This is a genomic window from Rhodococcus sp. 05-2255-1e, from assembly GCF_002259025.1.
Taxonomy (GTDB): Bacteria; Actinomycetota; Actinomycetes; order Mycobacteriales; family Mycobacteriaceae; genus Rhodococcoides; species Rhodococcoides fascians.
In genome coordinates this window covers 115,344-173,014 of record NZ_NOZE01000010.1, presented here as the reverse complement: position 1 = coordinate 173,014, position 57,671 = coordinate 115,344, and the positions used below count along the sequence as shown (strand labels likewise).

The window sequence follows — 57,671 nt, the reverse complement described above, 5'->3', positions numbered from 1 at the left end:
ACGTCCAATTCGCAGGGCACCCAAACCGAAGAACGATGCGGCGACGCCACACACGTTCGTGCTCCGACGGGGGAAGGCACGACAGTAGCGTCGGTCGGAACTAGGCTGGTGGGGGACGTCCTTCGGCATCGACTACGTTCGCGCCTCACGCAGGCGCTGTGCAGTTACCGCCGAGCGACGAATCCTCGGAGCCACAACTCGAACGAATGTCAGGAGATTTCTGCTCGTGTCGATCACAGACGATATTGACGTCCTCACCACGGCGCACCACCCCAGCGACTGGACGGACCTGGACACCCGGGCGGTCGACACCGTTCGTGTCCTGGCAGCGGACGCAGTGCAGAAGGTCGGCAACGGCCACCCCGGAACCGCGATGAGCTTGGCTCCCCTCGCGTACACCCTCTTCCAGCGCACCATGCGCCACGACCCCACCGACACCCATTGGATCGGCCGCGACCGTTTCGTGCTGTCGTGCGGTCACTCGAGCCTGACCCTGTACCTGCAGCTCTACTTGGGCGGTTTCGGTCTCGAGCTCGCAGACATCGAAGCACTGAGGACCTACAAGTCCAAGACCCCGGGGCACCCCGAGTTCCGCCACACCGACGGCGTCGAGATCACCACCGGCCCTCTCGGTCAGGGACTGGCATCCGCTGTGGGAATGGCAATGGCATCGCGCCGTGAACGCGGACTGTTCGATCCCGAACCTGCGCTCGGCGAGAGCCCGTTCGATCACTTCATCTACGTGATCGCCTCCGACGGCGACATCGAAGAAGGCGTCACGTCCGAGGCGTCGTCGCTCGCAGGCACCCAGCAGCTCGGCAACCTGATCCTGTTCTACGACGACAACAAGATCTCGATCGAGCACTCGACCGACATCGCCCTGTCCGAGAACACCGCCGCTCGGTACGAGGCCTACGGGTGGCACGTACAGGTCGTCGAGGGCGGCGAGAACGTCACCGCGATCGAGGAGGCCATCGAGGCCGCCAAGGCCGTCACCGACAAGCCGTCGATCATCGTGCTGCGGACCATCATCGGGTTCCCGGCTCCGACGATGATGAACACCGGTGCCGTCCACGGTGCCGCGCTGGGCGACGACGAGGTCGCGAAGGTCAAGCAGGCCCTGGACTTCGACCCGGCCAAGACGTTCGAGGTCAGCGACGAGGTCATCGGCCACACTCGCAAGCTCCAGGAACGCGGCCGCGCCGCACACACCGAGTGGATGACGCAGTTCGAGGCCTGGGCAGCCCGTGAGCCCGAGCGCAAGCAGTTGCTCGACCGTCTTCAGCAGGGCACGCTGCCCGAGAACTGGACCGACGTGCTGCCCACGTGGGAGCCCGGCAGCAAGGCCGTCGCCACGCGTGCGGCGTCGGGCGAGGTCCTCAACGCCGTCGGACCCGTTCTTCCGGAACTGTGGGGCGGCTCGGCCGACCTCGCCGGCAGCAACAACACCACGATCAAGGGTGCGAAGTCCTTCGGCCCCACGTCGATCTCCACCGACGACTGGGACGCCGAGCCCTACGGCCGCACGCTGCACTTCGGTATCCGCGAGCACGCCATGGGTGCGATCCTGTCGGGCATCGTCATGCACGGTCCGACCCGCGCGTACGGCGGAACGTTCATGCAGTTCAGCGACTACATGCGGCCGTCGGTTCGCCTGGCGTCGCTGATGGACATCGATCCCATCTACGTATGGACCCACGACTCCATCGGCCTCGGCGAGGACGGCCCGACGCACCAGCCGGTCGAGCACCTCGCGGCCCTGCGTGCGATTCCCAACCTGTCTGTCGTACGCCCCGGTGACGCCAACGAGACGGCCTATGCCTGGCAGTCGGTGCTCGCCAGGTCGAGCAGCAGCGGGCCCGTCGGCCTGGCGCTGACGCGTCAGGGCATCCCGATCCTGGAAGGCACCAGCTTCGAGGGCGTCTCGAAGGGTGGCTACATCCTCTCCGAGTCGTCGAAGGCCAGCCCCGACGTCGTCCTGATCGGCACCGGTTCCGAACTGCAGTACGCAGTGGAGGCCCAGAAGCTGCTCGAGGCGCAGGGCATCGCGGCACGCGTGGTGTCGATGCCGTGTGTCGAGTGGTTCGAGAGCCAGGACCAGAACTACCGCGACCAGGTCATTCCGCCCACCGTCAAGGCGCGGGTGTCCATCGAGGCCGGCATCGCGATGCCGTGGTGGAAGATCGTCGGCGGTTTCGGCGAGATCATCTCGCTCGAGCACTACGGCGAATCTGCCGATGCGGCAACACTTTTCCGCGAGTTCGGCTTCACGGCCGACGCCGTCGTCGCGGCCGCGCAGCGCTCCATCACCAACGTGAAGGGATAACTCATGACCCAGAACAAAAACCTTGCCGAGCTGTCCGCCGCCGGAATTTCGGTCTGGCTGGACGACCTGTCCCGCGACCGCATTCGGTCGGGCAACCTCAAGGACCTGATCGACACCAAGAGCGTCGTCGGCGTGACGACCAACCCGTCGATCTTCCAGGCCGCATTGAGCAAGGGCGATGCTTACGACGAGCAGGTCACCAAGCTTGCCGGCGAAGGTGCCGATGTCGAGACCACGATTCGCACCGTCACCACCGACGACGTCCGTGAGGCGTGCGACATCCTCGTACCGCAGTACGAGGCCAGCGCGGGCGTCGACGGCCGCGTGTCGATCGAGGTCGACCCCCGCATGGCGCACGACGCGGACAAGACGTACGAGCAGGCCGTCGAACTCTGGAAGATCGTCGACCGTCCGAATCTCCTCATCAAGATTCCGGCAACCGAAGAAGGCATCCCCGCCATTGCCAAGGTGATCGGTGAGGGAATCAGCGTCAACGTGACCCTGATCTTCTCCGTCGAGCGCTACGAGCTGGTCATGAACGCGTACCTCGAGGGGCTCGAGGCCGCCCGCGCCGCCGGTCACGACCTCGACAAGATCCATTCCGTGGCGTCGTTCTTCGTGTCCCGCGTGGACAGCGAGATCGACTCCCGCCTGGACGCCATCGGCACCCCCGACGCCGAGGCCCTCAAGGGCAAGGCCGCGCTGGCCAATGCGCGCCTCGCGTACGTGGCGTACCAGCAGGTCTTCGAGGTGGCTCCTCGGTTCCGCGAACTCGCGGGCAACGGTGCACGTCCGCAGCGGCCACTGTGGGCTTCGACGGGCGTCAAGTCCGACGCCTACCCGGACACCATGTACGTCGCCGAGCTCGTCTCTCCGAACACCGTGAACACGATGCCGGAGAAGACCATGGACGCGGTCGCAGACCACGGCGAGATCGTCGGCGACACCGTCTCGGGTAGGGGACCGGAGTCGCAGGAGATCTTCGACCGCATCTCTGCGCTGGGAATCGACCTCACCGACGTCTTCCTGACGTTGGAGAACGAGGGCGTCCAGAAGTTCGAGGCTGCGTGGAACGAGCTGCTCGAAGCTACCGAGGAGCAGCTCCGCCAAGCAGGTCAGAAGAGCTGACCTGTGCCCACCGCAGACACAGAAAACCTGAATTCCGCGGATTGGCGCAATCCACTTCGCGACGCGCGAGACAAGCGGCTCCCCCGCATCGCCGGGCCGTGCAGCATGGTCATCTTCGGGGTGACCGGTGACCTCGCGCGTAAGAAGCTCATGCCTGCGGTGTACGACCTGGCGAACCGGGGGCTCCTACCCCCCGGTTTCGCCCTGGTCGGCTTCGCTCGCCGTGAGTGGCAGAACCAGGATTTCGAGAAGATCGTGCACGACTCCGTGCGCGATCATGCTCGAACCCCGTTCAGCGAAGAGGTGTGGAACACACTTGCCGAGGGCTTCCGGTTCGTTCAGGGTTCGTTCGACGACGATGCCGCGTTCGACGAGTTGTCGCGGACTCTCACCGAACTGGACACCACCCGCGGCACCGGCGGAAACCATGCCTTTTACCTCTCGATCCCACCCGGCGCGTTCCCCGTTGTACTGCAACAACTTTCACGCTCCGGATTGGCCCAGGCGCAGGACGGCAACTGGCGACGCGTCGTCATCGAGAAGCCGTTCGGTCACGATTTGCAGAGCGCCAAGGATCTCAACGCGATCGTGAACCGAGTGTTCCCCGAGGACACCGTCTTTCGGATCGATCACTACCTGGGCAAGGAGACGGTGCAGAACATTCTCGCGCTGCGCTTCGCCAACCAGTTGTTCGATCCGATCTGGAACGCGCACTATGTGGACCACGTGCAGATCACGATGGCCGAGGACATCGGATTGGGTGGCCGCGCAGGCTATTACGACGGAATCGGGGCGGCCCGCGACGTCATTCAGAACCACCTCCTCCAGTTGCTCGCCATCACTGCGATGGAGGAGCCGGTGAGTTTCAACCCCACCGAGTTGCAGTCCGAGAAGATCAAGGTGCTCTCGGCGACCAAGCTCGCCGAGCCGCTCGATCGCACGTCCGCCCGCGGGCAGTACTCCGCCGGGTGGCAGGGCAGCCAGAAAGTGAAGGGGCTCAAGGAGGAAGAGGGGTTCGACTCCGAGTCGAACACCGAAACCTACGCCGCCATCACCCTCGAGGTCGACACTCGACGCTGGGGTGGAGTCCCGTTCTATCTGCGAACCGGAAAAGCGTTGGGCCGCAGAGTCACCGAGATCGCAATGGTGTTCAAGCGTGCCCCCCATCTGCCGTTCGACGCCACCATGACCGAGGAACTGGGGCAGAACGCACTGGTCATTCGAGTCCAGCCGGACGAGGGCGTCACGATGCGCTTCGGTTCCAAAGTTCCCGGGTCCAGCATGCAGGTGCGCGACGTCAGCATGGACTTCAGCTACGGCCAGGCGTTCACCGAGTCATCTCCCGAGGCGTACGAGCGACTGATACTCGACGTACTCCTGGGTGAGCCCTCACTGTTCCCGGTCAACGCCGAAGTGGAACTGTCGTGGAAGATTCTCGACCCGATTCTCGAGTACTGGGCCTCGGGCGGCACCGCCGAACCGTACGAGGCCGGCACCTGGGGTCCGTCCTCGGGTGACGAGATGATGCACCGCACCGGACGCGAATGGAGAAGGCCGTGATTGTCGACATTCCCGCCACCACGACGGCCGAGGTCGGCAAGAAGCTCGTCGAGGTTCGTGAAGCAGGTGGCGCGGTCACCATCGGCCGCGTGCTGACCTTGATCGTCGCGAGCCGTGATGCGAGCAAGGCCGAACGGGCGATCGATGCCGCGAACGAGGCGAGCCGGGAACATCCGTGTCGCGTCATCGTCCTCATCCACGGTGATCGGTCCGCCGAGTCGAGTCTCGACGCCCAGATCCGCGTCGGCGGAGACGCCGGCGCGTCCGAGGTCGTCGTACTACGACTGAACGGCGAGCTCGCCGATCACGAACACAGCGTCGTCATTCCCTTCCTGCTGCCCGATACGCCGATCGTCGCGTGGTGGCCGGACGAGGCACCGACGGTACCGGCGAAGGATCCACTGGGCCGGTTGGCGATCAGGCGGATCACCGATGCCACCAATTCGTCGGATACCACCGCAGCGATCAAGGGACGGCTGAGCAGCTACACCGAGGGTGATACGGATCTGTCGTGGAGCCGAATCACCTACTGGCGCGGCCTGCTGGCGACTGCCCTCGATCAGGCACCGTTCGAGTCCGTCACCTCGGCCACCGTGTCGGGACTGGCAGAGGAGCCGGCACTCGACATTCTGGCCGGCTGGTTGGCGGCGAAGCTCGACGTGCCGGTCTACCGGCGAGCCGGCGAGCTCAAGGTCGAGCTGACCAGGGAGAACAGCAGTATTTCGCTGACCCGTCCGCAGACCGGAAAAACCGCCACACTGCGGCGTACCGGTCAGCCCGACGCTCAGGTTGCTCTGGCACGTCGCAACACCCGCGAGTGCCTGGCCGAGGAACTGCGGCGGCTCGACACGGACGAAATCTACGAACTCGCCCTCCACGGTCTGTCGAAAGTGAGCTATGAGTAATCAGTCGGTCCTCCGATACCTCGACGCACAAGGGCTGGTCGATGCCGCCCGCACTCGCTTCGTCGACGTTGTCGTCGCGGCGCAGGCCGAGCGCGGTGTCGCGTCGGTGGTGTTGACCGGAGGCGGGACGGGAATCGCCCTCCTCGAGGCACTGCGCGCGGATTCCGGTGCCATCGACTGGTCACGGGTGGACATCTACTTCGGTGACGAGCGTTTTCTCCCCTCGGGAGATCCCGAGCGCAACGAGGTCCAGGCATCGGACGCGCTGCTGAAGCACGTGGACGTGCACCCGGATCGACTGTTCACGATGGCGACGTCGGACGGCGCCTACGGCTCCGACCCGGAAACGGCTGCGGCGGCGTACGCACAGACGCTGCACTCACGGGCCGACGACGGTCAATGCCCCGACTTCGACATCCACCTGTTGGGCATGGGCGGCGAGGGCCACATCAACTCGCTCTTCCCGCACACCGACGCGGTGCGCCAGCAGCATCGCTTCGTCGTGGCCGTCGAGGACTCCCCCAAGCCGCCACCGGTTCGCATCACACTCACCCTGCCCGCCGTCCGGAGGGCGAAGCACGTGTGGCTGCTGGTGTCCGGTGCAGGGAAGGCCGAGGCCGTTGCCGCCGCCGTCGGCGGAGCAGCGTCCGACGACTGGCCGTCGGCCGGTGCCATCGGCGCGGAATCGACGGTCTGGTTCGTCGACGAGGCCGCGGCCTCACAGCTGGACCGGTGATCGGCTCGAGCCACAGCTGACAGCAGACGTACTGCGGCGTCGATTCAGGAGATTCACTCCCCTGAATCGACGCCGTAGTCGTTCGAACCGACGCCGCTCGAACCAATGCCGTTCGAAGCACTGCCGTCCGAACCACGCATGGACTCGCCGTCGTCACCGAGTCCGCCTCGGAAGTCCGCATACCGCGATCGAGCGATCACCCGATACGCCGTCCCGTCCCGCCACGCGTCGAGAGTGTTTCTGCACGTCCTCATACCCGGTTGGACGCAGACTGTCGGCCACCGGTTCCGCGGCAGCGCAGCGAGACGTACGGTGCTAGCCGCTGTTGCGTAGTGCCGTGGCCAGGCCGTTCATCGTCAGCAGGATTCCTCGTTTGACCCGTTCGTCGTCGTCGCCGTTGCGGTATCGACGCAACATCTCGACCTGCATCTGGTTGAGAGGTTCCAGGTACGGGAACCGGTTGTGTACCGATCGCTCCAGCGCCGGGTTGTCCTCCAGCAGTCGGCTGTGACCGGTGATCTTCAGATACATCCGAACGGTGGTGGCGTGTTCGGCCTCGATCATGCCGAAGATGCGTGCGCGGAGGTCTGCGTCGGGAACGAGTTCCGCATACCGAGCGGCGATGCCCAGATCGGACTTGGCCATGACCTGCGCCAGGTTGGACAGCACAGTGCGGAAGAACGGCCACTTTCGATACAGATCCGCGAGTACCTCCAGCTTGGAGTCGTCGTCACCGACCCACTCCTCGAACGCCGATCCGGTGCCGTACCAACCGGGCAGCATGACGCGGCACTGACTCCAGGACATCACCCATGGGATAGCACGCAGGTCGTACACGGAATTCGTCGGCTTGCGCGACGCCGGACGCGACCCGATGTTCAGCTCGCCGACCTCGGCAACGGGCGTGGACGTGCGGAAGTACTCGACGAACCCGGGCTCCTCGTGCACCAGCCGGCCGTACGCTGCCCGAGCCTTGGCCGCGAGATCGTCCAGAACGTCGTAGGCGGCCTCGGCGCCGTCACCCAATCCTTCGAGGTCGAGCAGCGTCGATTCGAGGGTGCCCGCGACCAACGATTCGAGGTTGCGCCGCGCCATCGACGGTTCGGCGTACTTCGCTGCAATGATCTCGCCCTGCTCGGTGAGACGAAGCGATCCCTGCACCACGCCGGGCGGTTGCGCCAGAATCGCGTCGTAACTGGGGCCGCCGCCGCGCCCGACGGTGCCACCGCGACCGTGGAAGAGCCGCAACCGAATTCCTGTCTTACGGGACGCTTCGAGCAGGTCGAGTTCGGCTCGGTAGAGCGCCCAGTTGGCCGCGAGATAGCCACCGTCCTTGTTCGAGTCCGAGTACCCGAGCATGACCTCCTGGTTCATGCCTCGACCGGCGACGAGAGCGCGATAGATCGGAACGTCGAGAGTGGCGAGCAGCGTCGCGGCACCCTGCTGCAGGTCCTCGATCGTCTCGAAGAGCGGCACGACACCCACCGTCGACGTGGGTGCCGAACCGTCGACGCCGGGATCGAAGATCCCCGCTTCCTTGAGCAGCAGGGCCGCCTCGAGCATGTCACTGACGGACTGACACATGCTGATGATGTAGTTCTGAACGGTGTCCGGGCCCAGGTGGTCGATGGCCTCCTTGGCCGCCCTGACGATGCCCAGTTCCTTCGCAGCGAGGTCGCTGAGTTGCGCGGTGGGCCCGATCAGGGGACGCCGAGTGGCGAGTTCGTGCGAGAGCACCGAGACGCGCTCGTCCTCACCGAGCGACCGATAGTCCTGATGAACCCCGGCCCAGGCCAACAGCTCCGCGACCACTTCCTCGTGGGTCTCGGAGTTCTGCCGCATGTCCAACGCCTGGAGATGAAATCCGAACGTCTCGACCGATTGCCGGAGTCGAAGCAGTCGATCGTCGGCGATCAGACCGTCTCCGTCGGCCCGGAGCGCGCGGTCGAGAGTGTCGAGATCGTCGAGGACTTCCTGCGGGCTCGCATACTGGTTGGCACCGAGATCGATTCCGGACACCGGAACCGCGTCGAGCACCGCCCGTGCCGTTGCTGTCAGGCGGGCACGGATACCGACAACGGCAACACGGTACGGTTCGTCGGCCCGGCGGTCGTCCGGTTCCGCGGACGCCTCGGCCAGAGCTTCCAGTTCCTGGGTGACCGCGACGAGCCGCGCGGACATCGACAACTCTTTCTCCAGCGCAACCAGTTCGTCGAGGTAATGCTCGAACGCCACGTAACCGGCCTGATGAGTGGCCGTGTGCACCACCTCGCCGGTGACGTTCGGGTTACCGTCGCGGTCTCCTCCGATCCACGACCCCGGCCGAAGTATCGGCCGCGGCAGCAGGTCGTCCTCCGGCCATCGCGCTCGCAGCGCCGCGCGGACATCGGCATTGAGGGCGGGCATGACGTCGAACAGCGAGGACTCGAAGTAGCGGAGACCCACCTCGATCTCGTCTTGGATGCGCAATCGCGACAGCCGAATCAGGGCGGTTTCCCACAGAGTCAGCACCTGCCGGCGAATCTGCACGTCGATCGCGGCCAATTCCTTGGCGGCTCCGGCGGCTTTGCCCTCCGGGGCAGCCGACGCGACCTCGCGCCGACGCATCAGTGCGGTGATCTTCGATTGGACGTCGAACACCGTTCGACGACGTGTTTCGGTGGGGTGCGCGGTGATGACCGGTGCCACCAACGCGTCGGTCAGTGCGGCGGCCACCTGCTCCCGCGACGGAGCGGCGGCGTCGATCTTCGACCACGTTGCGTCCAGGCTGCTGTCCTGCGGCGGGTCTCCGTTGTCCATATGAATGGCACGTCGACGCTCGCGGTGGAGATCCTCGGCCAGGTTCGCGAGCAACGAGAAGTGGCTGAACGCGCGGATCAACGGAACAGCTTGCGCCACTTCGACATCGGTGTACCGGCCGACAGAGTCGTCGCGTTCGATCTCCGAGCGGCGCACTGCGAAGGATTCCACTCGCGCGGACTCGATGAGCTCGAAGACCTCGTCGCCCTCGTGTTCGCGAATGATCTCACCGAGGATGCCGCCGAGATAGCGGATGTCCTCCCGCAGCGGCTCGGTCAACTCTCGCCCGCGAGCTGTCGGTGTGACGAATGCCGGGGAACCGACTGACTCGTAAGAGGATTCGCTCATCCCCCCAGTATCGTCGCTCGGCCGTCAACTCGCACTCGGAGCCGGGACGGATCAGGTGTACTTGATCTCGAGACCGATCCCGAGGATCGCGATGAGCCAGATGAGGCCGGTGAAGACAGTGAGGCGGTCGAGGTTTTTCTCGACGACCGTGGAGCCGGACAGGCTGGACTGCACGCCGCCACCGAACAAGCTGGACAGACCGCCACCCTTGCCGCGATGCAGCAGGATCAGCAAGATCAGCGCCAGGCTGGTGATGACCAGCAGAATATCCAGAAACAGATCCATGTCCACCTCAAACTCGATTCGATGCCCTCAGCAGCCTACCTGGCCCCGCGAACGACTTCGGACACCCCGCCGAAGCGAGGTGTCCGAAACCAGTTCTGTGCAGCGGTGACGATGGCCGATCAGGGCAACGGTCCGCCTGCGGCAATCGCCGACAATGTGGCGAACTCGTCCGCCTTGAGCGAAGCGCCACCGACCAGCGCGCCGTCGACGTCGGGCTGACCGACGATCTCGCCGACGTTCTTGGCGTTGACCGAACCGCCGTACAGCACGCGGACGCCCGCGGCGACCTCGGCCGACGCCAATTCCTTCAATTCCTCCCGAATGGCACCGCACACTTCCTGAGCGTCCGACGCCGAGGCCACGCGTCCCGTGCCGATGGCCCATACCGGCTCGTAGGCGATGACGACCTTGGCGATGTCGTCGGCCGAGAGCCCGTCGAGCGAACCGCGGAGCTGAGCCACGTTGTAGGCCACGTGCTCACCGGCCTCACGAATGTTCAGACCCTCGCCGATGCACACGATCGGTGTGAGCCCGTTCTTCAGGGCAGCCTTCGTCTTCGCCAGAACGACGGCATCGTCCTCGCTGTGCAACGTGCGTCGCTCGGAGTGGCCGACCACGACGAAGGTGCATCCCAGCTTGGCCAGCATCGACCCGCTGATCTCGCCCGTGAATGCGCCGCTGTCCTCGGCGGAGACGTCCTGCGCACCGTAGGTGAGCAGGAGCTTGTCGCCTTCGATCAGCGTCTGGACGCTGCGGATGTCGGTGAACGGCGGAATGACCGTGACGTCCACCTTGTCGAAGTACTTCTCGGGCAGCGAGAAGGCGATCTTCTGCACCAGCGAGATGGCCTCGAGGTGGTTGAGGTTCATCTTCCAGTTGCCCGCGATGAGCGGCTTACGTGCCATGCGTTACGCCTCCAGGACGGATAGACCGGGCAGCTGCTTGCCCTCGAGGTATTCGAGGGATGCACCGCCACCGGTGGAGATGTGCGAGAAGCCGTCATCGGGCAGCCCGAGGGTGCGTACCGCAGCCGCGGAATCACCGCCACCGACCACGCTGAACGCGCCCTTCTCGGTGGCTCCGATGATCGCCTCCGCGATGCCCTTGGTACCGGCCGAGAACTTGTCGAACTCGAAGACGCCTGCAGGTCCGTTCCAGAAGATCGTCTTAGCATTGGACAGCACGACGGCGAAACGACTGACCGAGTCCGGTCCGATGTCCAGACCCATCCAGCCGTCCGGAATTTCGGACGCCTTGACGGTCTTGGACTCGGCGTCCGCCGCGAACTTGTCTCCGACGACGATGTCGACAGGAAGATGGATCACGTCGCCGAAGCGCTCGAGCAGGTCCTTGCAGACCCCGATCTGATCCTCCTGCAACAGCGAGTTACCGACCGAATAACCCTGTGCGGCAAGGAAAGTGAACGCCATGCCGCCGCCGATGACGAGGGTGTCGACCTTGGGAGCCAACGCCTCGATGACGCCGAGCTTGTCCGAGACCTTGGAGCCGCCGAGCACCACCGCGTACGGACGAGCCGCATCCTCGGTCAGCTTGGCCAACACCTCGACCTCGGCCGCGACGAGTGTGCCCGCGTAATGCGGAAGCAGCTGCGCCACGTCGTAGACCGACGCCTGCTTGCGGTGCACGACGCCGAATCCGTCGGAGACGAATGCCGCATCGTCGCCGGCGAGAGCAACGAGCTCGCGAGCCAGAGCGGCACGCTCGGACTCGTCCTTGCTGGTCTCACGCGGATCGAAGCGGATGTTCTCGAGCAGCAGTACGTCGCCGTCGGTCAGGCCCTCGGCGCGTGCCTCGGCGTCCTGACCCACAACGTCTCCCGCGAGCTGGACGTGCCGGCCGAGCAGTTCGCCGAGCTTGGCAGCGACCGGAGCCAGACTGTACTTCGCATCGGGCTTGCCGTCGGGGCGACCGAGGTGAGCGGTGACGATGACCTTCGCTCCGGCTTCGACCAGTGCACGAAGGGTCGGAATCGACGCCTGGATGCGGCCGGGGTCGGTGATCGTGCCGTCCTCGAGCGGGACGTTGAAGTCCGATCGCACGAGGACGCCACGTCCTTCGACACCGGCATCGAGCAGATCCTGCAGTGTCTTGACAGCCATCGGTGTCAGAGGGACTTGCCGACGAGACCGATGAGGTCGGCGAGGCGGTTGGAGTAGCCCCACTCGTTGTCGTACCAGGAGACGATCTTCACCTGGTCGTCGATGACCTTGGTCAGCGGCGCGTCGAAGATCGACGAGTGCGGATCGGTCACGATGTCCGAGGACACGATGGGATCGGTGTTGTACTTCAGGATGCCCTTCAGCGGGCCCTCCGCGGCAGCCTTCATCGCGGCGTTGATGTCCTCGGCGCTGGCCTTCTTCTTCAGCAGAGCGGTCAGGTCGGTGACCGAGCCGGTGGGGATCGGCACCCGAAGTGCGTAGCCGTCGAGCTTGCCGAGCAGCTGCGGGAGAACAAGGCCGATGGCCTTGGCTGCACCGGTACCGGTGGGGACGACGTTGAGAGCTGCGGCACGTGCACGACGCAGATCGCTGTGCGGGCCGTCCTGCAGGTTCTGATCCTGCGTGTACGCGTGAATGGTCGTCATGAGACCCGAGACGATGCCGAACTCGTCGTCGAGAACCTTGGCAATGGGACCGAGGCAGTTGGTGGTGCACGACGCGTTGGAGATGATGTTCTGGCTGCCGTCGTACTTGTCGTCGTTGACGCCCATGACGATGGTGATGTCCTCGCCCTTGGCGGGCGCGGAGATGATGACCTTCTTGGCACCGGCGTCGATGTGACCCTGAGCCTTCGCAGCGTCGGTGAAGATGCCGGTGGACTCGACGACGACGTCGACACCCAGGTCACCCCACGGAAGTGCGGACGGTCCCTCACGCAGCGACAGAGCCTTGATCTTCTGGCCGCCGACGACGATGGTGTCTTCGCCTTCGAGCGAGACGTCGTGCGGCAAGCGGCCCAGGATCGAGTCGTACTTGAGCAGGTGTGCGAGCGATGCGTTGTCGGTCAGGTCGTTGACAGCAACGATTTCGATGTCGGTGGTACCGAGCGCCTTCTGCGCGTCGACAGCCCTGAAGAAGTTACGCCCGATGCGGCCGAAGCCGTTGACGCCTACCCGGATCGTCACTGTTCGCTCCTAAAAGTTGTGAAAACAGATGTCTGGTCGTGCCTGCATGCGGGGTGCCACACGCGGTTCCTACCCTAGTGTGCGCTCCGGCGGAGCGCGCGCATCACTCGATCGAGGCGCTCTACGCCTCGTCGAGCAGCTCTGCGGTGACCGCCGACTCGGTGTCGGGTATCCCGGTCTCCTTCGCTTTCCGATCGGCCATGGACAGCAGACGCCGGATCCGACCGGCCACCGCGTCCTTGGTCATCGGCGGATCGGCCAACTGACCGAGTTCCTCCAGTGAGGCCTGGCGGTGCTGGACCCGAAGCGATCCTGCCGCAGCGAGATGATCGGGTACGTCGTCGCCGAGAATGTGCAGAGCCCGCTCGACGCGAGCGGCGGCCGCAACCGCGGCTCGAGCGGACCGGCGCAGGTTGGCGTCGTCGAAGTTGGCCAGACGGTTGGCGGTGGCCCGCACCTCGCGGCGCATCCGGCGCTCCTCCCACACCAACCGGGTGTCCTGAGCGCCCATGCGCGTGAGCAACGCTCCGATTGCTTCGCCGTCTCGTACGACGACTCGATCGGTGCCGCGCACCTCACGTGCCTTGGCTGCCACGCCGAGGCGCCGAGCGGCACCGACGAGGGCGAGCGCCGCTTCGGGCCCGGGGCAGCTAATCTCGAGCGCGGACGACCGGCCCGGCTCGGTGAGCGAGCCGTGGGCGAGAAACGCGCCGCGCCACGCGGCCTCGGAGTCGCCGACCGTGCCGCCCACGACCTGAGCGGGCAGGCCACGCACGGGACGTCCACGGAGGTCGAGCAGCCCGGTCTGGCGGGCCAGAGCCTCACCGTCCTTGGCCACGCGCACCACGTACCGAGACGTCTTGCGCAGGCCTCCGGCACTGAGCATGTGGACATCCGAGGAGTAGCCGTACAGCTCGAAGATCTCGCGTCGCAGCCGCCGTGCGATGGAGCCGAGATCCACCTCGGCCTCCACCACCACTCGACCCGCGACGATGTGCAACCCGCCGGCGAAACGCAGCAGGGCGGACACCTCGGCCTTGCGGCAGCTGACCTGACTGACGGTGAGCCTGCTCAGCTCGTCCTTGACCTCCGCTGTCATGGCCACGAAGTGATCCCCTCTCTGCGCGCCGCTGTCGGTACCGAGCCGTCGGTGGACGACACGATGGCTCCGAGAGCAGCAGCCAGCTTTCCGTAATGATGTGCGTGAGTGCCGGTCTCGGCAACGTCGACGTAGACGACCCCAGCGCCGAGCCGGGCAGCGGCGCGCGCCACGTGCTCGCGGTTGCTGCCCTCCGGGACCGAGGCGGAATCGACCAACACGTGGTCGATTCCCAAATCAGGTGCGTGTTGGGAGAGTACGTGGACATGGCGCTCGGCGGAGAATCCGGTGGTCTCCCCCAGCTCCGGTGCCAGGTTGAGTACGAGCACCTTGGGCGCACTCGTGCGCGCCAATGCAGCGAGCTGATCCGGCACCAGAACGTGGGGAATGACACTCGAGAACCACGATCCTGGCCCGAGCACGACCAGGTCCGCCGCGGCGATGGCGGTCAGCGCCTCCGGCGTCGCAGGCGGATCCGGTGGCAACAGCCGCACGCGTCGAACCTTGCCGGGCGTCGTGGCGACGGCGACCTGACCACGAATGACGCGACTCACGCGTGGGTCGTCCTCGAGGCCGGATACATCGGCTTCGATGTCGAGCGCAATCGGTGACATCGGCAGCACTCGTCCGTCGATGCCGAGCATGTGCACCATCTCGTCGAGGGCAGCTATCGGGTCGCCGAGTACTTCGGTGAGCCCGGCGAGAACCAGATTTCCCACCGAGTGGCCGGCCAAGGCGCCGGTGCCCCCGAATCGGTGCTGAATGACGTCGGTCCACAGCTGGGTTCGGGCATCCGAGCGGGCCAGGGCAGCCAGCGCCATCCGGAGATCTCCGGGCGGGATGACGCCGAGTTCTGCCCGCAGACGACCCGAGGACCCGCCGTCGTCGGCGACCGTCACGACCGCAGTGACATCGCTGCTGAGCAGCCGAGCTGCCGACAACGTTGCGTACAAGCCGTGGCCGCCGCCCAGAGCGACGATCTTGGGACCCGAACCCGATACCGGACGGTGCGGAGTATCGCTCATTCGCGGCCCAGATCACGGTGCAGGACGCGGACCGATACGTCCCCCTGTTCGGCGAGAATACCGGCCAGGGCCTCCGTCATCGCGACGCTTCGGTGTTTTCCTCCGGTGCAGCCCACGGCCACCGTCATGTATCGCTTGCCTTCCCGCACGTATCCCTCGATGGTCAGATTCAACAGGTGCGTGTACGTCTGCAGGTAGTCGTGCGCCCCGTTCTGTCCGAGGACGTAGTCGCGCACATCCGCGTCCTGACCGGTGTGTTCGCGCAGTTCGGGCACCCAGTGGGGATTGGGCAGAAAACGCACGTCGCAGACCAGGTCGGCATCCATCGGTAGCCCGTACTTGAAGCCGAAGGACTGGACCGTCACGCCGACGCCGACAGTGTCGGAGGCCCCGAAGACCGTTTCGATCTTGCGCCGAAGCTGGTGCACCGACAACGAGGTCGTGTCGACAGTCAGGTCGGCGGCCGCCTTGACCTGCGCGAGCCGTAGACGCTCGGCGGTGATCCCCTCGGTCAGAGTTCCGTCCTGGCCGTCGTTCTGCAACGGGTGACTGCGCCGATTCGACTCGAACCGCTGGACCAGCACGGCGTCGGACGCATCCAGGAACAGCACGCGATTGCGCACACCCTTGGAGTCGAGTTCCTTGACCACCCAGCCCAGATCGCCGGTGAACAGGCGGCTGCGCACGTCCATCACCAAGGCGAGACGCTCGATACGGGGCTGCGACTCCAGCCCGAGATCGACCATCTTTGAAATGAGCTCGGGCGGCAGGTTGTCGGCCACGTACCAACCCAGATCTTCGAGAATCTTGGCGGCCGTGCGCAACCCGGCGCCGGACACGCCCGTGACCAACGCCACTTCGATGCCGTCGTGCGGCGAATCTGCCCGCTCTTCGGGGTTTCCGGGGTGCGGCTCGGACGGTGGGTGTGCCTGTGTCTGGTGTTCGCTCACTACGAAGCCTGTCCCGCCGATTCCACACGCGGTTCGATCGCATGGTCGGCCGTGTTCTCGCCCGGTGTCGTTGCCGTTGCGCTGCCATCATCGCCTACATCGGCCCCGCTCGGGTCGGAACCCAACGCGGCCAGCACCGACTTGGCGGTGGTCGCGCCGATTCCGGGGACCTCGACGATCTCTTCGACCGTTGCCTTCTTGAGATTGGCCACCGATCCGAAATGCGCCACCAGCGCGGTTCTCCTCGACTCGCCGAGCCCGCGCACCGAGTCGAGGGCCGACGCAGTCATACGGCGTGATCGCTTGCTTCGATGGAAGGTGATGGCAAATCGGTGCGCCTCGTCGCGTACTCGCTGCAGGAGATAGAGCGATTCACTCGTGCGCGGGAGGATCACCGGATCCTCCTCCCCCGGTACCCACACTTCTTCCAGTCGTTTGGCGAGCCCGACGACGGCGACGTCGGTGACACCGAGTTCGTCCAGCACTGCTGCCGCCGCTGCGACCTGTGGTGCACCGCCGTCGACGACGAACAGGTTGGGCGGATAAGCGAACCTGCGTGGCCTCCCGGTTTGGGGATCGAGCGCAGCTTCGGGAGCGAGATCGCCGCCGCTGCCGACAGCGTTGGCTCCGTCTGCAGAATGACGAAGGAAACGACGCCGGGTCACCTCGGCGATGCTGGCGACGTCGTCGGAATGCCCGTCGCCTGCCGCTTCCTTGATCGCGTAGTGGCGGTAGTCGCTCTTGCGCGGCAATCCGTCCTCGAACACGACCAGTGACGCGACCACATCGGTGCCCTGCACGTGCGAGATATCGATGCATTCGATTCTCAGCGGTGCCGAATCCAGATCGAGCGCCTCCTGAATACCTTGCAGCGCAGCAGATCTCGATGTGAAATCACCCGCACGCTTCAGCTTGTGCTGCTGCAGAGCCTCTTTGGCGTTGCGTTCGACGGTCTCGGCCAGTGCCTTCTTGTCGCCGCGCTGCGGAACCCGCAAAGTGACATTGGATCCACGCAACTCGCTGAGCCACACCTGCACTTCGTCGGCGTTGTCCGGTAACACCGGCACCAGTACCTCACGCGGAACCGCGTTGGACCCGCCGTCATCGCCGCCCGGGGTCTGCGCGGACAACGCAGCCTGTTCGCCGTAGAACTGGGTGAGGAACTGTTCGACGAGGGCGGGGAGGTCGGCCTCGTCCTGCCGTTCGATCACCTCACCCGCCTTCTCGACCACCCACCCGCGCTGTCCCCGTACGCGGCCACCGCGGACGTGGAAGACCTGAACGGCGGCTTCCAGGGCGTCGGTGGCGAACGCGACCAGATCTGCGTCGGTACCGTCACCGAGCACCACGGCCTGCTTCTCCAACGCCCGACGCAGCGCGCCCACGTCGTCACGTAACCGTGCTGCAGTCTCGAAGTCGAGATCTTCCGAGGCTGCCTGCATTTTCTTCTCGAGCTGTCGCACGAGTTTGTCGGTCTTGCCGGCCAGGAAGTCGCAGAAGTCCTCGACGGTACTGCGGTGTTCCTCGGCACTGACGCGTCCCACGCACGGTGCCGAGCACTTGTCGATGTACCCGAGCAGACAGGGTCGACCGATCTGGTTGTGCCGCTTGAAGACTCCGGTCGAGCACGTTCGTGCCGGGAACACGCGCAGCAGCAGGTCGAGCGTCTCGCGGATGGCCCAGGCATGAGCGTAGGGACCGAAGTAGCGCACGCCCTTACGGCGGGGTCCGCGGTACACGAACAGACGTGGGAATTCCTCGTTCATCGTCACCGCGAGCATCGGGTAGCTCTTGTCGTCGCGGTAGCGGACATTGAACCGTGGATCGAATTCCTTGATCCAGTTGTACTCGAGCTGCAGTGCCTCGACTTCGGTGGTGACCACCGTCCACTCCACGGACGCCGCGGTGGTGACCATCTGCCGGGTCCTCGGATGCAGCGAGGCCACGTCGGCGAAGTAGGAATTGAGGCGACTGCGCAGGCTCTTGGCCTTGCCTACGTAGACGACGCGACCGTGCGGATCGCGGAATTTGTACACGCCCGGTTCCACCGGGATGGTTCCGGTGGCCGGACGATAGGTAGCGGGGTCGGACACGCCTTCCACGTTAGCGGTCGGGTCCGACGTTCTCCGCATCTCCAGCTCAGCAGCGGTGCACGAGAGCGTGCGGCAGAGAGTCAGTCCTGATCGACGCGAGCGGGCGCGTACTCGCGCTCGAGCGCACGGAACTTTCGAACGGCCGCGACGGCGTGCTCACGATCGTTGGACTGGATGGCCATCACATTGATGAACTCGTCGTCGGGGATGTCGACCCTGGCCCACATCGCCCCGTCGGGAAATGACAGGCCGCGCACGAGGTCCCACTCGATCATCCGCTCCGAGAACACGTTTCGGACCGCCACACCTGCCGGACCGACGCGAATGCGCGGGCGGGTGAGCAGCAGAGCCAGGCCCGCCAGCAACACGCCTATTCCCGCCATCGCCAGCTGATCGGCGGTCCTGAAATAGACCCCGGTCGGCGACACCCGAAGCAGCACCGCGACAGTCGAGTGAGCGACGACGAGCAACACCGCGGCAGCGATCGCGTATCGGGCCGACTTACGGGACTTCACTTCCATGTCCCATTCGGACGGGGATTCGTCGCGCGTCATTGGAAGTCCTGATTCGTCCACGGCTGCCGGAGGTGCTTGAGGGTCAGGGCCGTGTCGATGGCGGCCGCGGTGGCCTGCCCACCCTTGTCCTCGAACGAGTCGGGCAGACCGGCGCGATCGAGCGCCTGCTGCTCGTCGTTGGTGGTGAGCACCCCGTTGGTGACCGGAGTGCCCTCGTCGAGCGATACCCGTGTCAGGCCGGCTGTGACGGCATCGCAGACGTACTCGAAGTGCGGTGTGCCGCCGCGGATGACCACGCCGAGAGCGACGACGGCATCGTGGGTGCGAGCCAGGGCCTGGGCGACGACGGGTAGTTCGATGGCTCCGGCGACGCGTATGACCGTGACGTCGCGTACCCCGGCGGACTCGGCTTTGCGGAGCGCACCGGCGAGCAGTGCCTCGGAGATCTTCCGATGCCACTGACCGGCCACGACAGCCAACTTCAGATCACTCGCGCCTGCCAGCTGAAGGGTGGGTTCGCCGTCGCCGCTCATGGGTTGACCCCGTTCTCGCGGGCAGGAGTGGAGCCTGCGGAATGACCGTTTTCGCCAGTGGGGTCATTTTGCTCGAAGTCGTCCAGGCCGACCAGGTCGTGGCCCATGCGGTCGCGTTTGGTGCGCAGGTAGGTCAGGTTCTCGGCGTTGGCGCGCAACGGCATCGGCACCCGCTCGGTGACGTGCAGGCCGTAGCCGTCGAGCCCGACTCGTTTGGCCGGATTGTTGGTGAGCAGGCGCATGGACGAGACCCCGAGGTCGACGAGGATCTGGGCGCCGATTCCGTAGTCGCGGGAGTCTGCGGGCAGACCGAGCTGCAGGTTGGCGTCGACGGTGTCCGAGCCTGCGTCCTGGAGTTGGTAGGCCTGGAGTTTGTGCAGCAGGCCGATTCCGCGTCCTTCGTGTCCTCGCATGTACAGCACGATTCCGCGATCCTCGGCCGCCACCATTTCGAGGGCGGCGTCGAGCTGTGGGCCGCAGTCGCAGCGCAGCGATCCGAAGACGTCGCCGGTGAGGCATTCGGAGTGCACCCGGACCAGCACGTCGCTGCCGTCGGCGTCGGGGCCGGAGATGTCGCCGCGCACCAGCGCGACGTGCTCGACCTCGTCGTAGATGCTCTGGTAACCGACGGCCCGGAAGGTGCCGTGGCTGGTGGGGATTCGCGCGTCGGCGACGCGGACGACGTGCTTCTCGTGCTTACGACGCCACGCGATCAGGTCGGCGATCGAGATCAGTGCGAGGTCGTGTTCGTCGGCGAACACCCGCAGCTCGTCGGTCTGCGCCATCGCTCCCTCGTCCTTCTGGCTGACGATCTCGCAGATGACTCCGGCGGGGCGGAGGTCGGCCATGCGGGCGAGGTCCACGGCCGCCTCGGTGTGCCCGGGGCGACGCAGTACGCCGCCTTCCTTGGCGCGCAACGGGACGACATGGCCGGGGCGGGTGAAGTCGTTCGCACCGGTGTCGGGGTCCGCGAGCAGGCGCATCGTGGCTGCTCGGTCGGAGGCGGAGATACCGGTTCCGATACCTTCTCGCGCGTCGACGGTGACGGTGTACGCCGTTCCGTGTTTGTCCTGGTTGGTGGCGAACATCGGCGGCAGGCCGAGTCGGTCGCAATCCTCACCGGACAACGGGACACAGAGGTAGCCCGAGGTATAGCGGACCATGAAGGCAACCAGTTCCGGGGTGGCCTTCTCGGCGGCGAAGATGAGGTCGCCTTCGTTCTCGCGGTCCTCGTCGTCGACGACCACCACTGCTTTGCCCGCAGCGATGTCCGCAACTGCGCGCTCGATACTGTCGAACCTGGTCACGAAAGTGCGCTCCATAGGTCTCGGGCCTGGCTCAGCGCCCTGGAAATGTCTCCGATGCACCGTTACCTGCGTGCACTTCAACAGTACTTACTGTGCGTCGATCGCCTGCAGCCGCTCCACGTACTTGGCGATGACGTCGACTTCGAGGTTGACCGGTGAACCCACCTCGGCCGTGCCGAGTGTGGTCAGGTCGAGGGTGGTGGGGATCAGCGAGATCTCGAACCAGTGCCCGCCGTCGTCGACTCCGAGCCCGGACACGGTGAGCGAGACACCGTCGACCGTGATGGATCCTTTCTCGACGACGTAGCGCGCTACCGACGTGGGCATCGTGATGCGCACGACGGTCCAGTTCTCGGACGGGCTGCGTCCGGCTACCGTGCCGGTTCCGTCGACGTGTCCTTGGACGAGGTGCCCGCCGAGCCTGCTACCGAGTGCCGCTGCGCGTTCGAGGTTGACGCGACTGCCGACATCCAGAGCGCCGAGGCTCGATCGGTTCAACGTCTCCTGCATGACGTCGGCGGTGAATCCGCCGTCGGGAAGTACTTCGACGACGGTCAGACACACTCCGTTCACCGCGATGGAATCCCCGTGGCCGGCATCGGAGGTCACCACCGGGCCCCGGACGGTGAAGCGAGCGGCGTCGGGCAGTTCGTCCTTGGCCACGATCTCGCCCAGCTCTTCGACGATTCCGGTGAACATCTACTTCGCTCCTTCGGGCACGACACTCAGAAGAACGTCGTTGCCGATCATGGTGATTGTCTCCGTGCGGAACCGAATTGCGTCGGCAATTGTTCCGATCCCCGCATTCTCCACCGCAGCCGGGCCGGTCCCCAACACCGCAGGTGCGATGTAGGCGACAACGCGGTCCACGAGACCGGCGGCGAGGAACGCGCCGGCCAGTGTCGGACCACCTTCTATCTGGATGTCGGTGTACTCGCTCAGCGCGTCGATCACCGCAGCCGGGTCGTGTGTGTCCAGAAACACCGTCGGTGCCTCCGGACCCCGGATCGCGGCGGTCGCCGGTACGGGCCTCGATCCGACGACAACTCGAACCGGCTGATGCGATGCCAGGGTGCCGTCGGGGCGACGGGCGGTCAGCCGTGGATCGTCGGCCAGTACGGTGCCGGTTCCGACGACGATGGCGTCGAGCTTGGCCCGCTCGACGTGTACGTGCGCCCGTGCCTCGGGTCCGGTGATCCACTGGCTCGTTCCGTCGGCAGCCGCGCTGCGTCCGTCGAGCGTCGCGGCGTACTTCCAGGTGACGTGCGGCCGGCCGGTGCGTTGTTTGTGCAGCCAGGCCCGCAGTGGCCCCTGCTGTACCTCGCGCGTCCCCACGCCCTGTTCGACGCGAATCCCGGCGTTCCGCAGTGCGTCTGCCCCGCCGGACGCGAGCGGGTTCGGATCCGCTACCGCGAACACGACCGACGCGACCCCGGCTGCGACGAGGGCCTGCGAGCACGGTCCGGTGCGGCCCGTGTGGTTGCACGGCTCGAGTGTCACCACCGCGGTGCCGCCGCGCGCACGGTCGCCGGCTTCGGTGAGTGCGACGATCTCGGCGTGCGGGCCGCCGGGTGGACGGGTGGAGCCGGTGCCCACGACGAGGCCGCGGGCGTCGAGGATCACGGCACCGACCGCGGGGTTGGGGCTACTGATGCCCCGAGCGGCCTCGGACGCCTCGACGGCCAGAGCCATCGCCTCGACGACCGACACGGCCGGGCCCGGGGCGTCGGTCACGACAGGTGGTGCGATGCGCGGGCGGCCCGGCCACGGAGATCACGCACTGCGGCGGCGGGATCGGCGGTGTTGTACACGGCCGAACCGGCCACGAAGCAATCGATGCCGGCCTCGGCGGCCTGCTCGATGGTGTCGGAGTTGATGCCGCCGTCGATCTCGACCACCAAGCGTAGATCTCCGGAATCGACAAGTGCCCGAACAGCTTTGGCTTTGGACAGTACTTCGGGCATGAACGACTGCCCGCCGAAACCGGGCTCCACACTCATCACCAGCAGAGTGTCGAAGTCGCGCAGAATCTCGAGGTAGGGCTCGATCGGGGTACCCGGCTTCACCGACAGGCCGGCTTTCGCACCGGCGGCCCTGATGTCGCGCGCCACGGCGCTGGGGTCATCCGTTGCTTCGGCGTGGAACGTGACGTTGTATGCCCCGGCCTCGGCATACGGCGGGGCCCAGCGCGCCGGATCCTCGATCATCAAGTGGCAATCGAGGGGAATGCTCGTTGCTTTGAGCAGACTCTCGACCACCGGTAGCCCGAGGGTGAGGTTGGGGACGAAGTGTGCGTCCATGACGTCGACGTGGAGCCAATCGGCCCCCGCGACGGCATCGGCTTCGGCGGCGAGGCGCGCGAAATCGGCGGACAGAATCGAGGGAGCGATCATCGGGGAAACCACGACTGGTGAGCCTAGTCGAGCCGGTATCGTGCCGACATGGCCACCATGGACTCCGCGAGCGCCGTCCTTGCCGAATTGCCCGAAGTCACCGAAAGCGTTCGGTACGGGAATCCCGCCTGGGGCATAGGCAAGCACGTGTTCGCGTGGGTACGACCGTTCAGCAAGGCCGACCTGAAACGATTCGGCGACGAGACCCCGCCCAGCGGACCGATCCTGGCCGTCAGGACTGCCGACCTGCACGAGAAGGAAGCCATCCTCACCGCACATCCGCGCTCGTGCTTCACGATCCCGCATTTCGACGGGTTCTCTGCCGTTCTGATCGACGTCGACAACGCCGAGGACGACGAACTGCGCGAACTCCTCGTCGACGGGTGGCTGGTGTACGCACCCGCAGACGTGGCCGAGGCGTTCCTGGCCGGAGGGTGATCAGACCGGCTTGCGCAGCGCCGCCATGAACATCGCGTCGGTACCGTGCCGATGCGGCCACAGTTGCACCGACGGGCCGTCACCCAGTTGCGGTACTCCCGGCACGAGCGCGCGGGTGTCGAGCTGTTCGACGCCGTACCGGCGTACGGCGTCGGCAACGACGGCCGCTGTCTCGGACAGATGCGGCGAGCACGTCGAGTACAGCACCACCCCGCCGGGCCGGACCAGATCGATCGCTGCCGCCAGCAATTCCTTCTGCAGGGTGACCAATGCCGCCACGTCGGACGGTTGCCGACGCCACCGCGCTTCGGGGCGACGACGCAGCGCTCCGAGACCGGTGCACGGCGCGTCGACGAGCACGCGGTCGTAACCCGCGTCGAGTCCGGACTCGCGGCCGTCGACGATGTGCACCGTCACCGGTAGGTCCTTGGTGGTCTTGGACACGAGGTCGGCGCGGTGCGGGGTCGGTTCGACGGCGTCGACCCGTGCGCCGTCGATCTCCGCCAGGGCACCGAGCAGGGCGGCCTTGCCGCCCGGACCGGCGCACAAGTCCAACCATCTGCCACCGTCGTCGCCGAGCAACGGTGCCAACGTCAGCGCGCGGCCGACGAGCTGACTGCCCTCGTCCTGAACTCCGGCCAGTCCGTCCCGGACGGCATCGAGCTTGCCGGGGTCGCCGCCGTCGAGGTGCACCGCGTACGGCGAATAGGGACCTTCCTCTCCCCCGGTGATCAGCGCCAATTCTTCGGCGGAAATCTCTCCCGCTCGCGCGACGAGGTGGACCGAGGGACGCGCGTCGTCCGCCTCGAGGACCGCGGCGAGTTCGCCGGCATCGGCTCCGAGCGCATCGGCGAAGGCCTGCGCAATCCACTTGGGATGGGCGTATTCGAATGCCAGGTGACCGACCGGATCCGCCGTCGTCGCCGGTGCCAGCTCGTCGACCCACTGCGCTGCGGTTCGCTCGGACACTCGTCGCAGCACGGCGTTGACGAAACCTGCCTTGCCGGAACCGAATTCGGAGCGGGCGAGATCCACCGACGTGGCGACGGCTGCGTGCGGGGCAACCCGGGTGCGCAGCAGCTGATAAGCCCCGAGCCGAAGGATGTCGAGCAGTGGTCCGTCGATCTCTGCGGCAGGCCGCCCGGCCGCGTGTGCGATCACGGCGTCGAGCACACCCCGAGCGCGTGATGCGCCGTAGGCGAGTTCGGTGGCCAGCGCGGCATCGCGAGAATCCAACTTGCGCTCGCGGAGCAACCCGGGCAGCACCAGGTTCGCGTATGCATCGCGCTCCCGAACCGCTTTGAGCACGTCTCTGGCCGCACGCCGTGCCGGATCGATCGCGTCGACCGCACGGGGTCCGGTGCCCTGCGGCGGCCGGTTCCCTTTGGGCCCACGTGCCCCCGGTGACTTCTTGACGTACTTGCGGGGCTGACTCGACTCGCGCTTACGAGGCCTGTCGGGCTCTGTCATCGTGCCACCGCCGTATCGTCCAGCCGAGCGCCGCGCGCCCAGTCGAGTGCCCTCATGACCTTCTTGCCCTGAGGTTGAATATCACCGAGAACGACTGCGCCGGTTCCGGTTCCGATGTGTACACCGGTCTTGCGTACGTCGATCGTTCCCGGCTCCAACGTGTCCGGCGACAGCTGAACAGGAGCGATCTTGACGCGGAGATCCCCGATGGTCGTCCACGCGCCCGGGGCCGGTGTGACGGATCTGATGTGTCGGTCGACGAATGCCGCGGATCTCGTCCAGTCGATGCGCGCGGAATCGACTGTCACTTTGCTCGCGTAGGACACACCGTCCTCGGATTGCGGTAGCGCTGCCGCCGTTCCGTCCTCGATCGCGTCCAACGTCGCGGCGAGCAAGTGGGCTCCGCTCGACGCCAGACGCCCGAGCAGATCACCCGTGGTGTCGGAATCCCGAATCCGTTCGGTGGTGACACCGAGTACCGGACCGGTGTCCATCCCGACGTCGAGAAGGAACGTCGATGCGCCTGTGACGTCGTCGCCCGCGGCGATCGCGGCCTGTACCGGTGCCGCGCCACGCCACGCGGGCAACAGTGAGAAGTGCAGATTGATCCAGCCGTACCGAGGTATGTCGAGTACCTGTTGCGGCAACAACGCGCCGTACGCAACGACCGGGCACACGTCGGGGGCGAGGTCGGTCAGCGCCGCCACGAACTCCGGGTCCGACGGCCTCGCGGGAGTGAGCACCGGGATGCCGTGCTCGTCCGCCAACACTCCGACGGGCGAGCGCACGGTCTTGCGTCCACGGCCGGCTGCGGCATCGGGCCGGGTGACCACGGCGATCACCTCGTGCCGTTCGGACTCCACCAGTCGCGCGAGTGACGGGACCGCGGGTTCCGGTGTTCCGGCGAAGACGACGCGCACTGAAGGCAACTCCCTGGGATGGACGAAACGATGTCGGTTGTCCATCCTAGGGAGTCACGGCAGCGTGCGACGATTCCGCACCGACGATCACGTCGCGTCGGTGCTGTCGGAACTGTCGGAAGCGTCCTCTGCGAGGATGCGATACAGCGATCGGCGTGCCTCGATGAGCACCTCGGCTGCCTGGTCGACCTGACGCACGGTTCCGACTCCGGCCACCTGACCGGCCGCTCCCATCAATTGTCCGATCAGTGCCCGAAGATCACGCGCATCGATGCCGACGGAATCGGCTACGTCGTCCCAAGGACTGCCGAGATCTGCTCGATGGTCGTCGACATGACGCCTGCCCTCGGCCGTCAGTGCTGCCGTCTTCCTGCCGGCCACCTTGTCGATCAGCACCAAGCCCTCGTCTTCGAGCTGCGACAGGGCCGGGTAGATCGATCCCGGGCTCGGCTTCCAGGTTCCGTTGCTCTTCTCGGCGATCTGCTGGATGAGTTCGTAACCGTGCATCGGCCGGTCCTCGAGCAGCAGGAGGATCGCAGCGCGGACATCGCCACGTCGGCCCCGACCGCCTCGGCCCCGACCACGACCGAAGTCGGCATTCGGCCCGAAACCACCGGGCCACATACCGTCACGCCCCCGCCCGACAGGACCTCCCCGACGTCTGCCGTGCTCGCTGTGACCTCTCCTTCCCCGACCTCTCTCGTGTCGTTCTCCGCCGTCTGGTTCTCCGTCTTCTGCCGGGCCGTGCTCGCCGTCCTGCGCAACCCACATCTGGAACGGCGCGCCACGTCGGCGCGGGTCTCCGTGTCGATTGCCTGCGAGTCCCATCCGGGGACCTCCGCGGCGTCCGAAGTCGTGTGCAAAGCCTTCGAATGCGTAGTTCATCTCGTTCTCCTTCGTATCGATTGAACAAGTCGACGATATATCGGCAATGCAACTTTGACAAGGCCCTGAGGTTGCCTCTCTATCTGGACGTAGGGAACGCGACAGGACAGAGAAACCCCCATCACCCGATCCGAATGGGATCGATCTGAATCCGTACGCCCGCGCCGAGCTTCTTGGCGCTTCGGGACGCCTGCGCAGTCGACAGCGCTCGCGCCAGCGCTGCTCCGGTGCTTCGCGGAACCCGGATCAGCAGCCGCTGCACGTCTCCGGACAACCCGTCCTCGCCGCTACCCGCAGGTGCGCGTTGACCGTCCGGGAGATCGACGGGACCCAGTACCTCGACCGTCTCGGGTAGATCTGCACTGTCGACCAACGCTGTTATCGCGTCGGTGGTCCCGTCGATCGCCGCCACGTGAACGGCCGGTGGAAACCGAACCTCGACTCGTTCGTCCAGCTGACTGCGCGCGTGCCACAGCGGATCCCAGCGCACCAGGGCCTGGACGGTGGGGATCTCGGACTCGGCCACCACGACCACACGTCCCCCAGCCGCCCCGGGCCGAACCATCGCCGCAGCCGTCATCCAGCGGCGCAGTGTCTCCTCTGCCGCACGCAGATCCGCCCGGCCCAGCAGAGCCCAACCGTCGAGCAGCAGCGCGGCGCCGTATCCGCCGTCCACGGTCGGCTCGGCACCGACGGTCGACACCACGAGCGAACCACCGGGGCGCACGGTATCGAGGACGGTGGCCCCACCGGAGTTGTGTATCGGCACGCCAGGGAAGGCGCGGCCGAGCTCCTCGGCCGTGCGTCCCGCTCCGATCACCACGGCGCGCAGGTTGCGAGACCCGCAGACCGTGCAGCGGTGTGCGGCATCGGCGATTCCGCACCAGGAACACGTCGGGCTGCCCGCGCCGTCGCTGCCCGGAGCCGAGGGCAGGGCGAGCGGACCGTTGCAGCGTCGACACCGAGCCGGATGGCGGCACTTCGCACACGCCAGCGACGGAACATAACCGGCGCGTGGAACCTGAACCAGCACAGGGGTATCCGCTTTCAGCGCCGCACGTGCGGCCTCGAAAGCGATCGCCGGTAGCCGCGCGACCCGGGCTGCCGGATCCCGAGCGAGCGCGTGGTCCGAGTCGGCCAGCGCGACCACGTGAGGTTGCCGTTCACGCACCAGCTCACGTGGGGCGACCAGGTCGTGGGCCCAGCCGGAATCGACGAGAGCCTCGGCCTCGGCCGTCCGGGAATGTCCGCCGACGACGACCGCGGCTCCCGACACGTGCGCGCGGAGCAACGCCACCTCACGTGCATGCGGATACGGTGAGCGTGGTTCGGCGAAACTGTCGTCGCCGTCGTCCCAGATCGCGATCAGGCCGAGGTTCGACACGGGCGCGAACACCGCACTGCGTGTCCCTACCACGACAACGGGGCCCGACCTCAGACAGCGCAACCACTGCCGGTACCGCTTGGCCGGTCCCAAACCGGCCGACAGCGCCACCACACGGTCGGCCCCGACTGCCGCGGCGCATGCACCCTCCAGGCGATCGAGATCCCGTTGGTCGGGCACCACGACCACTGCGGACCGTCCGCTCCCCACGGTGACGGCAGCCAATTCGGCCAATCGAGCGGGCCACACCTCGCCGGGTAGGGCCTGCCACACCGCACGCGGAACACGGTGCTCGCCAAGGGCATCGAGGAAATTGGAGCCATGGGTATACGCCGCCCAGCCCGTGCGATCGACGACCGGCTCTGCTGCCTCGTCGACGACCGGAGGGGGCTCTGCCTCGACCCGTGCGTGGCGAGCCGGAACCGCCAGACGCAGCACATCCGCTCGCGTTCCTGCGTAGCGATCGGCCACCGCCGACACCAACTCGGCGATCTCGGGAGTCAGTACGCGCTCGGCGGACACGACCCGGTCCAGCCAGCCGAGACGACCGGGATGGTCGGTCTCGGCCAGCCTGGCGAGTACGAACCCGTCGACGAGCCGGCCGGCAAAACGAACGCGTACCCGCACACCGGGCTGGGCATCGTCGCTGACGTCCTCGGGAACGAGGTAATCGAACTCGCGGTCGAGGTGCGGCAGCGGAAGCATCGGAAGAATGCGCGCGATCGGCAGATCGGTTGCCGCTACCGGCGTCACACCAGCCACCGCACCTCCTTCTCGATCGTCACCCCACACTCGTCGTGGGAGCACCGAGCCGGTGCGAACAGGGTACGTGCGGCAGCATCGCTGCCGGAGTGGAGGGACCTACAGGCCTGCCGCATCCCGGAGCTTGTCGGCGCGATCGGTGGATTCCCACGGAAGATCGATGTCGGTACGTCCGAAGTGACCGTACGCGGCCGTCTGCGCGTAGATCGGGCGCAGCAGGTCGAGGTCGCGGATGATGGCACCGGGACGGAGGTCGAAGACCTCGCTGATCGCCGCCTGAATACGCGCGGGATCGGTCTTCTCGGTGCCGAACGTCTCGACGAACAGACCGACCGGTGCTGCCTTGCCGATCGCATAGGCCACCTGCACCTCGATGCGGTCGGCCAGACCGGCTGCGACCGCATTCTTGGCGACCCACCGCATTGCGTATGCGGCGCTGCGGTCGACCTTCGACGGGTCCTTGCCCGAGAATGCTCCGCCGCCGTGCCGAGCCATGCCGCCGTACGTGTCGACGATGATCTTTCGGCCGGTCAGACCGGCGTCTCCCATCGGACCACCGAGCACGAACTTTCCGGTGGGATTGACCAGCAACCGGACGTTCGAGGTGTCGAGAGTCGGTACGTCCAGCTCTGCAAGTACCGAGCCCAGAACCTTCTCGCGGATGTCGGGAGTGAGCAGGTTGTCGAGGTCGATGTCTGCTGCATGCTGGGTCGAGATCACGACGGTATCGAGACGAACAGCGTCGTCCCCGTCGTACTCGATGGTGACCTGAGTCTTGCCGTCCGGACGCAGATACGGCAGCACACCGCTCTTGCGAACCTCGGTCAGTCTCCGAGAAAGCCTGTGTGCCAACGCAATCGGCAGCGGCATGAACTCGGGTGTATCGGTGTTGGCGTAGCCGAACATCAATCCTTGGTCGCCGGCACCCTGACGGTCGATCTCGTCGTCGGACAATCCCTCGACGCGGGCCTCGTGCGAATGGTCGACGCCCTGCGCGATCTCGGGTGACTGCGCGCCGATGGCGACGTTCACACCACAGGAGTTTCCGTCGAATCCCTTGGCGGACGAGTCGTACCCGATTTCGAGCACCTTCTCGCGCACGATCTTCGGGATGTCCGCGTAGGCGGTGGTGTTCACCTCACCTGCGACGTGGACCTGGCCCGTGGTGACGAGCGTCTCCACCGCCACTCGGGCTCGCGGATCCTCGGTGAGAAGAGCGTCGAGGATGGAATCGCTGATGGCGTCACAGATCTTGTCTGGATGACCTTCTGTAACGGACTCGCTGGTGAAAAGCCGACTACCGGACTTGCTCACGGACTTCCTCTCGACGCATGTTCTTGCCCGACCCGACGGCTGATGCCGGCCGAGCACTCCACGAAAATTGATGTTCCCTCGGTGTTATCGCCCCTGTGGGAGCCACGCAAACCTTTACGGCGCTGTCGCCCTGGTACCCAGAACGCTAGCTGCTACGACATCGATCGTGCACCCTCGGCATCAGCGGGTATCCGAAGTGGGCCGCGTATCGCGGGAACGAAGCATCTGGGCGACCGAATCCAACACCCTGCTGGCGAGCAGAGCTTTCGAGCCCTCCCCCAGCGCCGCCTCGGAGCCGTCGGATCCCAACAACCAGCCGTCGTTGTGGTCGACCTCGAAGGCCTTGCCGTCACCCACCGCATTGACGACGAGCAGATCGCAGCCTTTGCGTTCGAGCTTGGCTCGCGCGTAGGTGAGCACGTCACCGTCGGCGTCGCCCGTCTCGGCGGCGAATCCAACGATCACCGTCGACGACCGGACGTCTCCGCTGTGCCGAGCCGACACGAGACCGGCGAGGATGTCGTCGTTGCGGACCAGAGGGATCGACGACGGTTCGTTCGAGCCCTTCTTGATCTTGCTGCTCGCGATGGACTCGGGTCTGAAGTCGGCGACCGCAGCCGCCATCACCACTGCGTCGACGTCGGTCGCATGCGAGCGCACCGCGTCCTGCATATCGGACGCGGTCTTCACGTGGACCACATCGACCGCCGCGGGCGCCTCGAGGTCGCTGGTGTACCCGGCGATCAAGGTCACGTGGGCACCGCGCTGGGCTGCGACGCGAGCCAACGCGTACCCCTGCTTGCCGGAACTCCGATTCCCCAGAAAACGAACGGGATCGAGGGGTTCCCGCGTACCACCGGCCGAGATCAGAATTCGCCGTCCCTCGAGATCGCGCGGCATCGCGTCCGCACGTTCGGTCAGCAGCATGGCGAGAGCGAAGATCTCCTCGGGCTCGGGTAGTCGGCCCGAACCGGTGTCGCGTCCGGTCAACCGGCCGGATGCAGGCTCGATCACCTGGGTACCGCGCGATCGGAGCGTGGTGACGTTCGCGACGGTGGCCGGGTGTTCCCACATCTCCGTGTGCATGGCCGGGGCCAACACGACGGGGCACCGAGCGGTCAGCAACGTCGCAGTGAGCAGATCGTCCGCCCGCCCGCCCGCGATTCGAGCCATCAGGTCGGCGGTGGCCGGCGCGACGACGACGAGATCCGCTTCCTGCCCCAGCCGGACGTGCGGCACCTCGGGCACATCGGCGAACACGCCGGTGTGCACCGGCTGGCCGGACAATGCCTCGAATGTTGCGCGGCCGACGAATTCGAGCGCCGACGCAGTCGGAATCACTCGAACCTGATGGCCGTTCTCGGTGAATTTTCGAATGAGCGCACAACTCTTGTAGGCGGCGATACCGCCGCCTACTCCGACGACCACATGCACGTCAGGTGTCCCCTGTCGGGTTCTTATTCGCCTTCGGTGTGCTCGAGGAGGTCTGCGTGAATCTCGCGAAGCGCGATGGACAGCGGCTTTTCCTGCAGACCGGGCTCGACCAGCGGTCCCACGTATTCGAGGATGCCGTCACCGAGCTGGTTGTAGTAGTCGTTGATCTGGCGTGCACGCTTGGCCGCGTAAATGACGAGGGCGTACTTCGACGAGGTGCGCGCGAGCAATTCGTCGATGGGTGGATTGGTGATGCCGAGCGGCGTGTCGTAGGCCGGCAGAGCGCTGCGTCCGTCGAAGTCGGAAACGGCCGCTGAAGTGCTGCTCACTGATGATCTCCTGAAATTGCATCGTTGGTGCTACGAACTAGCTGGTCGGGGCCTCGTGCGCCGTGAAAATGGTCAGCTGTTACCGACCGACGACCTACCGACCAACAAGGATACCAACTGTTCGCACGAATGGTCGACATCGGTATTGACAACGACCGTGTCGAACTCGTCCTGTGCCGCCAATTCCACCCTTGCCGTTTCCAACCGGCGCTCGGTGGCGGCGCTCTCCTCCGTCGCTCGACCGACCAGACGAGAGACCAGGTCTTCCCACGTCGGCGGTGCCATGAACACCAGCAGAGCTTCCGGCTTGGACACCCGAACGGCACGCGCACCGGCCAGATCGAGCTCGAGCAGCACCGGGCTGCCGGCCTCCAGAGCGGCGTCCACCGCGGCCGCAGGAGTTCCCGACCGCTGCAGGCCGCCGTGGATACTCGCCCACTCCAACAACTCGCCGTCGGCGATCATCCGGTCGAACTCCTCGGCCGACACGAAGTGGTAGTCCTGACCGTCCACCTCGCCAGGCCGCGGCGATCGCGTCGTGACCGACACACTGAAGACCAGCTCCGGTAGCGCCGCGCGCACGAGCCGAACGACACTGGACTTGCCGACGCCGGAAGGGCCGGACAGCACCACCAACCGGCCCCGCTTCTTCTCCGGCACGGACGTCGCCGCAGTGTCACTCACCGTCGTCAGGCCTCGAAATCGAACTTCGTCAACAGCGCTTTGCGCTGCCGATCCCCGAGTCCGCGCAGTCGACGAGTGGGCGCGATCTCCAACTCCGTCATCAGCTCCGCGGCCTTGACCTTGCCCACCTTCGGCAACGCCTCGAGCAATGCGGATACCTTCATCTTGCCGAGAATCTCGTCCGTCTCGGCGTCCTTGAGAACCTGCTTGAGGTCGGTGCCGCCGCGCTTGAGGCGCTCCTTGAGCTCGGCGCGAGCCTTGCGGGCGATAGCTGCCTTTTCGAGGGCAGCAGCGCGCTGCTCGGGGGTCAACTGGGGAAGGGCCACTGTCGGTTCCTCCGTCTTCTCGTTTCGGGGCGAGCGACCGGTCCGATCAGGATCGGTTCGCCGCTCATCGGTAGGTGCCTGCCGAGGACCATCCGTGCAGGGATTCCCGGTCGATTCGCATTGTCGTCGGCAGCGTTAGCGACCGTACCGACGACGGGCGCTCACCGCTAACCCACCCCCACACGCTCGCCGACGCGACCATGGACTATGCGAGACCCGCTTCGATCTCGTCACGCAACTGCGTCGCCGCCGCACGCAACGCCGTCACCGACGGACCCGCCGCCAGCACACTCCGAGAAGAGTTCGGCAACAGCAGCTCTCGGCAATCACGGAAGATCTCTGCCAGATCGTTCACCGTGGCACCCTGGGCACCCAGGCCGGGCGCGAGCACCGGCCCGCGATAGCCCGACAGATCGAGGCCGTGATCACGGGTGGCCCCGACCACCAGGCCCACCGTGTCTGCATCGACACGGTTGCGCGCAGCCGCCGCGTCGACGATCGACTGCGCAACGGACCCACCCGTCGACATCGACGCGTGTTGCAGCGCGGAGCCCTCCGGATTCGACGTCCGGGCAAGGACGAACACGCCGCGGTCGTGAGCGACAGCTCGGTCGATTGCCGCACCCAACGAGTCGAACCCCAGGTACGGCGACACCGTGACGGCATCGGACGACAACGGAGAACCCGGCTCCAGCCACGCCTGCGCGTACGCATCCATCGTCGTTCCGATATCGCCGCGCTTGGCATCGGCGATCACCAACGTGCCTGCGTCCCGCAACACCCCGACAGTGCGCTCGAGAACCGCATAGCCGGCCGAACCGTACGACTCGAAGAACGCCACCTGAGGCTTGACGACAGCCACCTCACCGACGAACGCCTCCACACACAGCTCGGCGAAGACCTCGAGACCGTCCGCCGAGCGCGGCAGGTCCCACGCCTCGAGCAGAGCCGGATGCGGATCGATGCCGACGCACAGCCGACCGCGCGCGGCGACCGCTGCCCGGAGCCGGTCCGACCAACTGTGGTGATGACTCACGGCAGAACCAGGCCTTCCTTCAGACCCGCATGCAGATCCTGCAGGGAACGAACACCGATTCCACCGGCGATGGCGGCCTCGATGCCCTGCACTGCGGCCGACGCACCCTGCACCGTGGTGATGCACGGAATGTTCTGCGCCACAGCGGCACTACGGATTTCGTAACCGTCGACGCGGGGACCGGAGTTACCGTACGGGGTATTGATGACCATCGCGATGTCGCCGGCCAGAATGCGGTCGACGATCGTCTGCTCACCCTCCGGGACATCCTCGCCCGACTGCTTGTACACCTGCTCGCACTTGATTCCGTTGCGCCGCAACACATCTGCGGTTCCCTCGGTGGCCAGGATGTCGAACCCGAGATCGGCGAGTCGTTTCACCGGGAAGATCAACGAGCGCTTGTCCTTGTTCGCCACGGATACGAACACCGCGCCACCGGCGGGCAACGATCCGTATGCGGCGGTCTGGCTCTTGGCGAAAGCGGTACCGAAATCGAAGTCGATTCCCATCACCTCGCCGGTGGACTTCATCTCGGGGCTGAGCAGTGTGTCGACGCCGGTTCCGTCCGCGCGGCGGAACCTGTTGAACGGCAACACCGCTTCCTTGACGGCGATAGGCGCACCCGCCGGGACGGTGCCACCGTCTCCGGTCTTCGGCAGGATTCCCGCAGTCCGAAGTTCGGCGATGCTCTCCCCCAACATCACTCGGGCGCAGGCCTTCGCCAGCTGCACGGCCGTCGCCTTGGACACGAACGGCACCGTCCGGCTGGCTCGAGGGTTGGCCTCGAGGACGTACAGAATGTCGTCCTTGAGGGCGTACTGCACGTTCAGCAGGCCCTGGACACCGATTCCCTTCGCGAGAGCTTCGGTCGATCGACGCACGTTCTCCAGGTCGGTCTTGCCGAGCGTGATCGGCGGGAGTGCACATGCGGAGTCGCCGGAGTGGATGCCGGCCTCCTCGATGTGCTCCATGATGCCGCCGATGTAGACCTCGGTGCCGTCGCACAGCGCGTCGACGTCGATCTCCACGGCATCTTCCAGGAACCGGTCGACCAGCACCGGTCGGTCGTCCGAGATCTCCGTCGCGTTGGAGATGTAGGTCGCCAGGGATGCCTCGTCGTAGACGATCTCCATACCGCGTCCGCCCAGCACGTACGACGGGCGCACCAGCACCGGGTAACCGATTCCTGCGGCGATCTCACGGGCCCCGTCGAACGTCGTCGCGGTGCCGTATTTGGCTGCCGGCAGTCCGGCCGCGTCCAGAACCTTGCCGAACTCACCGCGGTCCTCGGCGAGGTCGATGGCCTCGGGCGAGGTTCCGACGATGGGTACGCCTGCGGCTTTCAGTCGCTTCGCCAGACCGAGCGGGGTCTGTCCGCCCAGCTGCACGATGACTCCACGAACCGTGCCCGACGCCGCCTCTGCTCGGTAGACCTCGAGCACGTCCTCGAACGTCAGCGGCTCGAAGTACAGGCGGTCGGCGGTGTCGTAGTCGGTGGAGACGGTCTCGGGGTTGCAGTTGACCATGACCGTCTCGTAGCCGGCCTCGGACAGCGTCAGCGCCGCATGCACACAGCTGTAGTCGAATTCGATGCCCTGACCGATCCGGTTGGGACCGGATCCGAGGATCAGGACCTTGGGCCGGTCCGGCTGCGGGGCAACCTCGGTCTCGGCTTCGGGGTCGAGCTCGTAGGTGCCGTAGTGGTACGGGGTCTTGGCCTCGAACTCCGCCGCACAGGTGTCGACGGTCTTGTAGACCGGGTGCACACCGAGCTCGTCGCGCAGCGCCCGCACACCGTCCTCACCGTCGAGTTCGGGTCGCAGAGCGGCGATCTGACGATCGGACAGACCGTGGTACTTGGCCTGACGCAGCAGCGCCTCGTCGAATTCGGCCGCCTCGCGAACCTGGACGCCGAGTTCGTGGATCTGCTGGAACTGGTCGAGGAACCACGGGTCGATCTTGGTCGCCTCGAACAGCTGCTCGAGGGTGGCACCGAGAGCGAATGCCTTCTCGATCCCGTACATCCGACCGTCCTGCGGTACGGACAGGTCCTTCAGCAACGCGTCCAGACTTTCTGTCTCGACCTCGGGGCCGGTCCAGTAGCCCGCGCGCTTGGTTTCGAGCGAGCGCATCACCTTGCCGAAAGCTTCGGTGAAGTTGCGGCCGATGGACATCGCCTCGCCGACGGACTTCATCGTCGTGGTCAGTGTGCCGTCGGCACCGGGGAACTTCTCGAACGCGAATCGCGGTGCCTTGACCACCACGTAGTCCAGCGTCGGCTCGAAGCAGGCCGGCGTCTCCTTGGTGATGTCGTTGACGATCTCATCGAGGGTGTACCCGATGGCCAGCTTGGCGGCCATCTTGGCGATCGGGTAGCCCGTGGCCTTGGACGCCAGAGCCGACGAGCGTGACACGCGCGGGTTCATCTCGATGACGACCAGTCGGCCGTCGGCCGGATCCATGGCGAACTGGATGTTGCAGCCACCGGTGTCTACGCCCACCTCGCGCAGGATGTCGATGGAGAGGTCGCGCATCTTCTGGTACTCGCGGTCGGTCAGCGTCATCGCGGGCGCAACGGTGACCGAGTCACCGGTGTGCACGCCGACCGGGTCCACGTTCTCGATGGAACAGACGATGACCACGTTGTCGCGGCCGTCTCGCATGAGCTCGAGCTCGTATTCCTTCCAGCCGAGGATGGACTCCTCGATCAGCACGTTGGCCGTCGGGGACGCCGCCAGGCCGCCTCCCGCGATCCGAGTCAGGTCCTCGTCGTTGTAGGCCAATCCCGAACCGAGCCCACCCATCGTGAACGACGGCCGGACGACGACCGGGAAACCGAGCTCGGCGACGGTCTCGCGTACCTCGTCCATCGTGTAGCAGACGGCCGACTTGGCGGATTCTCCACCGACCTTGGCGACGATGTCCTTGAACTTCTGTCGGTCCTCGCCGCGCTGGATCGCGTCGAAGTCGGCACCGATCAGTTCGACGCCGTACTTGGTGAGAATGCCCTGATCGTGCAGAGCGACAGCAGCATTGAGAGCCGTCTGTCCGCCCAGGGTCGCGAGTACGGCCTGGATGGGGTGGCCCTGCTCGGCCTCGCGAGCGAAGATCTTCTCGATGAACTCCGCGGTGATCGGCTCGACGTACGTCGCGTCGGCGAACTCCGGGTCGGTCATGATCGTGGCCGGGTTCGAGTTGACGAGGCTGACCCGCAGGCCTTCTTCGCGAAGCACTCGACACGCCTGAGTGCCGGAGTAGTCGAACTCGCAGGCCTGGCCGATGACGATCGGGCCGGATCCGATGACCAGGACGTGGTTCAGGTCTGTGCGGCGTGGCATTACTTCTTCTCCTGAAGGACGCTGGTGAAACGGTCGAAGAGGTAGGCGGCGTCGTGTGGGCCGGCCGCGGCCTCGGGGTGGTACTGCACCGAGAATGCGCTGCCGCCGATCAGCTCGACGCCCTCGACGGTGCCGTCGTTGGCGCAGGTGTGGCTGATTCGTGCGCGGCCGAAGTCGGTGTCGAATTCCTCGCCAGCTTCACCTTCGAGTGCGAATCCGTGATTCTGCGCGGTGATCGCGATCCGTCCGGTGGTGTGTTCGATCACGGGGATGTTCATGCCGCGGTGGCCGAACTTCATCTTGTACGTGCCGCGACCCAGTGCCCGCCCGAAGATCTGGTTGCCGAAGCAGATGCCGAACAGCGGCAGCTCTCGTTCGAGTACCTGCCTGGTCAGCGCGACACTCGTGTCTGCCGTGGCCGGGTCGCCCGGGCCGTTGGACAGGAACACGCCGTCCGGGTTCAGATCGAGAACCTGCTCGATGCTGGTGTTCGACGGCACCACGTGCACGCGGATACCGCGCTCGGCGAACATTCGCGGAGTGTTGGTCTTGATGCCGAGATCGACTGCCACGACGGTGAATCGAGCATCGCCGGTCGGTTCGATGGTGTACCCGGCACCGGTGGTCACTTCACCGGCGAGATCGGCACCGAGCATGGACTGCTGACCGACCACCTGCTCGAGCATCTCGTCCGAGGTGCCGAGGGCGTCGCCCGAGAACACTCCCGCCCGCATCGAACCGCGGGTGCGCAGGTGGCGGACGAGGGCGCGCGTGTCGATTCCGGCGATGCCGACGACGTTCTGCGCCTCGAGCTGATCCTGCAGAGTTCCGGTCGAACGCCAACTCGAGGTGCGGCGCGCTGGATCTCGGACGACGTAACCGGCGACCCAGATCTTGTTGGGATCCTGGGCACTGGCCGCCTCGCCGTCCTCCTGATTCCAGCCGGTGTTGCCGATCTGCGGAGCCGTGGCCACCACGATCTGGCGGTGGTAGCTCGGATCGGTCAGCGTCTCCTGGTATCCGGTCATACCGGTGCAGAAGACGGCTTCGCCGAGCGTGCACCCCTGGGCCCCGAACGTGGTGCCGCGGAACGTCCGGCCGTCCTCCAGAACAAGAACTGCGCTGCTCACGCGGTTTCCTCCTTGGTTTCTCCGGTGAAACCCTCTGTCCACACCGGGTAGATCTGCTTGTCGTCGGCCCTGAAGCCGGTGTCTATCTCGGTCCCCGTCGGCAACTCCCACCGGATCACCAGGAGACCATCCTTGGTCATGACCTTGCCCGCGAGTCCGCGCTCGGTACGGATCGCCCGGATCGATTCGTTCGGAATCCAGATGGGTGACTCGCCGTCCCGATCGAGGAGGATTCCCTTCTCGTGTCGTGACAGCTCGCCGGTGGCGCGGTGGCCGATGTCGCCCACGGCGATCCGGTCCTGCCAACTCGGCGCAATGGTGCTGCCGACGTAGAGCCCGGTGGCCGGCTGGATTCGGTTGGCACCCAGGTCGTCCGGCACGGCCGGGAACTCGCCGATGCGTCCTTCCTGACGCTTCTGACGCCCGCGCCAACCCCAGAAGATCAGCGCGATCATCAGCGCCCAGAACAGGATGAAGCCGATGACGATGAGAACTCTGTCCACGGCTCTACTCCCCTGCCCTGTTCGCCACGACTCCGTCGCGGACGGTGATACGTCCACGGAAGACGGTCGTGGTCACCTTGGACGAGAAGCTCATGTCCTCGAACGGTGTGTTGTGTGCGACGCTGGCGAGCTTCTTGCCCGACACCGTCCAGTCGGCCCTCGGATCGACCAGCGTCAGGTTGGCGATTTCGCCCACCTCGATCGGACGGCCCTGATCGGCCAGGCCGACGATCTCGGCCGGACGTTCGCTCATGACCCTCGCCACACCGCGCCAGTCCAGCAGACCCGGGTTCACCATCGTGTCGACGACGATCGACAGCGCGGTCTCCAGTCCGAGCATCCCGGGCCGCGCGATGGAGAACTCACAGCACTTGTCCTGCTCGGCATGCGGTGCGTGATCGGTTGCCACGCAATCGATCACGCCGTCGGCAAGACCCCTGCGCAACGCGTCCACGTCGGACTTCTCGCGCAACGGCGGGTTCACCTTGTTGACGGCGTCGTACGTCTCCAGACGCGAGTCGTCGAGGAGCAGGTGATGGGGCGTTACCTCGGCGGTGATCGAAATTCCCTGCCCCCGAGCCCATTTCAGCAGCTCGACGGTGCCGGCAGTGGAGGCATGGCAGATGTGCACCCGCGCATTCGCGTCCCGAGCGAGCAGGGCATCGCGCGCGACGATCGATTCCTCGGCGGCACGGGGCCAACCGGTGAGACCGAGCCGGGCGGCGTTGGGACCCTCGTGAGCGACCGAACCGACGGTCAATCGCGGCTCTTCCGCATGCTGGGCGATCAACACTCCGAGCGAACTCGAATACTCCAGTGCGCGACGCATGATCAGTGGGTCGTCGACGCAGTGGCCGTCGTCGGAGAACATCTTGACCCGACCGACCCCGGCAGCCATCGTGGCCATCTCGGCCAGCTGCTTGCCTTCGAGCCCCACGGTGACGGCCCCGACGGGGTGCACGTCGACCAGCCCGACTTCCTGTCCGCGGCGCCACACATGGTCGGTCACGACGACCGAATCCGCGACCGGCGAGGTGTTGGCCATGGCGAACACGGCGGTGTACCCACCCAGAGCGGCTGCGGCGGAGCCGGATTCGATGGTCTCGGTGTCTTCCCGACCGGGCTCCCGCAGATGGGTGTGCATGTCGACGAAGCCGGGCAGCAGAACCTGGCCGCGCGCCTCGACCACGTCGGCACCGTCGGCGTCGACGTCGGGCCCGATCTCGACGATCTCCTCGCCCGTGATCAGGACGTTCGTTTCGGGGCCCTCGCCGTACAGCAGGACTCCACGCAGCAGTACAGACGGTGCCGGAGCGGTCATGATGCTCCCCCGTCCGAACCGACCAGCAATCGGAACAGGACTGCCATCCGCACGTGAACTCCATTCGTAACCTGTTGCAAGACTGCAGTTTTGGGCGAGTCGGCCACCGAGGACGCGATCTCCATACCGCGCAGCATCGGCCCCGGATGCAGCACCACGGCGTGCTCGGGCAGCAAGTCGAGTCGGCGCTGCGAAAGCCCGTACGTGATCGAGTACTCCCGCGCCGACGGAAAGAACCCGCCGTTCATCCGCTCGGCCTGCACCCGAAGCATCAACACCGCGTCCAACCCGGGTAGCTCGGCATCGATGTCGTGCGAGACCCGAACCGGCCAGCCCTCGACACCGACCGGCAGCAGAGTCGGCGGCGCTACCAGCACGACGTCGGCTCCGAGGGTGGACAGGAGAATCGCATTCGATCGCGCTACCCGGCTGTGCAGAACATCGCCGACGATCGCGATCCGGCGACCGGCGATACCGCCGAGGCGTTGCCGAACCGTCAGGGCGTCGAGTAACGCCTGTGTGGGGTGTTCGTGGGTACCGTCGCCCGCATTGATGACCGCCGGACCGGCACCGGTGGAACGACCATCGAGACCAGCGCCTTGGTCGGCGGTCCACCGAGCGATCTGGTGCGCGGCACCCGACGCAGGGTGGCGGACGATGAGTGCGTCGGCACCGGCCGCGCGCAGGGTCATCGCAGTGTCGCGGAGGGACTCCCCCTTGGATACCGACGAACTACTGGCACTGACGTTGATCACATCGGCGCTCATCCATTTGCCCGCGACCTCGAACGACACCCGAGTTCGGGTGGAGTTCTCGAAGAAGACGGTCATGATCGTCCGGCCGCGCAACGTCGGCAGCTTCTTGACCTCGCGACCGAGCAGTGCCTGCTCGAAACGCTCGGCCTCGTCGAGCAGTTCGGTGGCGGATTCCGCAGTGAGGTCGGCGACCGACAGCAGGTGTTTCATCGCGTCGATCCTCCCTCGGACAAGCTGACGCCATCCCGCCCGTCGTGCTCGGAGAGCAGCACCGAGACGTCCTCGGAGCGGGCCGTGGGCACGTTCTTGCCCACGTAATCCGCCCGGAGGGGAAGTTCGCGGTGGCCGCGATCGATCAGGACCGCGAGTTGGACGGCGCGAGGGCGTCCGAGATCGCGCAGCGCGTCGAGCGCCGAGCGGACGGTACGGCCGGAGAACAGCACGTCGTCGACCAGAACGACCAAAGCATCGTCGACTCCGCCGGTCGGCACCGAGGTGCGTTCGAGTGGACGGTGCGGTTTGTTGCGCAGATCGTCGCGGTACAGGGTGATGTCGAGCGAGCCGAGCGGGGGCCGCACGCCGGAGAACGCCTCGATACGTTCGGCGAGACGCTCGGCCAGGGTGGTACCGCGAGTGGGAATGCCCAGTAGCACGACACGCGGCGAGTCGGGAGCGTCGAGCGCGGTCTTCTCGATGATCTGGTGAGCCATGCGAGAGATGGTCCGACCTACATCGGCTGCGGACAGCAGCTCACGGACGGCAGAATCGGCGGATGAACTTTCGGGCGCAGGCAAACTACGACCTCCTTCTCCGCCTCTCTGGACGGATCGTTAAAGGATGTCTGGCACTAGAACTGCGTAAAGCCTAGCAACGCTCTGCGAACCGAACCCACCAGGCTCGCAGAGCGTTCGGTCACACTGCCGTGGACGGGTGTGTCACAGATCGGAGTCGACCGTCGCATCGTCCGGGCCTGCGGCCTGGGGACGCGACGACACAGCAGCCGCAGCGGCGCGAACCTGCGGTGCCACGAGCACGATCTGGCCGAGTACACCGTTGACGAAGCCCGGCGAATCGTCGGTGGACAGCTGCTTGGCCAGCTCGACGGCCTCGTCGACAGCAACGACCGGTGGGACGTCGGTGGCGTGGAAGAGCTCCCACACCGCGACCCGCAAGATCGCCCGATCGACTGCGGGCAGGCGGCCGATCGTCCAATCCTTGAGATGATCGGCGATCACGCCGTCGAGTCGGTCCAGGTTCTCCGCCACCCCCTCGACCAGCGTGGAGGTGTACTCACTGACCGGTGCGATCGTGTCGTCGCCGCGCGCGAGTTCGATCCGTTCGCTGGTCAGATTCACCGGGTCGACGTTGCGCGCTTCTGCCTCGAACAGGAAATCCACGGCACGCTTGCGGGCCTTGTGGCGCGCACCCAGCTTCTTCGCACCGGGGACGCCGTTCTGCGAACCGGAGGATGTCGACTTCTTCGATGACACGTTAGGAGTTCACACGCCCGAGGTAGTTGCCGTCACGGGAATCGACCTTGAGCTTGTCGCCGGTGTTGATGAACAACGGCACCGAGATCTCGGCTCCGGTCTCGAGCGTGGCCGGCTTGGTGCCACCGGTCGAGCGGTCTCCCTGCAAGCCGGGGTCGGTGTGCTTGACCTCGAGCTCGACGGTGACGGGCAGCTCGACGTACAGCGGGACGCCCTCGTGCATCGCGACCTGGACGCGGAGGTTCTCGAGCAGGAATCGCGCGCCGTCGCCGACGGTCGCCTCACCGATGGAGAGCTGGTCGTAGGTGTCGGCATCCATGAACACGTAGTCGCTACCGTCGTGGTAGAGGTACGTCATGTCGCGTCGGTCGACCGTTGCGGTCTCGACCTTCACACCGGCGTTGAACGTCTTGTCGACGACCTTGCCCGACAGCACGTTCTTGAGCTTGGTTCGCACGAACGCAGGCCCCTTACCGGGCTTGACGTGCTGAAATTCGATGATCGACCACAGCTGGTTCTCCAGGTTGAGAACCAGTCCGTTCTTGAAATCGCTGGTGGAAGCCACTTGCTTCGCGTCTCCTCAATCGTTTGTGCGCGTGACGCGCCGTCGGTCACGTGCGGGATTCGCTCCCGCCCGCGCGCTAGACGGACGTGAGTTCCTTGCTTGTCAGGGTGAGCAGTTCCGGACCCTCGTCGCGAACGACGAGTGTGTCCTCGATCCGAACGCCGCCGCGGCCGGAGAAGTAGACACCCGGTTCGACGGTGACCGCTGCACCGCTCAGCAGTGTACCGGTGCTCGACTTCGCGATTCCCGGCGCTTCGTGAATTTCGAGGCCGACTCCGTGACCGAGCCCGTGCAGGAAGTACTCGCCGTACCCTGCCTCCTCGATGACCGACCGCGATGCGGCGTCGACCGAAGCGGTCTCGATACCGGGTGCCAGCGCCTCTCGGCCCGCGGCCTGCGACCGCTGCACCAGTTCGTACAGCTCGCGCTGCCACTGCGCCGGCTCACCGATGACGAAGGTGCGCGTCATGTCCGAGTGGTACCCGGCCACCAGCGCGCCGAAGTCCAGCTTGACGAAGTCCCCCTCGGCCAGGACGGCGTCGGTCGGCCGGTGATGCGGCACCGCGGAGTTCGCCCCGGCGGCAACGATGGTCTCGAACGAGACGGCGTCGGCACCGTGATCGAGCATCAGCGATTCGAGCTCGCGAGCCACCTCACGCTCGGTCCGGCCCGCGCGAATCCCGCCGCCGCTCAGAAGCTCGGCGAGCGCGTCGTCGGCGGCGCGGCACGCGTCTCGAAGCACACCCACCTCGTACTCGTCCTTGACCATGCGCAGCGATTCCACGACTCCCGGCGCGCGCACCAGTTCGAGGCCGCCGTGGAGCTGAGCCCACGCACGATGGGCGTCGACCGTGACCACATGACTCTCGAAGCCGACACGGGTGCCGCGACCGGAAATACCGGCACCGAGCAGGTGCAGCGCCGACGCGCGGTCGATCTCTGCGCGCAAATCGGGAACCTGCTCGGCGACCTGGGTGACGTAGCGGCCGTCGGTGCAGATCACTGTTCGCTCGTCACCACCGGTCGACACGAGCAGCGCGGCATTCGAGCCGGTGAAGCCGGTCAGGTAGCGCACATTGAGCAGGTCGGTGATCAGAATCGAGTCGAGGCCGTCCTGGGTCAACAGCTCTCGCAAGGCACCGCGGCGGGCGCCGAAATCAGCAGACATGTTCCCGACATTACTGGTCGGCCGTCAACGGATCGGGAGCCTCGGCTGCGCCGCCCCCACTGCGAACCTGTGGGCCCCGACACACAATCGGCCACGTGCGGATATGCTGTGCCGCATGACTGGGTGGGCAGTGCGTGGCATAGGTATGGCTTTGATCAACGTCGTCGCTCGACTGCTGCTGGGGGCAGCGGTGTCGATGTGGCCTCTGAGCGGTTCGGCGCTGCGATGGGTGGCGTATGCCCTCGTCGTGCTCGTCATCGCCGTCTGGGCCGGCATCGACGGGATCCGCGACCGACGCAGGAACCCCGACCCGGACAAGGGCGAGGACCTGACGATGGTCTGGCTGAAGGCTGCTGTGGTCGGCGGACTGCTTGCCGGATTGATCAGTTGGATCATCGATTTCTTCGTCGACTTCAGCCTGGGCCAGAACGGACTGATCTTCGAGCTGACTTCGGGCGCAGCGTTCACGATCCTGACGGTCTTCGTCGTCGCAAGCATCGCGATGTTCGTCGGCAGGCAGATCGTCAACCGCGAGGCGAAGAAGAAGTTGGCCACCTCCGACGCCGAGCGAGCACACGAGCGCCAGCTGGTGAACGCGGGCTCGGCCGAGCGGGCGGACCAGGCGGGCGCACGGTCGCAGGCCGAACCGCAATGGGCACCCGAGCACGGCGAGGCCGATACCGAGGTGTTCTCGGCTGTCGACGCCGACGGCAAGCCCCGGATGGACAAGCGCGGCAACCGTCACGGGAGCGCCGACGGCTCCTGATCCACGCGGCACACGTCCAACGGGCGGTGGTCGATGCACCGATGCATCGACCACCGCCCGTTGTGTGTTCAAAGCGTGTCGCAGGCGTACAACACCTGGATCTACAACATGATGGCGGAACCACCGGCCGCCGGAGCCTCGCGCCCCACAGCCGAGAAAGCCGCGACGAGCAGAGCCGGGTCCGGGCCCTCGAGTCGACCGGGCTTGGCCAATCCGTCCAGGACGACGAATCGAAGCAGGCCTGCGCGGTTCTTCTTGTCCGTCTGCATTCCCTTGAGCAGATCCGCGAACGCGTGCTCGTCGTAGGTCACCGGCAGGCCCACCGATTCGAGAATCGCCCGATGGCGGTCCGCGGTCGCGTCGTCGAGGCGGCCCGCCAGACGACCGAGCTCGGCGGCGAACACGAGCCCGACCGACACCGCGGCTCCGTGCCGCCAGCGATACTGCTCGCGTCGCTCGATGGCGTGGGCGAGGGTGTGCCCGTAGTTCAGGATCTCCCGTAGATTCGATTCCCGCAGATCGGCGGCCACGACCCTGGCCTTGACTTCCACGGACCGTCTGATGAGCTCCGGCAGTACGTCGCCGGTCGGATCGAGCGCCGCAGCGGGGTCTGCTTCGATGATGTCCAGAATCACCGGGTCGGCGATGAAGCCGGTCTTGATCACCTCGGCCAGGCCCGACACGATCTCGTTCTTCGGCACTGTCTCGAGTGTCGCGAGGTCGACCAGCACCGCGGCCGGTTCGTGGAACGAGCCGACCAGGTTCTTGCCGGCATCGGTGTTGATTCCGGTCTTTCCACCGACGGCGGCGTCGACCATGGCCAGCAGAGTCGTCGGAACGTGGACGATTCGAACGCCGCGCATCCACGTCGCCGCAACGAAACCGGCGAGATCGGTGGCCGCGCCGCCGCCGAGCGAGACGATGGCGTCACTTCTGGTCAGGCCGATGCGTCCCAGCACCTCCCAGCAGAATCCGGCGACCGCGAGGTCCTTGCCGTCCTCGGCGTCCGGAATTTCGATGCGGTGTGCATCGATCCCCTTGTCCGCCAACGCTGCTCGCACTGCTTCGGCCGTCTCGGCCAGGGGTGGCTGATGGAAGATCGCGACCGTCGCGGTTCCGGCGAGCTCGTCGACGAGGTCCGTCAACAGGCCTCGGCCGATGATCACCGGGTAAGGGTTGGCACTCTCGACCTGGACGCGTACGGGCTCTGTCATCGAATCACCTTCATCTACTGGGGGTTTCGTCGTTCACTTCGCGAACGGGCACCGGTGCGAGAGCAGTGAGCTTGGCCACCAACTGATTCACGACTCGGGCCGGACTACGACTGTCCGTCCGCACTCGCACGGTGGCAACCGAGCGATAGAGGGGGCGGCGGTGACGCATCAATTCCTGGTATTTGGCGCGCGGGTCCGGGCCCGCGAGCAGTGGCCGAGACGTGTTGGCTCCCGTTCGCCGAAGCCCCTCCGACACACTGATTTCCAGATAGACCACAGTGTGCGCGGCGAGCAGCTTTCGGGTTGCAGCCGACAACACGGCTCCGCCGCCGAGGGAAAGAATGCCGTCGTGCGAGGCCAGGGCATCGGCGACTATCCGCTCTTCGATCTCGCGAAATGCAGGCTCACCGTCGTGCGAGAAGATATCGGCGATGGTTCGCCCGGTTTTTCGTTCGATGGCCACGTCGGTATCGAACAGATCCAGATTCAACGCCTGGGCCAGTCGCCGTCCGATGGTCGATTTTCCTGCACCCGGCGGTCCGACGAGGACCGCGTACGGGCTCATCGCGGAGGTCGGGCGGCGGTGCCCTTCACGTAGTGGTCGACGTTGCTCGTCGTCTCCGCCAGCGAATCCCCACCGAACTTCTCCAACGCTGCCTGCGCGAGCACGAGGGCAACCATCGTCTCCGCCACGACTCCGGCGGCCGGAACAGCGCACACGTCCGAGCGCTGGTGGATGGCAACCGCCTCGTCGCCGGTCGACATGTCCACCGTCGACAGGGCGCGGGGAACCGTGGAGATGGGCTTCATCGCCGCACGCACCCGCAGAGCCTCACCGTTGGTCATTCCGCCTTCGATCCCGCCCGCACGGTTCGTCGAGCGGAGAACTCCGTCGGGCCCCGGCTTGATCTCGTCGTGTGCGACACTGCCGCGTCGGCGCGCGGTCTCGAAACCGTCGCCCACCTCTACACCCTTGATCGCCTGGATGCCCATCAGCGCAGCCGCCAGTCTGGCGTCGAGCTTGCGTTCACCCGAGACGAACGAGCCGAGGCCGACCGGCAGTCCGTGCACGACGACCTCGACGATGCCGCCGAGGGTGTCGCCGTCTTTCTTGGCGGCTTCGATCTCGGCGATCATGGACTCCTCGGCGGCCTTGTCGAAGGCCCTTACCGGAGACTCGTCGATGGCATCGATGTCCGCGCCCGCGGGCGGCGGGCCGACGTAGGGATCCGAGGCACCGATGGAGATCACGTGCGAGACGACGTCGATGCCGAACGCCTGCTTCAGGAACAGCCGCGCGACCGTTCCGATCGCCACCCGCGCCGCGGTCTCACGCGCACTGGCACGCTCGAGCACCGGACGTGCGTCGTCGAAGCCGTACTTCAGCATCCCGGAGAAATCGGCATGCCCGGGTCGTGGTCGAGTCAGTGGAGAGTTACGGGCCAGATCGGCGAGGACGGCCTCGTCGACGGGGTCGGCCGACATCACCTGTTCCCACTTCGGCCATTCGGTGTTGCCGACCTCGATCGCCACAGGCCCGCCCATGGTCCGGCCGTGACGAACGCCGCCCGTGAGGGTCACCTTGTCCGCTTCGAACTTCATGCGGGCACCGCGGCCGTAACCGAGGCGACGGCGAGCGAGTTGGCGAGCAATGTCGTCCGAGGTCACCTCGACTCCCGCGACCATTCCTTCGAGGATGGCGACGAGAGCGGGTCCGTGGGATTCTCCGGCAGTTATCCAGCGCAGCACTCGAACATCTTTTCACGCCGTGGCCGCCGCAACTGCCAGCAGGGTGGCCGCGCACATCGACGGCCCGTGCGCGATGCGCGAACCGGGGTATCCGCAGGCCGCCGCGATCGACCCCACCACGGCTGTGGCCACCGGCGCCGCCAACGCCGCGACGGTCCACCCGGCTGTACCGCCCAGGCAAGCGATCGAACCCACCGACCAGGCGAGCTTGACGTCACCCGCGCCGAACGCCCTCGGCGCACCGAGATGAACCACGAGGTAGATGCCGAACAGCAGCCCGCCGCCCAGCAGAGCCTGAGCCGAACCCGTCGCCACCAGCACTGCCGGAACCACGACCGCACCGGGAACGGTCAACACGTTCGGCAGCCGGCGACACCGCAGGTCGACGGCGATCAGCGCTGCGAACCACCACGTCAGTACGCACCAGGTGATCAGCCCCCACGACGCGGCATCCGGGCTCTCCCCGAACCGCCACCACGCCCACCCGGATCCGAGGACACACAGCGCCGGTAGAAGACGCGGCTCCCATCGACGCAACACGACGCGCAGCACCACACCGGCGACAGCACCGACCGTGACAGCAACACCCAGACTCCACATGGCTCGAAGCGTCGCACCGTGACGAACCGAGTTGCGCGCACAGTCCAGGTCACGAAAAGACCTGTGGACAACCGCCGCCCTGTGTACAGCCGATGTCTTGTGCACAGCCGATGACCCGACGGGCGCAGATCGAGGTTGCTCGCCGGTCGACCACAGACGCGGCTACAGAACGACGCCGAGCGCCTCTCGCATGGCCGATCGGGGTGCCGGCATACCGGTGAATTGCTCTACCTGCCCGTAGGCCTGGTTGAGCAGCATCGACAGTCCGCTGATGACCGTTCCGCCGGCGTCGTCGACCGCAGCGGCGAGTGCGGTCGGCCAGGGGTCGTAGATCGCATCGAGTACGACGGGTGCCCGGCCGAGAGCGGCCGCGAAGGGGGCAACTCCGGCTGCGGGCACGGTGCTGACCAGCACGGCCGACGCCGCTGCGACGTCGGCGAGCCCGGGATCGCTGAACTGTGCGAAGTCGGCGCGGAGCCCGGCGGCCACCGCGCACTCGAGAGTGGCCGTCGCACGATCGGCCGATCGAGCAACCACCGTGACCGACGCGGCACCCAGTGTTGCCAGTGCCACGATCGCGGGTCTCGACGTACCTCCTGCACCCACCACCGTCACGGCGGCACCGGTCAGATCGTCGATTCGAGCATCTCGCAGTGCGCCGACGACGCCGTCCACGTCCGTGCAGTCCGCCCGCCATCCCGACGTCGTCCGCAGCAGAGTGTTGGCCGACCCGGCCAGGACGGCGCGTTCGGTACGTTCCGACGCGTACGTCAGAGCGGCGACTTTGCCGGGCATCGTCACCGACACGCCGACCCAATCCGGCCCGAAACCGTCGACCAGTCCGGGAAGTTGCTCGGCCGTGCACTCGATGCGGTCGTAGGTCCACTCGTCGAGGCCGAGGGCGCGGTAAGCCGCCCGATGGAGCACCGGTGACTTCGAGTGCTCGATCGGGCTGCCGAGTACGGCGGCACGCATGTCAGCGGCCGCTGTCGAGGAATCCGGCTTCCACCTTGCCGATGTTGGCCAGGTGCTCGTCGTAACTGCGGGTGAACAGCGTCTCCCCAGCCTGGTTGATGGTCACGAAGTACAGCCAGTCTCCGTCGGCCGGCATCTCGACGGCCTGTACCGCACCGATGCTCGGGGACGAGATCGGAGTGGCGGGCAGCCCTTCGCTGGCATAGGTGTTCCAGGGCGTCACCGTGGCGCGATCGGCGTCGGTGGTGGCCACCTCGGTGGTGTCGAGCGAGTAGTTCACCGTCGAGTCGAATTCGAGCTTCTGCGGCACCGCGAGACGGTTGAGGATCACCCGCGCCACTTTGCTGAAGTCCTGCGGCAGGGATTCACGCTCCACCAGCGAGGCCGCGACGAGTGTGTCGTACGGGGTCAGTCCGGAGCTGCTGCCCGCGGTGAGGATTCCGGTGTCCTCGTACCGGGTGGCGCTCTCGGACACCAGTTGCTTCAGGATGTCCGCAGGAGCGGCGCTGGGATCGAAGTCCCACGTTCCGGCGGAGATCAGACCCTCGAGTTGCCGGTCTCGGTCCGGCACGCCCTCGACGCGGTCGGTTGCCCACTGCGGCACTCCCAGGGCTGCCGGATCGTCGACCGCTCCTGCTGCGTTCAGATCGTCGTAGCTGATGCACGTCGGACTGCCGCTGCCGGTCCGATCCACGCAGCTGGCCTCGGAGATCAAGGTGTAGATCCCCTTCTTGACCGAACCGGTGTTCACGTCTCTCGCGTCGTGCAGTTGACGCCCCTCCGAGATGACCATGTTTCCCACCCGCGAGGCAGGATCCACCAGCTCCTCGACCGCGCGGGAAGCCGGAACACCGCTGGTGAGCAGGTAGAAGCCCGGCTGGACCGACGTGATCGCATTGTTCTGCAGCGCAGCTTCGAGGAACGCTCCGGAACTCGCCACCACGCCCTTGTCCGCAGCCTCGGTACCAATTTGCTGGGCGGTGTCGTTGGGATGGACCTGAATCACGACTCCGTCACCGGACGAACCGGCCGCGAAGTCCTCGTTCGGTGTCGTTCGATTCCCGAACTTGTTCACTGCGAAGTACCCCCCTCCTGCCACGGCGACGACCAACAGCAGCCCGAGAACCAGGGCGACGACTCGGCCACGACGCTTCCGGCTGGACGCAGCGCGTTCCCTGCGACCGGCGGCGCGGCTCCGACCCACGGCCTGCGGCATCGCTCCGGCATCCGGGTCGACTACCGGGCCGCCGCCGGCCTCGCGGTCCGCACGACGGGTGCCCTGCGTATGCGGTTCACTGCGTTGCGGCGGCCGGGACCGATTCATACTCCGGTGGAACTCACTGCCCTCGTCCACGCGATACCCGATCGGATCGGTGTGGGCCTCGTCCGGGGCCACCCGCCGTCGACCCCGATCATCGGACCCATGGTTGCTCACTCGTCGACCTCCGTCGATCCTGAATTCGTCGTTGCTCGGTGCGCCGCGGCCCGTCGTTCGTCGAGCCAACCCTGCAGTATCGCTACCGCGGCGGCCTGGTCGATGACCGATCGCTGATCCTTCGCGCGCACACCACTCTCCCGTAAGGCACGCGACGCGCTCACCGTAGTCAGTCTCTCGTCGGCCATGCGAATCGGCACGCCGGCCAACCGCCTGTGCAGAGAACGGCCGAATCTCTCCGCCGCGTCGACTGCACTTCCACGTTCACCGCGCAACGTCCGAGGCAGTCCGATGACGACCTCGACGGCCTCGTACTCGGCGATAATTTCCGCCACCCGGACGACATCCGGCGCATCGGGTCCCTTGACCTTGGACCGCGGCACCGTTTCGACGGGCGTCGCGAGGACGCCGTCGGGGTCGGACGACGCGATGCCGATGCGAACGCTCCCGACGTCGATGCCGATGCGTCTGCCGCGGCCCGGATCGTCGACGCCGGGTCGATCGGGGCCTCGCCCCTGAGTCGGCACGATCGTCAGTGGGTGGTGAGTTCGGTCAATCGCGCCCGAGCGGCGTCGATCCCTGCGGCGATGCCCGCGACATCCGAGCCCGATCCCTGGGCGAGTTCGGGCTTGCCACCACCTCGGCCACCGATACTCGGACCGAACGACGCGACCAGCTCGCCGGCCGCGATTCCGGCTTCCTGGGCGGCCTTGTTCACCGAGACCACGAACGGGACCTTGCCGCCGACCGTGCCGAACAGCACGACGACGGCCGGATCGGTGCCGAGTCGGCCGCGGATGTCGGTGGCGAGCGTCCGCAGGTCGTTGCCGCCGACGCCGTCGGGTGCCTGCGCGACGACTGCTCGCACGTCACCGAACCGTTCGGCCTTACCGACGTACTCTCCCGCCGAGGCCAAAACGGCCGCGGCTTTGACCGACTCCAGTTCCTTCTCGGCGACCCGAAGACGCTCGACCAGGTTCTCGATGCGCGCCGGCACCTCCTCGGACGGGACCTTCAACGACGACGCGACGCCGGCCAACAGCGCGCGTTCCTTCGCCAGATAGCGGTACGAGTCGAGGCCGACGAAGGCTTCGACGCGGCGTACTCCCGAGCCGACCGAGGATTCGCCGAGGATGGTGACCGGACCGATCTGCGACGAGTGTTGGACGTGAGTGCCACCGCACAGTTCCATCGAGAACGGCCCGCCGATCTCGACCACGCGGACCTCGTCGCCGTAGTTCTCGCCGAACAGCGCCATGGCCCCCATCTTCTTGGCGCTGTCGAGGTCGGTGACGAGGGTGTTGACCTCGTAGTCCGAGCCGACCGCATCGTTGGCGACATTCTCGATGTCGTCGCGCTGCGCCTCGGACAACGATCCCTGCCAGGAGAAGTCGAAACGCAGGTACCCCGGCTTGTTCAGCGAGCCTGCCTGCGTCGCATTGGGTCCGAGCACCTGGCGCAGTGCAGCGTGGACCATGTGCGTGCCCGAGTGCCCTTGGGTCGCACCCTTGCGCCAGGCGTGGTCGACGTCGACGTGCACGGTGTCGCCCTCGGTGATCTGGCCGGCGTCGACCACGGACTTGTGGGTCCACACCTTCTTGGCGATCTTCTGCACATCGTTGACCTTGACGGTCAGGCCGGGTGCGGTGATGGTGCCGATGTCGGCGATCTGACCACCGGATTCCGCGTACAGCGGGCTGCGGTCGAGGATGATCTCCACGCTCTCGCCGGCGACCGCGGTCGGAACCCGAACGCCGTTGGAGATCAACGCGAGAACCGTTGCCTCGGAACCGAGTTCGTCGAACCCGGTGAACTCGGTCGGCGAACCGTCGACGAAATCCTTGTAGACGGTGAGGTCGGCGTGTGCATGCTTGCGCGCGCGGGCGTCCTCTTTGGCGCGAGTGCGTTGCTCGGCCATCAACGAGCGGAATCCGTCCTCGTCCACGGACAGTCCGGCCTCGGCGGCCATCTCGAGCGTCAGGTCGATCGGGAACCCGTAGGTGTCGTGCAGCGCGAAGGCTTCGGCGCCGCCGATCTTTTTCGCGCCCGACGCCTTGACGGCCTCCGCGGCACCCTCGAAAAGCCGCGAGCCTGACGTCAGGGTCTTGAGGAAGGCGGTCTCCTCCCCCACTGCGACGGTGAGGATGCGATCGAAGTCCGTGACCAGGTTGGGGTACGACTCGGCCATGGTGTCGCGGACGACGGTGATGAACTGCGCCATCGTCTCGTCGGGTGCGCCGAGGAGACGCGCGGATCGGACGATGCGACGCAGCAGGCGCCGAAGCACGTAGCCGCGGCCGTCGTTGCCGGGATTGACTCCATCGGAGATCAGCAATGCAGCGGTGCGCGCGTGGTCGGCGATGACGCGGAAACGGACGTCGTCGTCGTGGTTACTGCCGTAGGTCCGACCCGACAGCTCCTCGGCCTTGGCGATGACCGGACGCACGAGATCGGTCTCGTACACGTTGTCGACGCCTTGGAGCAGGAATGCGACGCGCTCGACGCCCATGCCGGTGTCGATGTTCTTCTTCGGCAGTGGGCCGAGGATCTCGAAATCGTCCTTGCTGATGCCTTGGCCGCGTTCGTTCTGCATGAACACGAGGTTCCAGATTTCGATGTACCGGTCCTCGTCGGCTTCGGGGCCGCCTTCGGCACCGAACTCGGGGCCTCGGTCGTAGTAGATCTCCGAGCAGGGCCCACAGGGTCCGGGGATTCCCATGGACCAGTAGTTGTCGGCCATTCCACGACGCTGGATGCGTTCGTCGGGCAGACCGGCGATCTCCTTCCACAGCTCGATCGCCTCGTCGTCGTCGAGGTAGGCCGTGGCCCAGATCCGCTCGGGATCGAACCCATAGCCGCCGTCTTCGACGCTGTCGGTCAGCAGGGTCCAGGCATGCTTGATCGCGTCACGCTTGAAGTAATCGCCGAACGAGAAGTTTCCGGCCATCTGGAAGAACGTGTTGTGCCGAGTGGTGATACCGACGTTCTCGATGTCGAGGGTGCGCACGCACTTCTGGACGCTCGTCGCCGTCTTGTACGGCGGCGTCTGCTGCCCGAGGAAGAACGGCACGAAGGGAACCATGCCCGCATTGACGAACAGCAGGTTCGGATCGTCGAGGATCAACGACGCACTGGGTACTTCGGTGTGTCCCGCCTTGACGAAATGGTCGAGGAAACGCCTGCGGATCTCATGGGTCTGCACTGATACAGGTTAGCGTCGTCAGACCCTGTGCCGATTCGAGGGCCTATCGGCCTCGGATGATGCGACGGAGTTTGCCCACCCGGGTCGCTATTTCGCGCTCTGCACCGTGTTCGGTGGGTTCGTAGTAGTTCACGCCGACCAGTTCGTCGGGCGGATACTGCTGCCCCAGCACGCCACCCGGACTGCTGTGCGGGTATTTGTATCCGACCGCGTTGCCCAACCCCTGAGCACCCTTGTAGTGACCGTCGCGTAGATGCGGCGGCACCGATCCGGACTTGCCTGCGGCGACGTCGGCCATGGCCGCTCCGAGTGCGCCGATCACGGCACCGGACTTGGGCGCTGTCGCCAGGTGAATGGTTGCCTGCGCCAGCGCCAGTCGCGCCTCCGGCATCCCGATCATCTGCACGGCACTCGCCGCGGCGGTGGCCGTCTGCAGTGCGGTGGGATCGGCCATCCCGATGTCCTCGCTCGCATGGACGACGAGCCGCCGCGCGATGAAGCGGGCGTCCTCCCCCGCGGTGATCATGCGTGCGAGGTAATGAAGTGCGGCATCGACGTCGGATCCCCTGATCGACTTGATGAACGCACTGATGACGTCGTAGTGCTGGTCGCCGTCACGGTCGTAGCGCACCGCGGCCTTGTCGACACTGGCCTCGACCGTCGCGAGGTCCAGCGTTCCGTCGGTTGCGGCGCCCGCTGCCGCCTCGAGGGCCGTCAACGCTCGGCGGGCGTCACCGGCCGCGAGCCGCACCAGGTGATCCATTGCGTCCTCGGCGATGGTCACCGCACCGTCCAGGCCTCGGGGATCGTTGGCTGCACGGGTCAGCAACAGTTCGATGTCCTCGGAGCCGAGCGGCTGCAATTGCAGCACCAGCGATCTCGACAGCAATGGTGACACCACCGAAAAGGACGGATTCTCCGTCGTGGCGGCCACGAGCAACACGATTCGGTTCTCGACGGCGGCGAGCAGTGCGTCCTGCTGGGTCTTGGAGAAACGGTGGACCTCGTCGATGAACAACACGGTCTGCTCACCGGACAACAGCCGGCGGCGCGCGAGTTCGATGACGTTGCGCACTTCCTTGACCCCGGCCGACAGGGCGGACAACGCCTCGAACTTGCGACCGGTCGCCCCCGAGATCAACGACGCCAGCGTGGTTTTTCCTGTTCCGGGCGGGCCGTACAGCATCACCGAGGACGCTCCGGATCCCTCGACTAGACGACGCAACGGTGCGCCGGGTGCCAGCAGATGAGACTGTCCGACGACCTCGTCGAGCGTCGTCGGTCGCATGCGTACAGCGAGCGGTGCGTCGGGTCGCGTGTACGTGGAAGTCGGACGGGGCTCGTCGATCATCGGATCCGGTGCCGCGGGTGGATCGAACAATCCGTCGCCGTCCGACTCGTCGTCCGAGATGTCACTTCCGAAACCGCCGCTCACCGGTCGAACGCTACCGATTCGACGGTACGAAAGGCGAACGCGTTCGCGCTCAGCGGTCCCGCTTCGCGCGCAGAGCGGACACGACCGACTCGGCGTAGTCGGCGATATCGGGCTCTCCCGAACGCACTGCGCTGTCCTGGAGCACCGACCAACGCGAAATCAGCGCCTGCGACCGCGGTACCGAGAGCTGGTGTGCGCGCGCCGCGGCAATTCGAGTGTGATCGTCGGGTAGGAACCAGTACGTGGTCAGCCACACCCAGATCAACCTCGCGTCGAGCAGCTTGGTCGCCAGCACGTGGTCGTCCGCCAGTGCAGGCCAGATGCCGACGACCTCCGAACGCCACGCGTCGATCATGGCCTGCTCGCGATCGTGCGAGAGCTCGAAACTGCACAGACACCCCGGGAACGACGCCAACGCGTACGTGATGTCGAGAGTGGCGTCTCGAAAACCGCCCCACTCGTAGTCGAGGAATCGAACGCCCTCGTCGTTGACGATGATGTTGTCGGGACACAGATCCGACGGGCTGAAGGCACGGAACGCTCCGTGTGCGAACAGCCGTCCGCTGCGCGAGACCCGTTCGAGAAGGACGTCCGGTGGTGCCCCTACTCCGAGCAATCCGGTCAACATGCCGGGTACTGCGGCGAGGGCGTCGGGTATCTGCGCGGAAATTCCGTCAGCCGAGTCGGGCTGGCCGACCCGCCGAAGCAAGGCTGCGAAATCGTCCTCACGGCCGACGGTTGCCGCATGCATGCGCCCGAGCGCCTGAGCCATGGCCATCAACGAGTTGGTGACCATCGATGCATCGGAACTGCGCAGCAGCGTGGGGATCGCACTGGCGTCTCCGAGGTCGCTCAGAATCAACAGCCGAGCATCGAGATCGTAGGCGTGCAGCTCCGGCCCCGGCCTGCTGTCGGTGGCCAGGGCGTTCGCGAACTGGTACGAGGCGGCCTCACGCAGAAATGCACTCGACCCGGCGACATCGGTGAGCTCGGAATGCAGCTCCGATTCTCCGGGAAGATCGCGCACCTGCTTGACGACAAGGGTTCGCGGAAGCTGAAAAGGATTCTCGGACACCTTCACTCGCAACACGATGGCTTGGCCACTACCCCCGAGGTCGACGGGATCGATCAGCGTCACCGGTGCCCCGGTGCGCTTGGTCAGTAGTCGCTGGGCTGCTGCCACTACCTCGGATACAGGGTCTGCAAGTGTTGCGGTCATCGTTGTCCAAGCTACCTGTTCGCTACGTCGTACTGTGCCGTGTCGCCGGCTACGAAAGAGACACGATTGTCCGTTTTGCGGCTTTCGAGATCCTGTTCGTAGACCCGACCAGCTGGCCGGTTACCCCGAAGCCACCAAAGTATGCAGCGCGAATTACATCGGTGCAACGTCGACCGACACCGCGATCGTGCTCTTCTCGGCCTCGGTGTAGATGACCCCGCGCAACGGCGGAACGTCGGCATAGTCGCGGCCCCAGGCGACCGTCGCGTACCGCTCGTCGACCAGTTGATCATTGGTCGGATCGAAGGCCAGCCAGCGGTCGTCGGGCATCCACACCGCGGCCCACGCGTGGGTCGCATCGACACCGATCATGCGTTCCTTGCCCGGTGGCGGTTCCGTGGCGAGATAGCCCGACACGTACCGTGCCGCCAACCCCTGCGACCGCAGACAGGCGATGGCCAACCGAGCGAAGTCCTGACAGACCCCCGAACGTGCGGCGAGGACGTCGACCACGGTGGTCGATACCGTCGTGGACCCGGACAGATACCGAAAGTCGGTGAAGATTCGGTGCGTCAGATCGACGATGACGTCCGCGAGCGGACGCCCCGGCGTGAAACTGGGCGCGGCGTAAGCTCGCACCTCGTCCGTGATCTCCGGCGTCGGCAGATCGAGGGCGA

The 57,671-nt window shown here is 66.1% G+C and carries 53 protein-coding genes (1 of these 53 only partly in view); 8 read left to right on the top strand and 45 right to left on the bottom strand.

Features of this window, described 5'->3' with window-relative positions; all coding sequences use genetic code 11:
* Positions 1–226 precede the first annotated feature (226 nt).
* Genes tkt through pgl form a run of 5 tightly spaced genes read left to right on the top strand, consistent with a single transcriptional unit; the run spans position 227 to position 6,655 of the window.
* A complete protein-coding gene (gene tkt, locus CH262_RS08835; protein ID WP_032382068.1) occupies positions 227–2,326 on the top strand; it encodes a transketolase in 2,100 nt (699 codons plus the stop codon).
* Between the two features lie 3 nt (positions 2,327–2,329).
* Positions 2,330–3,454 (top strand): transaldolase, encoded by a 1,125-nt coding sequence (tal, locus tag CH262_RS08830; RefSeq protein WP_094717463.1) that lies wholly within the window; start codon positions 2,330–2,332, stop codon positions 3,452–3,454.
* Between the two features lie 3 nt (positions 3,455–3,457).
* Complete coding sequence (gene zwf / locus CH262_RS08825) at positions 3,458–5,014, top strand: glucose-6-phosphate dehydrogenase (protein ID WP_094717462.1); 1,557 nt, start codon at positions 3,458–3,460, stop codon at positions 5,012–5,014.
* Positions 5,011–5,919: a glucose-6-phosphate dehydrogenase assembly protein OpcA gene (gene opcA / locus CH262_RS08820; RefSeq protein WP_179274953.1), complete on the top strand. Its 909-nt coding sequence runs from the start codon at positions 5,011–5,013 to the stop codon at positions 5,917–5,919. Before zwf ends, opcA begins: the two co-directional genes overlap by 4 nt.
* On the top strand, positions 5,912–6,655 hold the full coding sequence (pgl, locus tag CH262_RS08815) for a 6-phosphogluconolactonase (RefSeq protein WP_094717460.1): 744 nt from the start codon (positions 5,912–5,914) through the stop codon (positions 6,653–6,655). Before opcA ends, pgl begins: the two co-directional genes overlap by 8 nt.
* Before the next feature lie 315 nt (positions 6,656–6,970).
* On the opposite strand, the gene ppc is transcribed toward pgl, so the two are convergent.
* From ppc to rpe, 15 genes are all read right to left on the bottom strand, one after another.
* On the bottom strand, positions 6,971–9,802 hold the full coding sequence (gene ppc / locus CH262_RS08810; protein ID WP_094717459.1) for a phosphoenolpyruvate carboxylase: 2,832 nt from the start codon (positions 9,800–9,802) through the stop codon (positions 6,971–6,973).
* A gap of 51 nt (positions 9,803–9,853) precedes the next feature.
* On the bottom strand, positions 9,854–10,087 hold the full coding sequence (gene secG, locus CH262_RS08805; protein WP_027497008.1) for a preprotein translocase subunit SecG: 234 nt from the start codon (positions 10,085–10,087) through the stop codon (positions 9,854–9,856).
* Positions 10,088–10,206: 119 nt separating this feature from the next.
* Positions 10,207–10,992: a triose-phosphate isomerase gene (tpiA, locus tag CH262_RS08800; protein ID WP_027497007.1), complete on the bottom strand. Its 786-nt coding sequence runs from the start codon at positions 10,990–10,992 to the stop codon at positions 10,207–10,209.
* 3 nt (positions 10,993–10,995) lie between these two features.
* Positions 10,996–12,207 (bottom strand): phosphoglycerate kinase, encoded by a 1,212-nt coding sequence (locus tag CH262_RS08795; protein ID WP_027497006.1) that lies wholly within the window; start codon positions 12,205–12,207, stop codon positions 10,996–10,998.
* 5 nt (positions 12,208–12,212) lie between these two features.
* Positions 12,213–13,232 (bottom strand): type I glyceraldehyde-3-phosphate dehydrogenase, encoded by a 1,020-nt coding sequence (gene gap / locus CH262_RS08790; RefSeq protein ID WP_008716538.1) that lies wholly within the window; start codon positions 13,230–13,232, stop codon positions 12,213–12,215.
* A gap of 121 nt (positions 13,233–13,353) precedes the next feature.
* Positions 13,354–14,337, bottom strand: coding sequence for a DNA-binding protein WhiA (gene whiA, locus CH262_RS08785; protein ID WP_027497005.1), 984 nt, complete (start codon positions 14,335–14,337; stop codon positions 13,354–13,356).
* On the bottom strand, positions 14,328–15,356 hold the full coding sequence (locus CH262_RS08780; protein WP_094717458.1) for a gluconeogenesis factor YvcK family protein: 1,029 nt from the start codon (positions 15,354–15,356) through the stop codon (positions 14,328–14,330). Before CH262_RS08780 ends, whiA begins: the two co-directional genes overlap by 10 nt.
* The gene (rapZ, locus tag CH262_RS08775; protein WP_032365838.1) at positions 15,353–16,219 is read right to left on the bottom strand and encodes an RNase adapter RapZ; all 867 of its coding nucleotides are present in this window, start codon (positions 16,217–16,219) and stop codon (positions 15,353–15,355) included. Before rapZ ends, CH262_RS08780 begins: the two co-directional genes overlap by 4 nt.
* An 86-nt stretch (positions 16,220–16,305) precedes the next feature.
* Complete coding sequence (uvrC, locus tag CH262_RS08770) at positions 16,306–18,399, bottom strand: excinuclease ABC subunit UvrC (RefSeq protein WP_048318514.1); 2,094 nt, start codon at positions 18,397–18,399, stop codon at positions 16,306–16,308.
* An 80-nt stretch (positions 18,400–18,479) separates the two neighbouring features.
* Positions 18,480–18,953 (bottom strand): PH domain-containing protein, encoded by a 474-nt coding sequence (locus CH262_RS08765; RefSeq protein ID WP_027497001.1) that lies wholly within the window; start codon positions 18,951–18,953, stop codon positions 18,480–18,482.
* Entirely contained in the window at positions 18,950–19,447 is a 498-nt protein-coding gene (ribH, locus tag CH262_RS08760) for a 6,7-dimethyl-8-ribityllumazine synthase (protein ID WP_094717457.1), read from the bottom strand. The genes CH262_RS08765 and ribH overlap by 4 nt, the downstream gene beginning before the upstream one ends.
* The gene (locus CH262_RS08755) at positions 19,444–20,754 is read right to left on the bottom strand and encodes a bifunctional 3,4-dihydroxy-2-butanone-4-phosphate synthase/GTP cyclohydrolase II (protein ID WP_045841912.1); all 1,311 of its coding nucleotides are present in this window, start codon (positions 20,752–20,754) and stop codon (positions 19,444–19,446) included. The genes ribH and CH262_RS08755 overlap by 4 nt, the downstream gene beginning before the upstream one ends.
* 87 nt (positions 20,755–20,841) lie before the next feature.
* A complete protein-coding gene (locus tag CH262_RS08750) occupies positions 20,842–21,453 on the bottom strand; it encodes a riboflavin synthase (RefSeq protein WP_027496999.1) in 612 nt (203 codons plus the stop codon).
* The gene (ribD, locus tag CH262_RS08745) at positions 21,454–22,446 is read right to left on the bottom strand and encodes a bifunctional diaminohydroxyphosphoribosylaminopyrimidine deaminase/5-amino-6-(5-phosphoribosylamino)uracil reductase RibD (RefSeq protein ID WP_094717533.1); all 993 of its coding nucleotides are present in this window, start codon (positions 22,444–22,446) and stop codon (positions 21,454–21,456) included.
* A 38-nt stretch (positions 22,447–22,484) separates the two neighbouring features.
* Positions 22,485–23,159 carry a ribulose-phosphate 3-epimerase gene (gene rpe, locus CH262_RS08740; RefSeq protein ID WP_032365752.1) on the bottom strand — a complete coding sequence of 225 codons (675 nt, stop codon included), beginning with the start codon at positions 23,157–23,159 and terminating at the stop codon, positions 22,485–22,487.
* A gap of 36 nt (positions 23,160–23,195) precedes the next feature.
* On the opposite strand from rpe, the gene CH262_RS08735 reads away from it, so the two are divergent.
* Positions 23,196–23,585, top strand: a complete 390-nt coding sequence (locus tag CH262_RS08735) for an MmcQ/YjbR family DNA-binding protein (RefSeq protein ID WP_094717456.1) — start codon at positions 23,196–23,198, stop codon at positions 23,583–23,585.
* On the opposite strand, the gene CH262_RS08730 is transcribed toward CH262_RS08735, so the two are convergent.
* The 3 genes from CH262_RS08730 to CH262_RS28410 form a co-directional block, all read right to left on the bottom strand.
* Positions 23,586–25,055 carry an RsmB/NOP family class I SAM-dependent RNA methyltransferase gene (locus CH262_RS08730; protein ID WP_094717455.1) on the bottom strand — a complete coding sequence of 490 codons (1,470 nt, stop codon included), beginning with the start codon at positions 25,053–25,055 and terminating at the stop codon, positions 23,586–23,588.
* Positions 25,052–25,975, bottom strand: a complete 924-nt coding sequence (gene fmt / locus CH262_RS08725) for a methionyl-tRNA formyltransferase (protein ID WP_094717454.1) — start codon at positions 25,973–25,975, stop codon at positions 25,052–25,054. Before fmt ends, CH262_RS08730 begins: the two co-directional genes overlap by 4 nt.
* Positions 25,976–26,062: 87 nt before the next feature.
* Positions 26,063–26,482, bottom strand: a complete 420-nt coding sequence (locus CH262_RS28410) for a PadR family transcriptional regulator (RefSeq protein WP_032365748.1) — start codon at positions 26,480–26,482, stop codon at positions 26,063–26,065.
* Here CH262_RS28410 and CH262_RS28405 point away from each other — a divergent pair.
* On the top strand, positions 26,477–26,884 hold the full coding sequence (locus tag CH262_RS28405; RefSeq protein WP_373453771.1) for a hypothetical protein: 408 nt from the start codon (positions 26,477–26,479) through the stop codon (positions 26,882–26,884). The genes CH262_RS28410 and CH262_RS28405 overlap by 6 nt on opposite strands.
* A gap of 97 nt (positions 26,885–26,981) precedes the next feature.
* Here CH262_RS28405 and CH262_RS08710 read toward each other — a convergent pair whose 3' ends face one another.
* The 16 genes from CH262_RS08710 to CH262_RS08635 form a co-directional block, all read right to left on the bottom strand.
* On the bottom strand, positions 26,982–28,949 hold the full coding sequence (locus CH262_RS08710) for a primosomal protein N' (protein WP_179274958.1): 1,968 nt from the start codon (positions 28,947–28,949) through the stop codon (positions 26,982–26,984).
* A gap of 156 nt (positions 28,950–29,105) precedes the next feature.
* On the bottom strand, positions 29,106–30,320 hold the full coding sequence (metK, locus tag CH262_RS08705) for a methionine adenosyltransferase (protein ID WP_032365746.1): 1,215 nt from the start codon (positions 30,318–30,320) through the stop codon (positions 29,106–29,108).
* Positions 30,321–30,500: 180 nt separating this feature from the next.
* Positions 30,501–31,754 (bottom strand): bifunctional phosphopantothenoylcysteine decarboxylase/phosphopantothenate--cysteine ligase CoaBC, encoded by a 1,254-nt coding sequence (gene coaBC / locus CH262_RS08700; protein ID WP_027496989.1) that lies wholly within the window; start codon positions 31,752–31,754, stop codon positions 30,501–30,503.
* Positions 31,755–31,777: 23 nt separating this feature from the next.
* Positions 31,778–32,083, bottom strand: a complete 306-nt coding sequence (rpoZ, locus tag CH262_RS08695; protein WP_008716576.1) for a DNA-directed RNA polymerase subunit omega — start codon at positions 32,081–32,083, stop codon at positions 31,778–31,780.
* Between the two features lie 72 nt (positions 32,084–32,155).
* Entirely contained in the window at positions 32,156–32,767 is a 612-nt protein-coding gene (gmk, locus tag CH262_RS08690) for a guanylate kinase (RefSeq protein WP_032365744.1), read from the bottom strand.
* A 5-nt stretch (positions 32,768–32,772) separates the two neighbouring features.
* Positions 32,773–33,093 (bottom strand): integration host factor, actinobacterial type, encoded by a 321-nt coding sequence (gene mihF, locus CH262_RS08685; protein ID WP_027496987.1) that lies wholly within the window; start codon positions 33,091–33,093, stop codon positions 32,773–32,775.
* A 205-nt stretch (positions 33,094–33,298) separates the two neighbouring features.
* On the bottom strand, positions 33,299–34,129 hold the full coding sequence (gene pyrF, locus CH262_RS08680) for an orotidine-5'-phosphate decarboxylase (RefSeq protein ID WP_032382081.1): 831 nt from the start codon (positions 34,127–34,129) through the stop codon (positions 33,299–33,301).
* A complete protein-coding gene (gene carB, locus CH262_RS08675) occupies positions 34,126–37,467 on the bottom strand; it encodes a carbamoyl-phosphate synthase large subunit (protein WP_094717453.1) in 3,342 nt (1,113 codons plus the stop codon). The genes pyrF and carB overlap by 4 nt, the downstream gene beginning before the upstream one ends.
* Positions 37,467–38,597: a glutamine-hydrolyzing carbamoyl-phosphate synthase small subunit gene (gene carA / locus CH262_RS08670; RefSeq protein ID WP_094717452.1), complete on the bottom strand. Its 1,131-nt coding sequence runs from the start codon at positions 38,595–38,597 to the stop codon at positions 37,467–37,469. The genes carB and carA overlap by 1 nt, the downstream gene beginning before the upstream one ends.
* Positions 38,594–39,100, bottom strand: a complete 507-nt coding sequence (locus tag CH262_RS08665) for a PH-like domain-containing protein (protein WP_027496983.1) — start codon at positions 39,098–39,100, stop codon at positions 38,594–38,596. The genes carA and CH262_RS08665 overlap by 4 nt, the downstream gene beginning before the upstream one ends.
* Positions 39,101–39,104: 4 nt before the next feature.
* Positions 39,105–40,421, bottom strand: coding sequence for a dihydroorotase (locus CH262_RS08660; RefSeq protein ID WP_094717451.1), 1,317 nt, complete (start codon positions 40,419–40,421; stop codon positions 39,105–39,107).
* On the bottom strand, positions 40,418–41,386 hold the full coding sequence (locus tag CH262_RS08655) for an aspartate carbamoyltransferase catalytic subunit (RefSeq protein WP_094717450.1): 969 nt from the start codon (positions 41,384–41,386) through the stop codon (positions 40,418–40,420). The genes CH262_RS08660 and CH262_RS08655 overlap by 4 nt, the downstream gene beginning before the upstream one ends.
* Positions 41,383–41,970, bottom strand: a complete 588-nt coding sequence (pyrR, locus tag CH262_RS08650) for a bifunctional pyr operon transcriptional regulator/uracil phosphoribosyltransferase PyrR (RefSeq protein ID WP_027496980.1) — start codon at positions 41,968–41,970, stop codon at positions 41,383–41,385. Before pyrR ends, CH262_RS08655 begins: the two co-directional genes overlap by 4 nt.
* Positions 41,971–42,111: 141 nt before the next feature.
* On the bottom strand, positions 42,112–42,666 hold the full coding sequence (nusB, locus tag CH262_RS08645; RefSeq protein ID WP_032365740.1) for a transcription antitermination factor NusB: 555 nt from the start codon (positions 42,664–42,666) through the stop codon (positions 42,112–42,114).
* Between the two features lies 1 nt (position 42,667).
* Positions 42,668–43,231 carry an elongation factor P gene (efp, locus tag CH262_RS08640; RefSeq protein ID WP_027496978.1) on the bottom strand — a complete coding sequence of 188 codons (564 nt, stop codon included), beginning with the start codon at positions 43,229–43,231 and terminating at the stop codon, positions 42,668–42,670.
* Positions 43,232–43,307: 76 nt separating this feature from the next.
* Positions 43,308–44,399 (bottom strand): M24 family metallopeptidase, encoded by a 1,092-nt coding sequence (locus CH262_RS08635; protein ID WP_094717449.1) that lies wholly within the window; start codon positions 44,397–44,399, stop codon positions 43,308–43,310.
* A gap of 115 nt (positions 44,400–44,514) precedes the next feature.
* Between CH262_RS08635 and CH262_RS08630 the strand changes: the two genes are divergently transcribed.
* A complete protein-coding gene (locus CH262_RS08630) occupies positions 44,515–45,165 on the top strand; it encodes a B-4DMT family transporter (protein ID WP_094717531.1) in 651 nt (216 codons plus the stop codon).
* A gap of 101 nt (positions 45,166–45,266) precedes the next feature.
* Here CH262_RS08630 and aroB read toward each other — a convergent pair whose 3' ends face one another.
* From aroB to CH262_RS08575, 11 genes are all read right to left on the bottom strand, one after another.
* Entirely contained in the window at positions 45,267–46,379 is a 1,113-nt protein-coding gene (aroB, locus tag CH262_RS08625) for a 3-dehydroquinate synthase (RefSeq protein ID WP_032400783.1), read from the bottom strand.
* Positions 46,380–46,389: 10 nt separating this feature from the next.
* Positions 46,390–46,944 (bottom strand): shikimate kinase, encoded by a 555-nt coding sequence (locus CH262_RS08620; RefSeq protein WP_027496974.1) that lies wholly within the window; start codon positions 46,942–46,944, stop codon positions 46,390–46,392.
* Entirely contained in the window at positions 46,941–48,128 is a 1,188-nt protein-coding gene (aroC, locus tag CH262_RS08615; RefSeq protein WP_027496973.1) for a chorismate synthase, read from the bottom strand. Before aroC ends, CH262_RS08620 begins: the two co-directional genes overlap by 4 nt.
* 12 nt (positions 48,129–48,140) lie before the next feature.
* Positions 48,141–48,728 (bottom strand): prepilin peptidase, encoded by a 588-nt coding sequence (locus tag CH262_RS08610; protein WP_094717448.1) that lies wholly within the window; start codon positions 48,726–48,728, stop codon positions 48,141–48,143.
* Between the two features lie 162 nt (positions 48,729–48,890).
* Positions 48,891–49,703 carry a shikimate dehydrogenase gene (locus CH262_RS08605; protein ID WP_094717447.1) on the bottom strand — a complete coding sequence of 271 codons (813 nt, stop codon included), beginning with the start codon at positions 49,701–49,703 and terminating at the stop codon, positions 48,891–48,893.
* 1 nt (position 49,704) lies between these two features.
* A complete protein-coding gene (locus CH262_RS08600; RefSeq protein WP_094717446.1) occupies positions 49,705–51,138 on the bottom strand; it encodes an endolytic transglycosylase MltG in 1,434 nt (477 codons plus the stop codon).
* Positions 51,135–51,668 (bottom strand): Holliday junction resolvase RuvX, encoded by a 534-nt coding sequence (ruvX, locus tag CH262_RS08595; RefSeq protein WP_032391452.1) that lies wholly within the window; start codon positions 51,666–51,668, stop codon positions 51,135–51,137. The genes CH262_RS08600 and ruvX overlap by 4 nt, the downstream gene beginning before the upstream one ends.
* 2 nt (positions 51,669–51,670) lie before the next feature.
* Positions 51,671–54,340: an alanine--tRNA ligase gene (gene alaS, locus CH262_RS08590; RefSeq protein WP_094717445.1), complete on the bottom strand. Its 2,670-nt coding sequence runs from the start codon at positions 54,338–54,340 to the stop codon at positions 51,671–51,673.
* A gap of 43 nt (positions 54,341–54,383) precedes the next feature.
* Positions 54,384–55,691 carry a replication-associated recombination protein A gene (locus CH262_RS08585; protein WP_239536259.1) on the bottom strand — a complete coding sequence of 436 codons (1,308 nt, stop codon included), beginning with the start codon at positions 55,689–55,691 and terminating at the stop codon, positions 54,384–54,386.
* A 133-nt stretch (positions 55,692–55,824) separates the two neighbouring features.
* Positions 55,825–56,994 carry a kinase gene (locus CH262_RS08580; protein ID WP_032372489.1) on the bottom strand — a complete coding sequence of 390 codons (1,170 nt, stop codon included), beginning with the start codon at positions 56,992–56,994 and terminating at the stop codon, positions 55,825–55,827.
* Positions 56,995–57,147: 153 nt separating this feature from the next.
* Positions 57,148–57,671, bottom strand: the 3' portion of a protein-coding gene (locus CH262_RS08575; protein ID WP_027496965.1) for a transglutaminase family protein. The gene runs 385 nt beyond the window's last position; the window shows 524 of its 909 coding nt (coding positions 386–909); the start codon falls outside the window, past its right edge; its stop codon occupies positions 57,148–57,150.

What these genes read in the sequence shown, in the direction of transcription:
- tal (WP_094717463.1), top strand. Translation starts at nt 2,330, where the DNA reads ATGACCCAGAACAAAAACCTTGCCGAGCTGTCCGCCGCCGGAATTTCG.
- ppc (WP_094717459.1), bottom strand. Translation starts at nt 9,802, where the DNA reads ATGAGCGAATCCTCTTACGAGTCAGTCGGTTCCCCGGCATTCGTCACA.
- CH262_RS08610 (WP_094717448.1), bottom strand. Translation starts at nt 48,728, where the DNA reads ATGTGGAGTCTGGGTGTTGCTGTCACGGTCGGTGCTGTCGCCGGTGTG.
- CH262_RS28410 (WP_032365748.1), bottom strand. Translation starts at nt 26,482, where the DNA reads ATGCACGGTTACGAACTCATCCAGCAGATCGCCGAGAAGAGCAACGGA.
- carB (WP_094717453.1), bottom strand. Translation starts at nt 37,467, where the DNA reads ATGCCACGCCGCACAGACCTGAACCACGTCCTGGTCATCGGATCCGGC.
- CH262_RS08660 (WP_094717451.1), bottom strand. Translation starts at nt 40,421, where the DNA reads ATGACCGCTCCGGCACCGTCTGTACTGCTGCGTGGAGTCCTGCTGTAC.
- secG (WP_027497008.1), bottom strand. Translation starts at nt 10,087, where the DNA reads ATGGATCTGTTTCTGGATATTCTGCTGGTCATCACCAGCCTGGCGCTG.
- ribD (WP_094717533.1), bottom strand. Translation starts at nt 22,446, where the DNA reads ATGGCTCTGGCCGTCGAGGCGTCCGAGGCCGCTCGGGGCATCAGTAGC.
- CH262_RS08795 (WP_027497006.1), bottom strand. Translation starts at nt 12,207, where the DNA reads ATGGCTGTCAAGACACTGCAGGATCTGCTCGATGCCGGTGTCGAAGGA.
- CH262_RS08750 (WP_027496999.1), bottom strand. Translation starts at nt 21,453, where the DNA reads ATGTTCACCGGAATCGTCGAAGAGCTGGGCGAGATCGTGGCCAAGGAC.
- ribH (WP_094717457.1), bottom strand. Translation starts at nt 19,447, where the DNA reads ATGAGCGGCGACGGCGAACCCACCCTTCAGCTGGCAGGCGCGAGTGAT.
- CH262_RS08635 (WP_094717449.1), bottom strand. Translation starts at nt 44,399, where the DNA reads ATGTCTGCTGATTTCGGCGCCCGCCGCGGTGCCTTGCGAGAGCTGTTG.
- pgl (WP_094717460.1), top strand. Translation starts at nt 5,912, where the DNA reads ATGAGTAATCAGTCGGTCCTCCGATACCTCGACGCACAAGGGCTGGTC.
- CH262_RS08710 (WP_179274958.1), bottom strand. Translation starts at nt 28,949, where the DNA reads ATGCTTCCGCTGCCGCACCTCGACCGCGAGTTCGATTACCTCGTTCCC.
- CH262_RS08780 (WP_094717458.1), bottom strand. Translation starts at nt 15,356, where the DNA reads ATGAGCGATACTCCGCACCGTCCGGTATCGGGTTCGGGTCCCAAGATC.
- CH262_RS08580 (WP_032372489.1), bottom strand. Translation starts at nt 56,994, where the DNA reads ATGACCGCAACACTTGCAGACCCTGTATCCGAGGTAGTGGCAGCAGCC.
- CH262_RS08735 (WP_094717456.1), top strand. Translation starts at nt 23,196, where the DNA reads ATGGCCACCATGGACTCCGCGAGCGCCGTCCTTGCCGAATTGCCCGAA.
- aroB (WP_032400783.1), bottom strand. Translation starts at nt 46,379, where the DNA reads ATGACAGAGCCCGTACGCGTCCAGGTCGAGAGTGCCAACCCTTACCCG.
- CH262_RS08620 (WP_027496974.1), bottom strand. Translation starts at nt 46,944, where the DNA reads ATGAGCCCGTACGCGGTCCTCGTCGGACCGCCGGGTGCAGGAAAATCG.
- CH262_RS08630 (WP_094717531.1), top strand. Translation starts at nt 44,515, where the DNA reads ATGACTGGGTGGGCAGTGCGTGGCATAGGTATGGCTTTGATCAACGTC.
- tpiA (WP_027497007.1), bottom strand. Translation starts at nt 10,992, where the DNA reads ATGGCACGTAAGCCGCTCATCGCGGGCAACTGGAAGATGAACCTCAAC.
- CH262_RS08655 (WP_094717450.1), bottom strand. Translation starts at nt 41,386, where the DNA reads ATGAAACACCTGCTGTCGGTCGCCGACCTCACTGCGGAATCCGCCACC.
- CH262_RS08585 (WP_239536259.1), bottom strand. Translation starts at nt 55,691, where the DNA reads ATGATCGACGAGCCCCGTCCGACTTCCACGTACACGCGACCCGACGCA.
- CH262_RS08765 (WP_027497001.1), bottom strand. Translation starts at nt 18,953, where the DNA reads ATGACGCGCGACGAATCCCCGTCCGAATGGGACATGGAAGTGAAGTCC.
- CH262_RS08730 (WP_094717455.1), bottom strand. Translation starts at nt 25,055, where the DNA reads ATGACAGAGCCCGACAGGCCTCGTAAGCGCGAGTCGAGTCAGCCCCGC.
- CH262_RS08605 (WP_094717447.1), bottom strand. Translation starts at nt 49,703, where the DNA reads ATGCGTGCCGCCGTACTCGGCAGCCCGATCGAGCACTCGAAGTCACCG.